Here is a 51,684-nt window from a genome sequence, read left to right as displayed (position 1 = left end):
TCATCTTTGAGGCGCATCATTAAAACTTGACATTCAGGATCACCGAATCGTACGTTAAATTCAATTAATTCGGGTCCTTTTTGCGTTATCATTAATCCGACGAAGAGAATACCTTTAAAGGGGGCGCCCATTTCTTTCATGCTTATTAAAGCTGGTTCAACAATTTCTTTGAGAGTACGATTCACTATTTCTTGGGTCATGATGGGCGCTGGTGAATAAGCACCCATACCACCGGTGTTTGCTCCAGTATCCCCATCACCTACACGTTTATGATCTTGAGCAGATCCAAAAGGAAGAGCAACTTTACCATCACAAAGGCAGAAGAAGCTTGCTTCTTCACCTTCAAGAAAAGATTCTACAACAATTTTGTTTCCTGCATCTCCAAATGTACTTTTGAAGCAGGCATCAACTGCGTTAAACGCTTCTTCCATAGTTGTTGCAACCACGACACCTTTGCCAGCTGCTAAGCCATCAGCTTTAATAACAATGGGAACACCTTGTTGCTGAATGTAAGCTTTAGCTTTAGAGGCATCATTAAAGCATTGGTAACTTCCTGTAGGAATGTTATTCTTCCGACATAAATCTTTTGTAAAGGCTTTTGAACCTTCTAGTTGAGCAGCTTTTTGAGTAGGACCAAATACACAGATGTTAGCGCTATTAAGAGAGTCTGTTATACCCGCCACCAAGGGTGCTTCTGGTCCTACAATTACAAGATCAATAGAATGTGCTTTACAAAAATCAATAACAAGGGGATGGTCATCAATGTTCAAATTAATATTTTCACCAAATTCTGTTGTTGCAGGATTTCCAGGAGCACAATATAACTTTGTTAGCAGTGGTGATGCTGCTATTTTCCATGCTAAAGCATGTTCTCGTCCACCTGAGCCAATAAGAAGAATATTCATTGCTTGCTCCTCTCATAAAAGATAATTAATCTCATCCCCTTCTCATAAGAATGAAATGTCTCTATCGCAAGACCAAAGGTAAATCATTTGATGAAAAAAAATAAAAATATCGCGCATGTTCAGTCCTATGATAGCCAAGGACGGGTTATGGATGCATCTTCCAAACAATGGGTCTACAGCTTCCTTCCCCGTTCCTTATGGTTTTATGCGCAATTGGCGCGTTGGGATCGGCCTATCGGTTGGCAATTGTTGATGTGGCCTTGTTTTTGGTCAACAACAATGGCTTTTTTCTCTTATAACATGCATTACGATACTCTTTTATCAATGTTTCTTCATTGGGTTTGGTATCTTTTTCTTTTTTTTCTGGGGTCTATTGCTATGCGAGGGGCAGGATGTACTTGGAATGATCTTATTGACCATAAAATTGATGCTCAGGTAGAAAGGACACGTTCTCGCCCATTGCCGACAGGTCATGTGAGTCGGTTGCAAGCAAGAGTTTTTATACTTGTGCAATGTTTAGTTGGTTTAGTTGTTTTATCACAATTTAATAGGTTTAGTTTTTTTCTAGGTATTTCGTCATTGATAGCTGTTGCATTTTATCCTTTTATGAAACGCGTAACATATTGGCCGCAGTTTTTTTTAGGCGTTGCATTTAATTGGGGGGCATTAATGGGGTGGGCTGTTGTCTTTGGAAGTTTAAGCTGGGCACCAATCTTGCTTTATGTGGGATCAATTTTGTGGACCATAGGATACGACACAATCTACGCACATCAAGATAAAGAAGATGACATTACTGTTGGTGTCCGTTCTACGGCTCTTCTTTTTGGTAAAGCAACCAAGCGTGCTTTAGTATTTTTGTATGGTGGTTTTGTGATGTTCGTTAGTCTAGCATTTTATTTAGCTGGAGTTCCTGTTCTTAGTTTTTTTGGGATTTTTGTGGCAAGCATCCATATGTTTATTCAAATTAAAGTCATTGATATAGATGATAGTTCACAATGCCTCAGGCTTTTCAAATCTAATTCGCTTATTGGTTTTGTGATTTTTGCTGGTTTAGTATGTGGGGGTATATGGATGATATTTTATTCTGCGGTCTAAAAATAAGTTAGCTAAAATCATAGTTTCTATTGAATACAGTATGTTTTTTTAATTAGCTTGTTGCTAATCTATTTTTAAGCAATACAGTAGAAAATATCACCAATTAACCTTTACAGTGAAAATAAAATTCTTCTATTTAAATAAAATAAATCAGCTTCTTTTAGAATTTTTCGAATAAAAAATATTTGTTTAATTGTTGCGAAGAAAAAATCTTCATAACGATGAAGTTTGAAGGATTAGGGATAAAGTTTTTGTCTTTTCCAATCGCTGTGTTCAACACAATCCCGTGTAAAAAGCAGACGATCATGTAAACGAAATGGGCGATCGCACCAGAACTCTATAGAAAGGGGTTTAACACGAAACCCAGACCAATAAGGTGGTCGTGGAATATTGCCTAGAGCATAACGCGCAGTATATTGAGCAATTGCTTTTTCGAGCACAAAACGATTGTCTAAAGGTTGAGATTGTTTAGAGGCCCATGCACCAATTCGACTACCACGTGGTCGCGATTGGAAATAGGCATCGGCTTCCTGTTGACTTACTTTTTCAACGATTCCTCTAATTCTGACTTGACGACGGAGTGATTTCCAATGAAAACCTAAGGATGCTTTCATTGATTTTAAAATTTCTTGTCCTTTACAGCTTTCATAATTGGTATAGAAGACAAAGCCTTGGGGACTGTAGTCTTTGAGGAGAACCATACGAACATTAGGGAGTCCTGTTTCGTCAACTGTTGCTAATGCCATAGCATTCGGATCATTTATTTCACTTATCGTTGCCTCTTCAAGCCACTTTGCGAAAAGTTCAAAAGGTTTTTGCATTTGCATAAAATGATCATCTGTTGGTATTTTTTTGCTCATAGTTTCTCCAAATATCAGTGAGCATGGGTGAGGCATTTTCTCATTTACTTTATCATCAAGAAGTCACAGTACCATTTTTTCTTATTTTCAAAAAGCCAATGCTATCGTGTATTTCTATGGTAGTTTAATTATTTTTACTTTAGCATAGACTACAAGGAGCTATATTAAATAAATATCTCATTTTATCTGGTATTTTAGTTTATTGATAGACATATAAAGAGAAAAGAAGAAATTATTCTTTAGAATAGACTGATGAAGCTATAAGGGATATTGAACAACGTATCAGTTGATATTTTGAAAACGAAGAAATTGAAAAGAGGGCAATATGCGTGATCCCTACACGATTCTGGGTGTGGCACGTACCGCAAAATCGCAAGAGATTAAATCGGCATTTAGAAGATTAGCGAAGAAATATCATCCAGACCATAATAAAGATGATACAAAGGCTAAAGAGAAATTTGCTGAAATTAATCAAGCCTATGAAATTATAGGTGATAAAGATAAAAAGGCACAATTTGACCGCGGTGAAATTGATATGGAAGGAAAACCGCTTTATCAAGCCTATGGTGCTGGTGAAAATTTTAGCAATAAACAAAATCCCTTTTCAGGAAGAGCAAAGGGATTTGATTTTTCCTCTTCAGGTGGTGCAAGTTTTGATGCGAGTGATATTTTTCGGGATCTGTTTGGAGGAGGAGGTAGCTTTTCGAATTCTACACACTATAACCGTCCCCAACAAGGAGCACATGTTCGTGCTAATCTTGCCATAACATTAGAGCAGATGGTTGGCGCAGAAAAGGTGGAAGCTGTTTTTCCAAATGGAAAAAAGTTAAAAATTAAACTGCCAGATTATATTGAAGACGGACAGACTATTCGTTTAAAAGGTCAGGGAGAAGAGGTACCTCACGGGCAAGCAGGAGATGCGTTAATAACCATTCAGATTCAAAAACATCCTCGTTTTCGGGTTGAAGGAAGAGCACTCCATCTTGATTTACCAGTTTCTCTCAAACATGCTGTTTTGGGAGCAAAAGAAGAAGTTGAGACGTTGGAGGGGCGTGTGGTTTTAACGATTCCTGCGTGGTCAAGTTCTGATCGCGTTTTACGGTTGAAAGGGAAAGGGCTTCGTTTAAAAAATGGTACAAGAGATGATCTTTATGTGCATGTTCGCATTATGTTGCCGGGAGATGAAAATGCCGCCGCACTAGAACAGTTTTTGCAAATGCAACAAGATTAATTTTAAAAATTTTATATATAAAAGCGTAGTTTTTGTTTGATTTTAAACCAATTGCTTGAAGAAAAAGTTGACCTGTGTCATAGGCAGGTGAATAATACTAATTTTAAGTAACAATGGGGCAGTGCTGATGGCTAAGGGTAATGGTTTATTGTACGGTAAGCGTGGTTTAATTTTGGGGTTGGCCAATAATCGCTCCATCGCTTGGGGAATCGCTAAAGCGGCAAGTAGCGCAGGGGCAGAGCTTGCTTTTACCTATCAGGGTGAAGCAATGAAAAAGCGTGTCGAGCCTTTGGCTGAAGAATTAAATGGATTTGTTTGTGGACATTGTGATGTTTCTGACAGTGTCTCTATTGATACGGTCTTTAGAGAAATAGAGAAGAAATGGGGAAAACTTGATTTTTTAGTTCATGCTATTGGTTTTTCTGATAAAGATGAATTAAGTGGTCGTTATATTGATATCAGCGAATCAAATTTTATGATGACCATGAATATTTCCGTTTATTCGCTAACAGCTCTAACGAAGCGTGCAGAAAAATTGATGCCAGATGGTGGTTCAATCTTGACACTAACCTATTATGGTGCAGAAAAGGTTGTTCCCAATTATAATGTAATGGGGGTTGCCAAAGCCGCTCTTGAAGCGAGCGTGAAATATTTAGCGGTAGATTTAGGTCCCCAAAATATTCGTGTTAATGCTATATCTGCTGGACCAATTAAAACGTTAGCGGCTTCTGGTATTGGTGATTTTCGTTATATTTTAAAATGGAATGAATATAATGCTCCATTACGTCGTACGGTAACAATTGAAGAGGTTGGTGATTCTGCGCTTTATTTTCTTTCAGATTTGTCTCGTTCTGTTACCGGTGAAGTCCATCATGTCGATTCGGGTTATAATATCATAGGTATGAAAGCAGTTGATGCCCCAGACATTTCTGTCGTTAAAGAATAAAGTTTGGTTTATAAGATTTTATTAGACAGCAGTAATTTGACCAAATTTAAGGTGTCCAAGAGTATTTGGGAGAAAAGAGCTGTTTTGTGTATAGCACACAACATACGTTATCGTTGTATATATTTGACAGAGAAATGGATCTTTTTTCATGTCGCATAATACATTTGGTCATTTGTTTCGTGTAACAACATGGGGTGAAAGTCATGGTGCTGCTCTTGGTTGTGTCATTGATGGTTGTCCACCTGGAATTATTTTTACTCTTGCAGAAGTTCAAGCTTATCTTGATAAACGCAAGCCAGGACAATCAAAATACACAACGCAGCGCCGAGAACCAGATGAAGTAGAGGTCCTTTCAGGAGTTGTTGTTCAAGACGATGGAACGACATTGGTGACAACAGGTACACCAATTTCTCTGTTGATTCGAAACACAGATCAACGCTCTCAAGATTATGGAGCAATTGCTCATCAGTATCGTCCAGGACATGCGGATTATACTTATGATATTAAATATGGCATTCGTGATTTTCGAGGCGGGGGACGTACTTCGGCACGGGAGACGGCAGCACGTGTTGCAGCAGGTGCATTTGCTCGTAAAATCGTTCCTGGTTTGATTGTACGAGGAGCAGTGATAGCAATTGGTCCTCATAATATTAATCGTGATCGTTGGGATTGGTCAGAGGTTGATAATAATCCTTTTTTTACAGCTGATGCAGAGATGGTTCACATTTTTAGTGACTATATCAGTAAACTCCGTAAAGAGGGGACATCTGTTGGTGCGGTTGTTGAGATCGTTGCAGAAAATGTTCCGGCAGGTTTAGGAGCCCCTATTTACGCAAAGCTTGATCAAGATATTGCCTCGTTACTTATGTCGATTAATGCGGTAAAAGGTGTGGAAATTGGTGATGGTTTTGCGGCAGCCCGCTTGAGGGGAGAAGAAAATGCCGATGAAATGCGAATGGGAAATGATGGAAAACCGCTTTTTTTATCCAATCATGCTGGTGGTATTTTAGGGGGAATATCGAGTGGACAGCCAATTGTTGCGCGTTTTGCTGTAAAGCCTACTTCATCAATTTTAACACCTCGTCGTTCCATTGATGTTGATGGTCATGATATAGACGTTATAACAAAGGGACGTCATGATCCATGTGTTGGGATTCGTGCCGTTCCTGTTGGTGAAGCGATGGTTGCTTGTGCTATTGCTGACCATTATCTAAGACATCGCGGTCAAGTTGGGTGATTGAAAAGGTGAACAATGGCGTATGATGAAAAAAAAATTGTTTCTGCACTTAAAGCTTTTGAACGCGGTGAAATTGTTGTGGTGACAGATGATGATGACCGTGAAAATGAGGGTGATTTAACTGTTGCTGCAGCGCATTGTACAGAAGAAAAGATGGCGTTTATTCTTCGTCACACAACAGGTATTGTGTGCACACCTATGCCAAAAAAAGAAGCAAAACGGTTTAATCTTTCTCCTATGGTACCAGATAATAACTCTGCACATGGGACGCAATTTACGGTTACTGTTGATTTTAAACACGGCATAACAACAGGGATCTCAGCACATGACCGTACATTAGCTGTACGTAATCTTGCGAATTCAAATGCAAGTGCGGATGATTTTGTTCGTCCAGGGCATGTTTTTCCTTTAATTGCGCATGAAGGGGGAGTGCTTATGCGTTCAGGTCACACGGAGGCCGCTGTTGATTTATGTAAATTAGCTAATTTGCCGCCGGTTGGTGTTATCGGTGAGTTAGTTAATGATGATGGAAGCGTTAAACATGGCGATCAGATTATGAAATTTGCGCAAGAACATCGGTTGCATATTATAACGGTTGCAGATTTAATTGCTTACCGCCAACGTAAGGAAATATTGATCAAGCATGTTGGAGAAATGCCTATTGAAACATTCGTAGGTCCCGCTATTGTTCAAAGTTATCAACTCCCTTGGGAAGTCGTTCAGCATATTGCAATTGTTTTTGGTGATGTCCGTGAGGGTGAGAATATTCCTGTGCATTTACATCATGAAAACATTATAAGTGACGTTTTTTGTCAAACTTCAGATATTATGGTGATGATGCGGCGTATGATGGAAAAAGAAAAACGTGGCGTATTTATTTATTTGCGTGAAGGATCTGTTATACAATCAACTGTTGGTATTCAAAACATGACAAGAAACAATTCAGAAAACCATGTGCAGGCGATTGAACGCGAAGAAGAATGGCGCAAAATTGGTTTAGGGTCACAAATTTTAAAATATTTAGGAATAGGCTCTGTTATTATTTATGCTTCTAAAGAGCATCATTATGTAGGTTTGGAAGGTTTTGGAGTTCGTATATCCAGAACAGATATTTTTTGAGGTTCATATGAAAAAAGAGATACAAGAGGGGGATATTACGACCTTAAGCTTTGAGCAAGCGCTTAAGCAACTTGAAGTTATTGTCGAAAATTTGGAACGTGGCGATGTGCCTTTGGAACAATCCATTGATATTTATGAACGCGGTGAAGCGCTTAAAAAGCATTGTGAAAAACTCTTAAGAGTTGCTGAAGCTAAAGTTGAAAAAATCCAGCTTTCAGAAGAAGGTTTTCCAGAAGGAGTGGAACCACTTGATGCTCAATAATATTAAATCTTTTTGGATATTTATTGTGGGACTTAAGAGAAGCAATAACCTTAGTTTATAAACAGAAAGTTTTAATGATTTCTTTTTTATAAAATAAGTTAAAAATGAGGAAATTATAGCTCATCTCAAATAGAAAAGAGCATTTTTCAGTAAAAAAGATGCAAAACTGTAATAAAAGAGTAGAGAAGATATATTTTTATCATTGTGTTTTCTTGAGTTAAGATAATAGGAAGGATTTTTTTTGTCTCAGGTCTTAACACCATTGCTTGACCGTGTTTGTTTTCCGCAAGATTTGCGGGCATTGCCTGAGTCTGATTTGGTACAGTTGGCTGATGAGTTGCGGACCGCAACAATTGATGCGGTTTCTGTAACAGGCGGTCATCTTGGGGCGGGACTTGGTGTTGTTGAGCTCACTGTTGCATTACATTATATTTTTAATACACCAGAGGATAGGATTATTTGGGATGTTGGTCATCAAACCTATCCACACAAGATTTTAACGGGGCGTAGAGAAAAAATTCGCACATTACGTCAGGAGGGCGGATTATCTGGTTTTACAAAACGTTCAGAAAGTGTGTATGATCCATTTGGAGCGGGGCATTCGTCTACTTCTATTTCAGCGGGGCTTGGTATGGCAGTGGCAAGTGCTTTGAAAGCAGAGACAAGACGCAATATCATAACTGTCATTGGTGATGGTGCAATGTCTGCGGGCATGGCTTATGAAGCCATGAACAACGCTGGTGCTTTGAATGCACGCTTGATTGTTGTTCTTAATGATAACGATATGTCTATAGCACCACCTACAGGTGCTATGAGTGCACATCTTGCACGATTAGTGTCTCGTCCTTCTTATCGTCATTTGCGTGAACGCGTAAAGATGTTGAGCGAAAAATTGCCAAAGTTTTTTTTGGATAAAGCTCGTCGTTCAGAGGAATTTGCGCGTGGCCTTTTGGTTGGGGGAACTTTATTTGATGAGCTTGGCTTTTATTATGTTGGACCCATAGATGGGCACAATTTGGGGCATTTATTGCCTGTTTTTAAAAATGTTCGTGAATATCCTAATGGTCCTGTTTTGGTGCATGTTGTAACCCATAAGGGAAAGGGATATCCACCTGCAGAGGCCTCGTCTGATAAATATCATGGTGTTAATCGTTTTGATGTCACGACAGGAAAACAGGTAAAAGCATCAAGTAATATTCTACCCTATACCAAGGTATTTTCTAAAGCTTTAATAGAAGAAGCTCGCAATGATGATAAGATTGTTGGCATAACAGCAGCGATGCCAACAGGGACAGGCCTTGATTCTTTTGCGAAAAATTTTCCTGAAAAAATGTTTGATGTTGGTATTGCTGAGCAACATGCCGTAACTTTTGCGGCAGGACTTGCTTGTGAAGGGTATAAGCCTTTTGTTGCAATTTATTCTACTTTTTTACAGCGTGCTTATGATCAAATTATTCATGATGTATCAATTCAAAAATTACCGGTACGTTTTGCTATTGACCGAGCAGGTTTTGTGGGGGCAGATGGTGCAACACATGCTGGAAGTTTTGATATTGTTTTTTTGGCCACTCTTCCTGACTTTGTTGTTATGGCACCTTCTGATGAGCTTGAACTGATGCATATGGTGCGTACAGCTGCAGCTTATGATCAGGGACCAATTTCTTTTCGTTATCCGCGTGGTGAGGGGATTGGTATAGATTTACCGCAACGTGGTGAGTTATTAGAAATTGGAAAAGGGCGCGTTCTGCGTGAAGGAAATAGAATCGCTTTGGTTTGTTTTGGAACGCGGATGTCAGAAGTGTTGCAAGCTGCTGATGCGTTGGAGGTTGAAGGATTGTCTACAACGGTTGCAGATGCACGGTTTGCAAAACCTTTAGATAAAGATTTGATGCGTCGTTTGGCACGTGAGCATGAGGTATTGGTGACAATTGAAGAAGGGGCAATCGGTGGATTTGGAGCGCACATATTACAATTTTTAGCGCAAGAAGGGCTCTTAGAGCATGGTTTGAAAGTTCGTACACTAAAATTTCCTGATGAATATTTGAATCATGGTTCACCAGAAAAAGTTCTTTCACGTGTCGGACTTGACGCTATGGGTATTTTAAACACGGTTTTTGCTGTTTTGGGACGCGAGATTCGAACAGGATAGAAAATTCGAGTATGAGATGGCTTCCAGAAAAAGACTCGATATTCTTTTAGTTGAAAAAAACTTTTTTACGACACGTTCACGCGCACGTGATGCAATTATGCGCCAAACTGTTAAAGTTAACGGAGAAATCGTTTTTAAAGCTGGGCAAATCGTTTTTGACGATGCAGAGATTACCGTTTGTGATCCAGCGCAGAATTATGTTTCTCGGGCAGCGTTAAAATTGATTGCTGCACTTGATGCATTTCCAATTATAACAGATAAAGTGACAGCCATTGATGTTGGTGCATCAACAGGTGGTTTTACGCAAGTTCTCTTAGAGCGTGGAGCAGATCATGTCATTGCCGTTGATGTTGGGCATCATCAATTTGATAAACGTTTATTGGGCAACAGTGCTATAACGTTATTAGAAGGCTTGAATGTCAGAGATTTTAAACAGGAACATTTAGGTGGGCGAGAAATTGATCTTATCGTTTCAGATGTTAGCTTTATTTCGCTCAAACTTGCATTGCCTCCCGTGTTGTCTTTAGCCAAGAAGGGTGCCCAAGCTGTTTTACTGGTAAAGCCTCAGTTTGAGGTTGGTCGTAAACACTTTAGTAAGGGAGGAATATTAAGTCCATCAAGTGCTAAAGAAACTGCTGAGGCGCTTTTTGTTTGGTTAAATATACAAACAGGGTGGAGTGCAAAAGGTTTAATTTCTTCCCCTATTACAGGTGGTGATGGCAACGTGGAATATTTACTATTCGGAGAAAAACAAGAGTGAATGACAATGTCATAATCGATCATATCGGAGCAAATGGTTATGGTATTGCTAAGACGTCTCACGGCTTCGTTTCTGTTCCTTTTACTTTACCAGGAGAGTGTGCTGAAATTACTGTTCATGGAAAATATGCAACATATATAACATTAAAAGAAAAATCATCAGAACGCATTGATACTCTTTGTCAGCATTTTGGAGAATGTGGAGGGTGTACTCTTCAGCATTGGCATATGGATGCTTATCGCGTATGGAAACAACAATTGGTTGTTGAGGCGCTTAAAAAGTATGGACTTAATAATGTTGTTGCGCCTTTAATAGAATGTAAACCTTATAGCCGACGGCGGATTACTCTAACAGCATCCATGACCCCACAGGGGCAAAAAGTTGGTTTTAACCGTTATCTCTCTCATGAGATTGTAGCTCTTGAGGAATGCCCAGTAAGCCGTCCAGAGCTTATTTCTCAGTTGCATAATATCAGAGAGCTCTGTGCTTTTCTAAAGAGCTCTGCCAAACGGTTTCATGTTACGATAACATGTGTTGAAAATGGTTTAGATGTTGCTTTAAGCGGTTGCATTATACACCATGAATCACTTCGTCAGAGAATGATCAGTGCTGCTCTTTCATATGGGATTATACGTTTATCTGTTGACGGTGAAGTTTTGGTTGAACGAGAAAAACCAGAGATTTACTTTGGAGATGTCCGTGTTGAATTTCCTTCTGGTGGTTTTCTGCAAGCAACTTGTGAAGCTGAAAATATAATGGGCAATATTATTTTGACTCATTTAAAAAAAGCAAAGAATGCTGTTGATTTGTTTTCAGGGGTAGGAACATTTACCTTGCGTATGGCAAAAAAGATGAATGTTCATGCAGTAGAAAATAATGAAGATGCATTAAGAAATCTAAATACAGCAGCACGTTTTGCGACTGGTTTAAAAACGGTCACTTGTGAAAAACGTGATCTTTTCCGACATCCCCTTTCTGTAAAGGAACTTGAATGTTTTGAGAGTGTTGTTTTTGATCCTCCCCGTGCTGGTGCAGAGCAACAAGTACGTGAATTAGCGAAGACTATAGTATCACGTGTTGTGGCAATTTCTTGTAATCCTACTACATTTGCTCGTGATTTATCTCTTCTTGTTGCAGGGGGGTATACAGTAGAAAAAATCATACCGATTGATCAATTTTTATGGTCACCACATGTCGAAATTGTTGCTGTTTTGAGCAAAAAGAAAAAAAAGAAAGGTTGGAAACTTTAGCCTAATTTTTTTAAAAGTTTACCTGAGTATTATTATAAAATCTCTCCAAAATTTATCTATAATAATAACCTTTTTCTCGTTGATTTAAGAGCACTAAATGTAGAAAGTCTTTTTTATTATGAATATAAAAGACAAGTTACCCCACACAAAAGACTAATATCTTACGAAAAAGATGTGTCTGAATAAGCCTGTGCCGTCGTTATATTTGCCATCCCCTAATGTTTCTTAAAACTCTTGGCACTTGAGACGCCCCATAAGAGGAATCTTTAGTCTTTTCTTGTACAGTTTTTATCCATATAACTCTCCCCGCCTGTAACGTATAAACGAATGATTTTGATTGATCCAACAGACACAGATTTAAAATGAGAGAATCTTGCGGTATTCAAGGTTCTAATACAATATGAATAACGCTAGATTATCTTTATAAATCAATTCATTGTAATCTCCCCCTCACAAAATGGTCGTAATAGACGAGAAGGAGGCAATACTGGGAAGGAATGAGCAAGCTTATTCCTCTATAAGCGCAGTTCCACCGATTGTCATATTATTGATTCGAAGATGAGGTTGACCAACACCAACAGGGACATTTTGCCCTGCTTTTCCGCACATACCAATACCATTGTCTAGTTTACTATCATTACCAATCATTGTGATACGTTTCATAGCATCCGGTCCATTTCCAATAAGAGTTGCACCTTTGATTGGTGCACAAATTTTGCCATTTTCTACTCGGTATGCTTCAGTACATTCAAAGACGAATTTTCCGGAAGTAATATCAACTTGTCCTCCACCAAATGAAACAGCATAGATACCACTTTTAAGTGAAGAAAGGATTTCTTCAGGTGTTTTATCTCCTCCTAGCATGATTGTATTGGTCATTCGTGGCATTGGTGCATAAGCATAAGATTCACGCCGTCCATTTCCAGTTGATTTACCTCCCATAAGCCGTGCATTAAGCCTGTCTTGCATAAAACCAACGAGTTTTCCATCTTCAATGAGAACGTTATATCCTGAAGGGGTCCCCTCATCATCGACAGTGAGAGAGCCACGGCATTGTGGAATTGTTCCATCATCAACAACTGTAACACCTTTTGCTGCAACTTGTTGTCCTAAAAGTCCAGCAAAAGCCGATGTTTTTTTACGGTTAAAGTCACCTTCTAAACCATGACCTACGGCTTCATGGAGCATAACACCAGGCCATCCGTTAGCTAAGACAACATCAAAAGATCCAGCAGGTGCTGCTTCTGCTTCTAAATTTGTTAAAGCCATACGTAAGGCTTCATCCGCGGCTTTTTTCCAATTGTCTTCATGAATAAATTGGTTAAATGCTTGTCTCCCTCCACATCCATAAAAACCATTTTCACGACGATTGCCTTCAGCTGCGACCACAGATATAGAAAGTCGCACAAGGGGACGAATATCACGAACCAAATAACCATCTGCACGTAAAATTTCAACATGTTGTAGCGAGCCGGAAAGAGAAACAGTCACCTGATGCAATTTATCATTTTTAGCACGTAAATAGGCATCAATTTTTTGCAAAAGAGCACTTTTTTCTTCAAATGATGGAGCATCAAGGGGATTATGCGGTTGATAAAGCCTTTTGTTTGTTTGTTGAGGTGCTATGCTATAAGTCCCTGCATGATTATTATAGGTAACAGCTTTAGCAGCTTCACTGGCACGTTTGAGTGCAGCAGCTGATAACTCACTAGAGTGAGCATATCCAGTAGCCTCTCCAGCAACAACGCGTAGTCCAAATCCCATATCTTGATGAAATGAGCCGTTTTTAAGCTGTCCATTATCAAATAAAAGAGCTTCGCTTTCTGTATACTCAAGGTAAAGCTCACCATCATCAGCATGATGAAGTGTTTCCTGTATAAGTGATTGCACTTTAGAGGAAGCAATATCAAAATGATCAATCAGCGATTTCATAAGAATTATCCTATTTTTATGGGGGCTTCGAAGATTTTTATCAATCTAATTTTAAGAATCTTTCAAAATATACGATGAGATTTTGATTGTTTAAAATGTATTGATTTCATTCATGTCGGTAAGGTTGCATAGGCGTCGCCAAGACCATGAAGGTCAACAAAACCTCCAATCCCTTGTTCAGGAGTTGTAAAGATAAAATAGGTTGCCATTTTTCCTTTTAAAAAGAGCTGCAATATGTCTTCTTTAAGAAAGGCTTCAGCAACACAATTATCACCAAGACAACGACGATATTCCATTCTGCCCATATTTTTATCGTCAATTTTAATTCCAACGCCAGGACGTAATTCAACGCGAATCGGAACAAAAACACGCATCAAAGCACCTTGCTTTTGAGGAAGTTTATAAAATGTAACGCGCAAGGTAATATCTTGACGCCCTTGTGTGTGAACGTTTTGTACAATTTCACACTGCATGTTAGGTGTACCTGGTGGTAGAGAACACACTTTTGTCCATGCACCATAGGTTTGCGGAGCAGGAACATCTTGTGCATAGGGTGTTTGTGCAAATGCATGACTGATAAAACTACTATAAAGTGTGTAAAGAACAGCACCAATAAAAAAAGTTTTTTTGAGTAATTTATAAAGTATCACAGAAAATCCTATCCGACTCAACACCCACAACCGTGCATAGATTTACATAAAAAATGAATTCCCTATAAAAAACTATAACACAAAATCAGTATTTACCCAAATATATTAATTCATATGATATATTTTTATGATACATTTGTAATGTGGAGAGAACGTTGATTGAAAAAATGTATTTTTATTGCCAATATTTCCATTTACTTTTAGGGGATACGTGCGAAAGAGATATTTCATATTTTCTCAAAAATACGATTGGTCTTAATGGGTTATTTCCATACGCTAGATAATATTTGTCAGATAATATTGGGTTTGTGAATGACAGAAATGGAAAAGGGTTTTGAGTGGAATGTCAGTTTCAGAAGAGTTATCGGTTGTGAATGATAAATCAACGCCACCAAAATCCGGTATTGGTGATTACATCACATTATTAAAGCCACGTGTTATGTCTCTTGTGGTCTTTACGGCTCTGGTTGGTTTGCTTGTATCGCCTGTTCCTATCAATCCGTGGTATGGTTTTTTAGCAATTTTATGTATTGCTGCTGGTGGCGGTGGTGCGGGAGCACTGAACATGTGGTATGATGCTGACATTGATGCTGTGATGGAACGGACTAAAAAGCGTCCTATTCCCATGGGTAAAATCAGCTCCCAAAAGGCATTTATTTTTGGCATGGTTCTTTCTATGCTCTCGGTATTGGTTATGGGGAGCTTCATTAATTGGTTTGCGGCATTTTTTCTTGCGTTTACGATTTTCTTTTATGTCGTTATCTATACAATTTGGTTAAAGCGTATCACACCACAAAATATTGTTATTGGTGGTGCTTCTGGGGCTTTTCCACCAATGATTGGATGGGCCGTGACAACAGGGACAGTGAGTATTGATAGCTTTTTATTATTTTTAATCATTTTTATGTGGACCCCCCCTCACTTTTGGGCTCTTTCTTTATTTTCATCTCTTGATTATGAGGCTGCAGGTATCCCTATGATGCCTAATGTACGAGGTGAACATTCAACAAAAAAACAGATTTTATTTTATACTATTTTGATGGCATTGTGTGCTGCTGCTCCTTGCTTTACTGGTCTTGGCGGAATTTTTTATGGTATTTTTTCAACAATTTTAAGCATTATCTTTATTTATTTTGCCTATTGTTTATGGAAAGCTGATACACATAATGAAACTATTTTGATGGCCAAAAAAACGTTTTTCTTTTCGTTACTGTATTTGGCAGCTATCTTTGGAATTCTTTTGATTGAATCTCTTGTTTGGTATTTTATCGCTCTTTAGTTGCGTAAAATGAAAGAGCAAATTTTAAAAGAGCTTTTCTTCAAGAAAATGCTGTAAGAAAACACGATAGAGTGTGTTCTTATGTAAAAGATGATATTGCACGTTTTTTTACATTGCTTATTCATGTATAATAATAGGTTGTTTGAATATATAGCTAAAACTATAGAGATTAAGGATGATTTATGTCTGGACTTCCCCCTTTAACGATACGTCTTTGTGGTCCACGTGGATTTTGTGCAGGGGTTGATCGTGCTATCCAGATTGTTCTGCTTGCATTAAAAAAATATGGTGTTCCAGTATATGTCCGTCATGAAATTGTACACAACCGCTACGTGGTTGAGGGATTACAGCAACGGGGTGCTGTTTTTGTCGAAGAACTTAATGAGATTCCAGAAGAACATCGCAATCAACCAGTTGTTTTTTCTGCTCATGGTGTACCAAAATCTGTTTCAGAAGAAGCACGATACTATAATTTGTTTTATCTTGACGCAACATGTCCGTTGGTCTCGAAAGTTCATAAACAAGCGATACGACATCAACGTCATGGTCGTCATGTTATATTGATTGGTCATGCTGGTCATCCTGAGGTGATAGGGACAATGGGACAGCTTGAAGAAGGAGTTGTGACGCTTATTGAAACGATAGAAGATGCTTTGCATTATCAACCCAATGATCCAGATAAATTAGGATTTGTGACACAAACAACGCTTTCTGTTGAAGATACTGCAGGAATTATCGATATATTACAACAACGTTTTCCTACATTAGCAGCCCCAGCGGCTGAGTCAATTTGCTATGCTACAACGAATCGACAAGATGCGGTTAAAGCAGCGGCAAAGGGGAGCGATTTGTTTTTGATTGTTGGAGCACCAAATTCTTCTAATTCACGACGTTTAGTAGAGGTTGCCGAAAAGTCTGGTGCGCGGCAAGCTATTTTAGTTCAGCGCGCTGATGAAATTAATTTTGAAAACCTAAAATCTCTTTCTATTGTCAGTCTTTCAGCAGGGGCTTCGGCTCCTGAAATTATTATTGATGAAATTATTTCAGCATTTCGTGAGCGTTATGATGTCACAATAGAATTAGCTGAAACAGCGGTAGAAACGGAAAAATTTTTAGTGAGTCGCGAATTACGCGACGTCATTTTAACGTCTCAAGATATGGCTTTCGTCAATGGTCAAGCAAATAATGCAAAAAATGAAAATCAGAATACAAACATATCTACAACGAAAGCAGAATAATGGCCGTTTATACAGATATTCACCCAAATGATTTAAAAGTGTTTTTAACACGTTATGCAATAGGATCACTTTTGTCTTATCAAGGTATAGAGGAGGGGACTGAAAATTCTAATTTTATGTTAGAGACAACACAAGGGCGATTTATTTTAACACTTTATGAAAAGCGTATTTCAAAAGATGATTTACCTTTTTTTTGTTGCTTGATGCAGCATTTAGGACAGCGTGGAATTCCTTGTCCTCAACCTGTTATTCAAAATGATGGAATGATGATCTGTGAATTAGCAGGACGTCCTGCCGCTATTATTACTTTTCTGGAAGGAGAGTGGATCCGCCAGCCCAATATAGATCATTGTGGCGAAGTGGGGACGGGGTTAGCACAATTGCATTTAGCAGGACAGGATTTTACACTTAGTCGTAAAAATACTCTTTCTGTTATGGATTGGAAGGTCTTGTGGCAACGTTGTCAAACCAAAGAAGATGCATTGTTAAAAGAATTTGGACAAAAAATTGAGTTGGAATTGGCTTTTTTACAGAAAAATTGGCCGTTCAATTTACCAATAGGCATTATTCATGCAGATCTATTTAATGATAACGTCTTTTTTGTGAATCATCGTCTTTCTGGGATGATAGATTTCTATTTTGCTTGTAATGACTTTTTTGCTTATGATTTAGCGATCTGTTTAAATGCTTGGTGCTTTGAGCCTGATCATTCCTATAATCTTACCAAAGCACGTAAGTTATTGGAAAGTTATCAAAAAATAAGACCATTGATCCCTTTAGAATTGGACAAGATGGTTTTATTAGCTCGTGGTGCGTCTCTACGTTTCTTACTCACACGTCTATATGATTGGTTTAATACACCGCCTAATAGCTTTGTTATTAAGAAAGATCCATGGGAGTATTGGCACAAGCTTTGTTTTTTCAGTAATGTAAATTCGCTAAGTGAATTAGGTTTTTAAATTTTATGGCAACTCCACAAAAAGTCGTTGAAATTTATACAGATGGTGCTTGCTCAGGGAACCCTGGAATTGGAGGATGGGGGGCAATTTTACGCTGGAATGGTCATGAACGGGAGCTTTATGGCGGTAAGGTCCATACGACAAACAATCAAATGGAACTCATGGCGGCAATTTGTGCATTAAAGGCGCTTAAAGAGCCCTGTTTGGTCGATCTTTATACAGACTCAGTTTATGTACGTAACGGTATATCTAAGTGGATTGAAGATTGGAAAAAGAATAATTGGCGCACTGCATCAAAAAATCCTGTTAAAAATATGGAGCTATGGCAAGCTCTTGAGGATGCTAGTTCTTGTCATACAGTTAGATGGCACTGGGTAAAAGGGCATGCGGGACATCCAGAAAATGAACGCGCAGATGCCCTTGCTCGCAAAGCAATTACTCAATATCGTGAAAATGGACGTTTTCCAGCATAATTGCTTTTTGAGAGCTTTTTCTTTTATCATGGAGACGCAAGAGGGGTTGGCTGCGTATGGAATATGAATGTTCCACTTAAGGCGTGATCTTTAAAAGAAATTGTATAAAAAATTTTTTGGTTTATTTCTTCTGGTGTGAAATAGAGTGGAGCACTGAAGAGTGTATATTCTGCGTTATCACTGACTTTTCTTGCTGCTCCAATTTGCATTTCTCCTCCATCTAAAAAGAGAGAGGAAGGAGTGGTTTTGTTGTTATTTTGTATTTTTATAAGAAGGGTACTGTTATTTTTTTCGGCACTTATTTTTAGTGCATTCTGCATCATGCGGGGCAAAGAATCTTGCGCCTTTTTTAAGAAGGAAGCAGGAAGCTGTTTATTTTTAAGAGCAGATGGCGAAAAATCAAAGTTAATAGTAAATGGAAGACAGATTTTATTACATAATCCAAGAGTGAAAGCACCACTTAAATTTTTGCTTGAACCAGAAAGATTGAAGGGCAATATTACTTTATCTTTATAACCTAATGACCAATCATTTTCTGTTTCAAAAAGCTGTGGAGTAGGATAAAAGATTTCATAAGAAATCTGTTGGTTGAAATTAAAAAATGGTGCCATGCCAGAATTACCTGGATTACGCCAGTAAGTTTTCCATCCTGGTTTAAGCTCAATTTCAATAATGCCTTCTCTTATTCCAGAAAGAGAAGGTTCAGTGATCGCTAATCGGATACGACCACCATCTGATTCATACCAAGATGTTGCGAAAAGCTGGAGTTTTTGTTCTGTTTGAGCATTTACAGGAATGTTAAGTAATTCTAAAACTATGAATGTTAAGCTTAAAGTAACTAAAAGCTTTTTATAAAAGAAAGTTGCGATATTTTGTAAATTTGTAAATATACGACTTTTTTTCATTGGAGTTTTATTTTCCTAGTGTGCTAAATGAACAAACTTTTATCATGTAAATTATGGAGAATAACAGATTAATGAAGCGGTGTAATGGCTTTTTAGGTGGACAATTACTCATAGCAATGCCTGGGATGAATGACAAACGCTTTATTCGTTCTGTTATTTATATTTGTGCGCATTCTGATGCCGGTGCGATGGGCATCATTCTTAATCAATTGCATCATATTGATTTTCCAGAGCTTTTGCTTCATTTGGGAGTCATAGACAGTGGCCAAAAAAAAAGTCTTTCTGAACCAATAAAACAGTTTCCTGTTCGCTATGGTGGTCCTGTTGATCCTTCGCGTGGTTTTGTCCTTCATTCAGATGATTATACTTGTGAAGAAACTGTTTTTATTGCAGATAAGATCTGTTTTACTGCGACAATTGATATATTAAAAGCGATCAGTTGCGAACAAGGTCCGCAACATGCACTGGTCGCATTAGGCTATGCTGGATGGAAAGCGGGGCAACTTGAGGCAGAAATTTCTACAAATGGTTGGCTAATCAGTTCTACATCACCTAGTTTTCTTTTTGAAAGCGATTTAAGCTGCAAGTATGATAAAAGTTTAACACGCATGGGTATCGATCCAACTTATCTTGCTTCTGAAATGGGACACGCGTAGAGTTTTTTCTAAGCTTTTTAACTTTACACGTTATTTTATCCCTTATGTTTTTATTTTATAAGGGAAATGGCTCTGAACGAGCGTAATTAATTCTTCTATGGCAATCGGTTTCGTCACAAGTGTACTTTGAACATATTTACAGCCTTCTTGACGGAGGAAGATTGCTTCTTTTTCATTTTCAACACCTTCTGCGATAATTTGCAAATTAAGATCTGTTGCCATATTAATGATAGACTTTAGAACAATTTTCTTCTTAAGAGAGTCGATTGAGATAAGTGAACGATCAAGTTTAACCATATCAAATGGATAACGTACGAGATAGGTCAGAGACGAATAACCTGTTCCAAAATTATCGAGTGCGAGATTCATTCCAAGTGTTTTAATTTGTTCAAGAAAGTGCGCTGATTGTTCAGGATTATTTCTTAAGACAAATTCAGATATTTCAATCATCAGACGCCCTTTGTGGAGCGGATGGCGAAGCAAAGCGGCACGCAATTGACTGATAAAACGAGGATGAATCATTTCTGCGCTTGGTAAATTAATTGAAATAAAGAAAGATTGTTGGGAAAACTTTTCTTGTACATTTATAAGATCAATAATGGCATTATCAATGATAAATTGTGACAAATCCATAACAATTTGTTCATTTTCTACGATTTTTATGAAATCAGAGACATTTAAATTTCCATAAGTGGGGTGATGCCATTCTACAATTGTTTCAAAACCAATAATATGTCCGTCTGATAAATTAAGAATAGGATGGTAGAGGATTTTCATCTCATTACGTTTTATGGCATAATGAACATCTTTCTCCAGAGTATTATGTTCGAGACCCAAAGTGCGAAAATTAGGACGAAAAGGTTCAATATGGTTCCCACCCATTTGTTTTGCGCGAATCATCGCTAACTCACTATCATTAAAAATATCTTTAGCCGTCGATCGGCTTTCACTCCATGTAACCAATCCGATAGAGGTTGAAAGGATTATTTTATTTTCTGAAAGTGAAATAGGTGCTGAAATTGTTTTGTGCAAATGATCTGCAAATGCTGCAATTTTTTGTGGTTCGGTTTCACTGAGTAAAATAATTGCAAAGCGGTCTGCTGAAAGACGCGATAAGGTGTCTTGAAAGTTAATGAGACGATTTAAACGACGTGCGATTATAAGCAGTACAGTATCCCCAACTGCTATGCCTAATTTGCGATTAATTTGGCGAAAATTGTCAAAATCAATCATAAAGACAGTCGGTCTAATTTTGATATTTGCTTTCGCTAAAGAGGTATAATTTTGTAGTCTATCAAAGAAAATTTGTTGGTTAGGAAGTCCAGTTAAGCTGTCGTGGATTGCATCATGCAATAAGCGTTCTTCGGATTTTTTATGGTTAGTAATATTGACAATGGTTCCAATGACACGTGTGATTTTTCCATCTTTTTGCATAGCCGGACGTGCACGAAGAGAAAACCAATGATAATAACCACCACCGGAAGAAAGCCGAAAAATTTGATCAATGCGCCCTTTTTTATTTTTAAGAATGATATCCAATACGGCTTGAAAGCGTTCACGATCATCATGGTGCAAGGCTGAAATCCAGTTGCGCATAGGTCCATTGAGGTTATGAATTTCAGTACCAAAAAGGGTTGCCATGTTTGGATGTACAACAATACGATCACGCTCAATATTCCAATCCCAAATAATATTTCCAGCTCCCTTTGCTGCGAGTACTTGTTGTTCAAGGTCGGAAAATATTCCTTCATGGAAAGCGTCATTAGAAAAAGTTTGTTGCAGGACAGTAAAGCTTATGAGAAGAACAATGAGCACTAATCCCCCTGCTAATGCTGGCTGGATAATATCATTGTTTAAATGTCCAGCTATGCAGGTATAGGCTCCAACACACCAAAAGCTAATGAGCAACCATGTTGGAATAAGCATAATGGCGCGGTCATAGCTTCTGATTGAGAAATAGATGATTAATATTATACCAAGCACAGCGGTAAGGCCAAAAGACAAACGCGCAATTCCAGCTGCTCTGATGGGATCGTAAATAGCAAAGGCTCCTAGACTGCAAAACGCAATGGTCCAAGCGATAGCACCGTAACTAAAATGATAATGCCAGCGGTTAAGGCTGAGATAGGTAAAAAGAAAAATGAAGAGTGTAGCAGTAAGTGCTACTTCTGTACCAGCACGCCAGATTGGTTGGGTTGTGAGTGTAACTGCAAAGAATTTATTTAAAAAGTTGAAGTCAATACCAATATAAAAAAGCACTGCCCAAGCAACTGCCGCTGTTGCAGGAAACAGCCCCGTTCCACGGACGACGAAGAGAACAGTTAACAAAAGCGCTAAGAGACCTGATATCCCAAGAAGAATACCATGATAAAGCGTATAAGAATTAATTGCATCTTTATAAGCTTCAGGTTGCCATAAATAGATTTGCGGTAGATTTGCAGAGTTAAGTTCGGCTACAAATGTAATAACAGCACCAGGGTTAAGGGTAATACGAAAGATATCAGAGTTTGCACTAAGTTGACGATCGAGGGAAAAACCTTCGCTTGGCGTTATGGATTGAATCCTTGATGATCCAAGGTCTGGCCAAAAAAATCCAGAACGTGCCATGCGGTAATGGGGGGCAACGATGAGACGATCAACTTGTTCATCTGTTGGATTTGCAAGAGAAAAAACTGCCCAATTTCCGGAAAATTTTTCATTTTTTGCCTGCACTTCAATACGCCATACAATACCATCTGGTCCTGGTGCTGTACTTGTTTGAAAAATAGAGTTGTTTGTATGGTGAATTTCAATTGCTTTTGAGAGATCAAGAGCAGCATCTTGAGAAGAAATTTTAACTGGTTCAATTGCTTGTGCTGATGTAAGATGGACAAAAGAACTAACGACTACAATGAAAATGATGTCAATTATTTTACGCAAACTCTTCACAATGTCCCACTCTCAATATTTTAGGATGTTTAATTTTCATTTCGACTTTTGAGAAAAAACGTCCACCTTTTATAATTTATTTACATAATAAATTGTTATCACTTTTTCTTAAGTTATGTGATTTTATATACAAATAGACCACACACCCATTTGCTTCAATGGAACCTGAAGCGAATGAAGTTTTATATTTTAAAAGTGCAAAGTTAAACCATGAATTTTCAGATTTCACGGATATACCTTCACTTATTAGAATCTTTATCACATGAAGTATGAATTGGGTAGTTTTGTACGCCTATTTGCCCAATATTTCCAAAACTTATTTAATGAGGAGAGCTTTTGTGGTAAATTTTATGATAAAATATGTGACGTTATTGTGATGTTGCATTGAAAAGAAGTTTTTACTTTAGCTTGTATGAAAGAGTTGACGTTAAATCATCAAAATTTATAAGGGGTCCTACAGGTCCGACAGCAGTTAGTGTTGGAGTGGAGTTTGTAAAAAGACGATGTGCTAAATCAGTTAATCTTTTAGGAGTGATGAGATTGAGGCGTTCAATTGTTTCCGATATTGGAATTGGTCGACCATAAAGGAGTATTTGGCGAGCAATGAGATGTGCTTGACTAGAGGGATTTTCCTGTGACATTGTCAGATTTGCACGATATTGCGTTTGTGCTCGTTGCAGTTCGTTGGCGTGAATATTTTTGCTGACCTTGGAAAGTTCATCAAGAATCACAGGAATAAGTTCTTTGAGCCCTTCTTGTCCGGTAGCTGCGTGAACACCAAAAAGCCCAGTATCTGAAAATCCCCAATGAAAAGCATAAATAGAATAGCATAATCCACGTTTCTCTCTTACCTCTTGAAAAAGACGTGAAGACATACCACCACCAAGAATGATTGAAAGAATTTGGGCTGCATAAAAATCACGCGCGTGATAAGCACGCCCTTCAAACCCTAGAACAACTTGTGTATCCATTAAATCGCGATATTCACGAAAGTCGCCACCGACATAATTTGCAAGATTAGTAAGAGGTGCGGTTGAATGGGAGCGAAAAGTACCAAGACGACTTTCAACTTCTCGCAAGAAACTTTCGTGCTTTACAGCTCCTGCAGCAACGACAATCATACGATCTGCACTATATTGTTTATTGATGAAATCATGGAGATCAGTAGATGTAAATGATTGAATAGTTTTAGCTGTTCCTAAAATAGAGCGTCCAAGGGATTGATGACGAAAGGCTGTTTCTGTAAAGTGATCAAAAACAATATCATCAGGAGTGTCATGGGCAGCACCAATTTCCTGAAAGATTACTTGTTTTTCTCGTTCTAGTTCATCGTCGTCAAATTTTGAATGCATTAAAATATCGGCTAAAATGTCTATAGCAAGTGGGATATCACTTTTAAGTACACGTGCAAAGTAAGCTGTTGTTTCAATACTGGTTGTAGCATTGATTTCACCGCCAACATCTTCAATATCGGTTGCAATTTGAAAAGCAGTACGGTTTTCGGTTCCTTTAAAAGCCATATGCTCAAGAAGATGAGCAATACCATGCTGTGTGGAGGTTTCATTGCGTGAGCCCACTTTAACCCATATTCCGAGAGCAACACTATCAATTTGTTGCATTGTATGTGTGGCGATAGTCAAACCATTACTAAGGCGACATATATCTACATCCATGTATCTACAACTCCATTAAATAAGCTAAACACCTCATTGTAAGGGTATCAGAATATTCTTGATTTAAATTAATGCAGCTAACTTTAATAAGATGCACGCGATTTTAAAGAAATATAATCTTTTACTATTTTTTCATCATTAGCAAGATTTATAAAATGTTCTTCGTGTTTCATTACATCATTGAGATGAGATGGCCATGGAGCATGAAGGCCACAAGCGCTTTTAATAGTATCAGGAAATTTAGCTGGATGAGCCGTGGCAAGAACGATCATTGGAATATGCGGTTTTTTGTTTTCACGCGCTACTTGAAGAGCGACCGCTGTATGTGGATCAACAAGATAGCCACTTTCCTTATAGACACTATCAATTGTTTGAGCTGTTGCAGCCATGTTGCTTTTTCCAGCGGAAAATAGGGAACGAATATTTTTGAGTTGCTTTTCATCAAGAGTAAAGAGCCCCGTTTTTTTCAAGTTTTCCATTGCATTGCGAATCCACATTGGATCACGATTGCCACTTTCAAAGAGCAAACGTTCAAAATTAGAAGAGACCTGAATATCCATAGAAGGTGATGTTGTATGGACTATTGGTTGTGTTTCGTAAGTACCACTGGTCAATGTACGTACAAGGATGTCGTTATCATTCGTTGCGATGACCAGTTGAGCAATGGGTAATCCCATACGGGCTGCGACATAACCTGCGAAAATATCACCAAAATTTCCAGTAGGAACAGTAAATGAAACAGCTCTATCAGGTGCTCCTAAAGAAAGTGCAGATGAAAAATAGTAAACAATTTGCGCCATGATACGCGCCCAATTTATAGAATTAACACCTGAAAGTGCTCTTTTTTTACGAAAATTGTGGTCATTAAACATTGCTTTGACAAGAGCTTGGCAATCATCAAAATTTCCTTCAATGGCAATGGCATGAACATTGGAACAATGATTGGTTGTCATTTGCCGTTGTTGAACAGGCGATACACGTCCTTTAGGAAATAAAATAAAAATATCTGAGTGTTCTTTTCCAGCAAAAGCTTGTATCGCAGCTCCTCCTGTATCACCTGATGTTGCAGCAATAATCGTTGCACATCTATTTTTTTCAGTCAAAACATAATCCATCAGTCGAGAAAGAAACTGCATTGCTACATCTTTAAAAGCTAAAGTAGGACCATGAAAGAGTTCAAGGATAAATTCATCTGCTCCAGTTTGTCGTAACGGACAGATTGCTGGATGGTGAAAGGTCGCATAAGATTCAGCGATCATATTTTCAAAAGCTGTATATTCGATTTCGTTATTCACAAAGGGCCACAGAATAGTTTTAGCAATTGTTGTATAGGACTGACCACGAAGTGCTCGTAACGCATCAAATGATAGCTGAGGAAATTTATCTGGCAAATAAAGTCCCCCATCGCTTGCCAACCCTGTCATGATTGTTTCCGTAAAGCTTAAAGCAGGAGCTTCACCTCTCGTGCTGATATATTCCATAAGTCTTATCCTTTTTTTATTTCTGGCAAATTGGTGAAGTTATTTATTTCACGTTTTTCATAATATTTAAATTATTAAATGGATAGAGCTTCTTTTCTTCTTTTTAACTCAATAATGAAAGGAAATAGCCTTAAGCATTTTTATTTTTGAGATATAAACGCCAAATGTTCACAGAAAATCTGTTACAGTCAAAAATTTTCTCTCTATTATTCATTCACTTAGATTTTACAACGTATCTTCACTTGTACACCTTCTTAAATAATAAAATTAAATAGATAGAATAGTATTTACTGAAGAACTTTTGTATAAAAATCAATCATTCATAGTTATTTTATGCTCTTAGTACTCTGTAACAATTAAATCTACTAAATGAAATGTTAAAATGATACATCTCATGACTCACATTGGAAGATTTATAAGGTAATTTTATGGCATTTCGTGCGCAAATCTATACTTTGAATAATCTTTTTTAGCTTAATTTATTACTTTGTATAATAATAGATATTATATTTGTGCTATACAGTATGGTAACCTAAAGGTTATCCATAGAAAACATACAACAGCCTGCTAAATGATGGGAAGCAGGCTGTAAAGTATTTTCATTTTAAATAGAAAAAAATAACTAAGTATCTTTGAATTATTTGCCTTTAATTTTTCCTATTGCCCATCCGATTATCCCACTAAATATGGCCATAACAGATCCAGTCAAGAATCCAAAACCCAAAGCTCCTACTGTAGAAAAAACTCCTAGCGTAATTGGTTCAAACACTTTCTCAAATTTTCCTTCAAAGGCAGATTCACTTTTTGCTCTATGAGTGAAACTTGGGACATAAAGAGCAGCTATATCGATAGCTTTTTTCTTTCCTTGTTCTATTAGAGAGACAGTTTCCCATTGAGTATCATTTTTCAAATGATTGGCGTGAACATTTATAACTTGTGAAAGCAAAAAAGCAACTGCTATAAAAATATTTAATACGTAAGTTTTCAATACTTTAATCATAGTTTACCACCAATACTTTTATTTTAATCTGAATTGAATAGATGCATCGGCAGAATTAGTGCACATTGAGAGAAACAGAAGCATTTAAAGCTTTTTTCACTCTTAGTGTGATAATTCATTAGTTTTATCATCAACAATGGATAAACACAGAATATGTTCATAGTTTATATTTCATATGAGAAGGTCTTATTCTGATGAAATTTCAATTTTAACGAGATTTAAAATACAATATTATTTTACTTATTATCCATCCTAAAAACATGCCTATCGTACTTGATGCATATCCAAGTGCCATCCCCATACCAAAAGCCCCGAGTGTAAGAGGTTCAACAACCTTTTCAAATTTTCCTTCGACGGTAATTTCATTTTCCATACGACGATTTAGATTTTGTGTATAGAGAGCAATCGTACTGATTGCATCCTTTCTGTTCTGTTCTGTTACAGAAATAAAAATATTCTCACGATGAATATTGTTTTGCAAATAGTTGGCATGTACACTTACAGTCTGTGAAATGTAAAAAACAGATATCATAGAAATAATTAATATATTATTGTTAAAAAAATTAATCATCATTTACCTCAAATACTTTATAGTATTCAATATATATATGTGTGTATATAAATTACACTTTGGATTTTTGGATGTAATTTACAGAATTTATAGTTATAGTAAGAGAAATAGAAGCTTCATTATGTAATAAATTTATAATAATTAATAATAACATAATTAAGATATGTATTCTATATTTCTACAATAGATTGAATTACTTGAACATCAATACTATGTCCTTTATCCAACTTATTATCGATCCTATAAAGCTCATTGCATATCCAGTAAACAATAGCCCCATTCCTATAGTCATAGGCTCAACGACCTTTTCAAATTTTCCTTCACCTATTGTTCCATGTTCTGTTTGATAATTTACAGACGGAGCATAGAAAGCAGTCGTAGAAACTACATCGGATTTCGCATATTTTACTTGTTCCATTGGGAAAACAGAAAGTTCCTCTTTTGGAGTATCGTTTTTCAAATAGTTTGCATTAACATTTACAGTTTGTGAAATAAAAAAAGTGCTCGCTATAAAAATGCTTAAAATATAATTTTTAAATATTTTTACCATAACTTTACCTCAAATATTTTTAATTTATATATGTAAGAAATATACATAATGTTTATGTATCTCACACTATATACAAGTCATATAGTTCAATATGTATTTTTAGTCAATAATAAAAATACATATAAAAATATACCTATAATTTTTTTACAAACATTATTGTAAAAAAGTAACAGTAATAATTACAAATTATATTTTTAAAAACTTTATAGAATATTTTATTATGTGTTATATATAAAACAGCATATGGTTATCGTATAATTTTTATAAAACGATATTAATATATTTTTTAAATACATTAATAGATAATAAAATTGATCAAAATTTTTACATATTTAATATATAAAAATTTATTTATTATCGATAGTATAATAGAAAACATGAAAATTATGATTTAGTTATAAAAATATTATTAACAATTAAAATATGAATGGATACGATAAAATTTTATTATTTATAGTATTTATTATAGATAGTCATTATTGTATAATGTGTGTTATATAGATATTATTTAAGTTATTATTCAATGGTTATTTAATTGCATTGTGATAGCAGAATAATACTTCTTAATTTACTATTAAATATATACATTTATCTTATAGATAATAATATGTTATAGATACTAAAAAATGTACAATTTTCTCATAGTGTAAAGTAGAGCTCGAATTGGATAGAGATAAATGATATTATCTTTTTATCGCTAATGTGAACGGCATATTACTATGATGCAAGGCAGTGTATAGAAGAATATAATTTAGACATATTTATGAGTGCCGAAAGATCAGCATTAGATAATATTTTCAACACTTTCTTTTTTCCAAACTGAAAAGCCGCTTTTATTTTTAGAAAGTGGATTACTTTTGAAAAGATCTGATTTCATTGCTTATTTAAAAAGTATATTAAATGCTTTCGGAAAATTTTAAGCAACTATTGGTATCTCTGTCGCTTGTTTAACATGATTATATGTTTCATATTTATGTGCTTTTTTAAAGAAACCGTTTTCAAGGTACTCAAGCCTATTTTGCAATGATAGATATGATGATAAAGCCCCCATAATATAAAATTCTTAGGGCATCAGAATTTTTGACGTTTATAAAGAAGAAAGATGGTATTGGCATACACTTTTCTCGCTCCTAATGTTGCTACAATTTTTGCCTTTTAAGATGATTCATTAAAAGGCATTTTTATTTCTTTATTTATTTAATTCAACATATCCAGATTTGAAATGAGAGAATTTTACAATATTCGGTTTTTTTGCTTAATTTGAATAATGATAAATTATGATTATAAATCAATATATTGTCTGTAAATTACTTGGTATGAAATGTTTTTGATAAAAGGTACATCTTCATAAGAGTGTATTCTTTTTGTTTTTTGTAATCTTAGGGAGGTTGTACCAATTGATGCTGTTAAAATACTATTTAAGCAGCAAAGTAAATAAGCCTTCAACAAGTTTATGAGATTTGGATTGAGTAAATATAAGCCTTTGTAACTCAACAAGGACGCATTTGTCATTTTCAATAAAGTCTTGTATTCTATAGAATACGTGAATTTTAATATTGTTTTCCATGATCAATATGCGCATCCCCTACAATTTTACCATAGTGTGTGATTTTTTTGATCAGATGAAAGAGGTTATCAATTTTCACATCTTATCGAGCAAGGCATCGTAATATTCCTTTGTTTGACAAATATAATAATTTATCAGGATAGGCTGCTGTGGTTGGGAGTGGGATATCGGATTTGAGATAGATAAGCAGGGTTTAATTTTTATGAGTTTGTACCCCTGTTTTTTGCTTTTTTAAAAGCACGTACAATGGTTAACTGACTTATGATCTCAATGAGGTGCTATATTTTTCCTTCACATTGAGATGCAATTCACCCGTGTCGTGAATTACGCATTTATTGAAGTTATTATAAAAGGAGCAGCGAGAAGAGAAGGACATTTGAATAAAAATACTTCTTACAATAGTTTACAAATTGATATATTCAAGAGATTTTTTATAATAGATCTCGCCATACTGCCATTGCTTCTAAGACTTCTCCTAAATGAGCATGTTTTGCAATAACTGTTTCTGCACCAGCTTCTGCAAGTGCATTAGAGTGGCCAAGATAGCTATGTGATCCTCCCGTAAAGCCGATGACACGCATGCCTGCTGCTATGGCTGCGTGTACACCATGAAGTGAATCTTCTATAACGATAGTGTTTTGGGGCTCTGCCTGTAATTGTTGTGCGGCAAAAAGAAAAACATCAGGGGCCGGTTTCGTTCTTTTTGTTCCAACTTCAGGTGCTGAAAATATTTTACCTTCAAAAAGGTCATAGAGGTCAACCGTGGTGAGCATCTCTTTTATATCTACGCTTTTTGCATTAGAGCAGATACAGTAGGGATAGCGTGTTTGGATAATTTCTACAGCTTCTCTTACATCATCAATAGCCCGTAATTTAGTTTTTATTTGTGTACGAAAAATATTAGTCATTTGATCTATGAGATGAGCAGAAATAGGTTTTTCTGTTTCCTGTTCAACGTGTTTAAGAATATCGCGAAAGATAAGCCCTGCAAAACGCTCACTCAATTCTTCGGGTGATATTTCATATCCTGTTTGTTTGAGCAATTGAGATCCAATTTTTGCTGCAAGATATTCAGAATCGACGAGAACTCCGTCACAATCAAAAATAATAAGATCTATCTGAGGCATAAGATATTCCTTTACATGTTACGAGATGGACAACTTTCATGAAAACGATATTGAGAAGATCTTATTTCATAAAAATACGCTTTGAAAATGATTCTTAATTCTTTTACGAAATAAAAGATATGGGAACAGTACATTGAAAAAAAGAAAATTAAGGTTTCATTCATATGAAAGTTTTTTTACTAAAAAAACAAAAACAATTATCAATTTTGTAGAACTTTAACGATACGTTTACGCTATTTTGTAAATATAGATTGGTAATGCGGGCCTATAAACTATTTTGGTTGATTATAGGGCAAATTCAGTTAATTTTGTTGGGTTTTTCATGACAGTTATTCAGCTTCAAAAAGATTTCCTTCGTACTCCCTCACAAATGCCATGGCGCAATAAAATTTTTAAAGGAGATTGTGTTTCCGTTTTAGAAAAACTTCCAAAACATTCTGTTGATATGATTTTTGCGGATCCACCCTATAATTTGCAATTGGATGGAGCTTTATACCGTCCAGATCATTCGCTTGTTGATGCGGTTGATGATGCATGGGATCAGTTTGAGAGTTTTGCTGCTTATGATGCTTTTACTCGTGCATGGTTGCTTGCTTGTCGTCGTGTATTAAAACCCAACGGAACACTTTGGGTTATCGGATCTTACCATAATATTTTTCGGGTTGGGACGGCATTACAAGATTTAGGTTTTTGGATGCTTAATGATATTATTTGGCGCAAGAATAATCCGATGCCTAATTTTCGAGGGCGCCGTTTTCAAAATGCTCATGAGACGCTTATTTGGGCCGTGCGAGATCAAAAAGATAAAAAGTACACATTTAATTATGATGCCTTAAAAGCGGCAAATGAAGATCTACAAATGCGTTCAGATTGGCTTTTCCCTCTCTGCACTGGAGCTGAACGTTTAAAGGATGATTCGGGGCGTAAATTACATCCAACACAAAAACCGCAAGCGTTATTAGCGCGTATTATTATGGCTTCTAGTAAACCTGGTGATGTTATTCTCGATCCGTTTTTTGGTTCGGGAACAACAGGTGCTGTTGCCAAGCTTTTAGGGCGTGATTTTGTTGGAATTGAACGCGAGCAAGATTACATCGATGCAGCATGTGAGAGAATCGCGGCGGTTCAACCTTTAGCGCAACCAGAACTAGCGATTTTGGATAGAAAAAAAGCAGAACCGCGCGTAGCATTCAACAGTTTGCTTGAAGCAGGTTTACTCTATCCTGGAGAAGTTCTGTATGATCGTAAGAAGCAAGTATCTGCTATTGTAAGAGCTGATGGTACGATTATGCATGGTGGTGAAGCGGGCTCAATTCACGCAATGGGAAGAAAGGCTCAAGATTCGCAGAGTTGTAATGGTTGGACCTTTTGGTATTATGAGGAAAATGGACGGTTGAAGTCCATAGATCATTTAAGAATGATCATACGTTCACAAATGTTAAAAACGGGTGTTTTATGAACTAAGCTGATCGCTTCATTCTATTGATCACCAATGTACCTGATCTTGATTGAGATGGACGTAAGGGCGTTTTATGCCTTTATTAGATGTTTTTTATTGACACACTAATCTCGCTTGTAAGCGACAAGCGAGTATTTTTATGCTTCTTTTAGAAGAAATTAAAATGAGAAATTTTCACTCTATGTTCTCGTTTTAGTTCCAAAACAGTAAAATTTCAATATAAGCTTATAAAAATGAAATATCAGAATTAAAAGGTTCATTCAGAAGTTCAAAATTAAGTGCTTTTTTGAATACGTACATCTGTAAAGTGCAATATAATATATTGATTATAAATATAATTTAGCGCAACTCATATCGAATTGCCCTCGGAATATCGTCAAGTTTTCTTATTTCAAATTTGTTCCATATTGAATCGATGAAAATTACTTTCTTGCATGTCATAAACGGGGTTGGCGTGTGAATAAAAATTGTTAACGAAAGAACTAAAAGTACCTCTTATAATCCGTTTCACGTACCAAGGGATGTTGAGGGGGCTGGTAAATATAACGATGGTGCTAACTTGCTCCGTCATAAGCGAAAAAAGGATAGATCCTGAAATTTAAATCTAAAGCTTCTAAGCGTTTCTATCCCTCCTTAATTTTTGTCTGTAGAAAAAATTGGTTATTTCATTTTTTAAAATTTTTCTTTTACAGATTAGTAAATGATCGCTAGAGATACAAAAGTCTCCATTAGAAAACATTTTTATGAATAGGGAAGGTTATTTAAATCTAAAAGAATTGGGAAGTGCTACGGAAATGGCTTTTTTCATAACAGTAGGTAATGCTTCTTCGGCAAGATGTTGAATGTTACACCACCAACCATTTTCACAATTCATTTCATGAACATCTTCGGTATAGTAAACATCAAGTTTTAGAGAAAAGTGAGTAAAAACATGCGTAATTTGTCCTTTGAATTGCCAATTGGCAGTAAAGGGTGCGTTTTGTAGCCCATTTTCGTTGTTTATGCCAATATTGTTAGGAATTTGGGTCATTCCACCAAGGAGCTTTTGCGTCTGTCGTTTTTCCAAATAAATTTGTTTCTTTTTATTAAGGACCACAAAAGCAATACCTGTTTTTGAAGGGCGTTCTTTTTTAGGGGCTTTAACTGGAAAAGACTCCGGTTGTTGCATCTTTTCTGCTTTGCATAAACATTGAAGAGGGCAGGTATAACAAGATGGTTTGCGTGGAGTACAAATTGTTGCTCCCAAATCCATCATTGCTTGAGCAAAGTCACCAGGACGATTTAAAGCAGTAATTTTTTGTGTTTTTTCTTTAATTTCAACTTTTGCTTTTTGCAGTATTGAAGTGATAGCAAAAAGTCGCGCTACCACACGTTCGACATTACCATCAACCACTGCTACAGGGTGGTTAAAAGCAATCGCAGCAATGGCTGCGGCAGTATAATCTCCAATACCGGCTAGAGTTCGCAATTCTTTTACAGATTGTGGAAATTGTCCCGCGTAGTTTTCAACAAGCTGTCGCGCACATTTTTTAAGATTACGTGCGCGTGAATAATAACCAAGTCCAGCCCATGCTTTCATGATATCATCTTGGGAGGCTTTTGCTAAAGAGGAAAGATCAGGCCATAGTTTTAGAAACTTTTTAAAATAAGGCTTAACTGTTTCAACGGTTGTTTGTTGAAGCATGATTTCAGAAAGCCAAACTTGATAAGGATCAGGACGGATACCTTGTTTTTGCTTTTCGGGGGTAATCCGCCATGGAAGATGTCTGTGATTTTGATCGTACCAAGCAAGGAGGTGCGAAGAAATTTCATACATGATTGCTTTCAAGCATAGGGAGATATAAAATGCAAAAGAAAAAATTATTTATTTTGTAATTCATGTTTTTTGCTCTTTTATTGTCAAGGCTCTGGTGAGAAAAGGCTTTTTATTTTGTTGATATTTCATAAATTGAGGAGGCAACAATTTTTAGATGAAACAAATGATTTTAATTTAGTAAGCGCTTGAACAATGATCTAAAAATGAGAAAACAACTTAAAAAACGTATCTTTTATTCTCTTTCTGAGGCGGTATACAAAATACTTGATCCAGTTTTACGCAAACGGACAGGGCTTAATGTAGCGCTTATAGAACATTGGCCACAGATTGCAGGCTATGATATCAGTGAACATACAATGCCGCTTAAAATTATTTGGAAACGTCGTGCAGATCAAGATGAAGTTTTTCAGCCAGCAACACTTGTTGTCGCATGTGAAGGATTTGCTGCGTTAAAATTGATGCATGAAACAGAGGAATTACTTCATAGAATTAACGGATTTTTTGGCTATATTGCTATTGATCGCATCAAGATTGAGCAAAGGAGTATGTCGGTTTTTATGAATCACTTGCCTCTAAAACCGCCTTTGAGTGAACAAGACAAAAAATACGTGGAAAAAATGCTTGAAGGAATTGAAGATAAAAGTTTGCACCAAGCACTTTACCAACTTGGCTGTTGCATTTTTTTGGAAAAAAATAATAAATAGAAAGATATTTTATATATTTTTCTTTAATATATGAGAAAGCATTGGATTCCTATTCGTTAATAACAACAGAAAAGTATTATTTATGGTAAAATATCGTTCTTTTTTATCTTTCGGGATAATTTTTCTCTTCATAACGATTGTACAAAACAGTGTAACAGTTGCTTTAGCGCGTGATCCCAAATCAGTGGCAACTGTTGATATGGCAGAGCTTCTCCAATCGGGTAAGGTAAAGGATCGCTTTGAGGGAGAGGCGGATGCACCAGTCGTCATTGTTGAGTATGCTTCGTTGACATGTACCCATTGTGCGCATTTTTATAATGATATACTTCCCCAAATTCGTAAAAAATATATCAAAACAGGAAAAGTAAAACTTATTTTCCGAGAATATGCTTTTGATCCTCGGGCAACAGCAGGTTTTATGTTGGCACGGTGTGCACCGGAAGATCGCTATTTTCCTTTGATAGAAGTTTTATTTCAAAAACAAAATGAATGGGCTTTCGGAAAAAATGCTCTAACACCATTGAAGAAAATTGGCTTAATGGCTGGTTTTACAGATGAAAGTTTTACTGCGTGTTTGAAAAATCAGTCCATTTTAGATGAAGTAAATGCATCTTTTGAACGCGGTAAAGAGCTTGGTGTCACAGCAACACCTACTTTCTTTATTAATGGTAGTAAATATGAAGGTGCCATGAAAGTAGAAGAATTTTTTGCGGTGATTGATAGTTTTCTAAAAAACTGAATCTTAATCTTCCAGAAGATGGATAGTGATACTTTTGGTCATTATCTCTTTTGGAAGGATTAATATTATGCATTTATGAAGCGATATCGTTGAGCCAAATTTGAATCAAATCATTGCTTTTAAGTGAGCCTGGGTTGAATGATGTTTTGAAGCTGATATGGGAGGATTTGTACAGTGAAAAAATGGGTTTATAGTTTTGGAGATGGAAAGGCAGAAGGAAGTGCAAGTGAGCGTAACCTTCTCGGAGGTAAAGGGGCTAATTTGGCAGAAATGAGTAATCTTGGTTTGCCCGTACCACCCGGATTTACGCTGACAACAGAAGTTTGTAATTTTTATTATGCCCATGACAAATCATATCCAGAAGAGCTACAGGAATCTGTTAAGCAAGCACTAAGATACGTTGCTGAACAAACAGGACGTGAATTTGGGAATGAACAAAGACCACTTTTGCTGTCTGTTCGTTCAGGGGCTAGGGCTTCTATGCCAGGGATGATGGATACAGTGCTGAACCTTGGCATGAATGATAAAACTGTAAAAGCAATTGCTTTACAAGCCAATAATGAACGTTTTGCTTATGATAGTTATCGGCGTTTTATCCAAATGTATTCTAACGTTGTTTTGGGGCTAGACCATTCGTATTTTGAAGAGATTCTTGATGAAGTAAAAGCATGCAATGGTTACACTATTGATACAGAAATGACAGCAGATGATTGGAAGAATGTTATTATTTCTTATAAAGCCTATGTTGAAGAAAAATTAGGAACCCCTTTTCCACAAGATCCTGAACAACAGTTATGGGGGGCGATTGGAGCCGTTTTTTCAAGTTGGATGACAGCACGTGCAGTTACTTATCGCCGTTTACATAGCATTCCTGAAAGTTGGGGAACGGCAGTTAATGTGCAAGCTATGGTTTTTGGTAACATGGGAGAAGATTCGGCAACGGGCGTTGCTTTTACACGCAATCCATCGACAGGGAAAAAAGAACTTTATGGTGAGTTTTTAGTTAATGCGCAAGGGGAAGATGTTGTGGCGGGCATTCGAACACCTCAAAATATTACAGAAAATGCGCGTATTGTTGCTGGTTCAAATAGACCGTCGTTAGAAAAAATTATGCCTGAGGCTTTTTTGAAATTATGTCAGATTGCGCAGAATCTTGAGCAGCATTATCGGGATATGCAAGATCTCGAATTTACCATTGAAAAAGGTAAATTATGGATGCTTCAGACTCGTTCAGGAAAACGCACGGCTCGTGCGGCTCTCAAGATGGCAATTGAAATGGTTGAGGAGGGGTTAATAAACCGTGAAGAGGCTGTGATGCGTATTGATGCAAAGTCGCTTGACCAACTTTTGCATCCAACACTTGATCCCAAAGCAGAACGTTTTGTTATAGGACGTGGTTTACCTGCTTCTCCTGGAGCCGCAACTGGTGAAATTGTTTTTACTTCAGAAGAGGCAGAAACTGTGTCGGCGGAAGGTCGCAAAGTTATTTTGGTCCGGGTAGAAACAAGCCCAGAAGATATTCATGGTATGCATGCTGCAGAAGGAATTTTAACAACGCGTGGCGGTATGACAAGTCACGCTGCTGTTGTTGCGCGGGGGATGGGAAAACCATGTATTTCTGGTGCTGGCAGTGTGCGGATTGATTATAACACAAATACGTTGTTTGCCTCAGGAGAAAGCCTAAAAAAAGGTGATGTTATCACAATTGATGGTGGAAGTGGAGAAATTTTCAAAGGGAAAGTTGCAATGTTGCAGCCTCAGCTTTGCGGAGACTTTGCAAAATTAATGGAATGGGCTGATGGGATGCGACGTATAAGAGTTCGCGCTAATGCTGATACACCATCTGATGCCCGTATGGGGCGCTCTTTTGGGGCTGAAGGTATAGGTCTTTGCCGTACGGAGCATATGTTTTTTTCTGATGAACGTATCGTTGCCATGCGTGAAATGATTTTAAGTCATGATGAAAGTGGTCGTCGTAAAGCACTAGATAAGCTTTTGCCAATGCAGCGTTCAGATTTTAGTGAATTATTTGAAATTATGTGTGGTTTACCTGTTACTATCCGCTTGCTAGATCCACCATTACATGAATTTTTGCCTAAAACGAAAGCAGAAATTCTTGATGTTGCAACAGCTATGGGGGTTTCTGCTGAAGTGCTTGCTGAACGCACTCAGCAGTTGCACGAATTTAATCCTATGCTTGGATTACGAGGATGCCGTTTAGCTATTACTTATCCTGAAATTGCAGAAATGCAAGCGCGGGCGATTTTTGAAGCAGCAGCAGAAGCTGCCCAAAAATCTGGATCTCCTGTTATGCTTGAAATTATGGTGCCACTGGTTGCGCTTAAATCTGAACTCGATTTTGTGAAAGCGCGTATTGATCAGGTTGCTGAGGAAGTGATGAAAGAAAAGGGAAGCACTATTCAATATATGGTTGGGACGATGATTGAACTTCCAAGAGCGGCGCTTCGAGCAGATGAAATTGCTGAAACTGCTGAATTTTTTTCATTTGGAACAAACGATTTGACACAAACTACTTTTGGGATTTCCCGTGATGATGCAGCTCCTTTTTTGGCAACCTATTTTCAAAAAGGTCTTTTAGAGCAAGATCCTTTTGTGTCTATTGACCGTGATGGAGTAGGGGAACTTATTACCATTGCTGCACAGCGTGGACGCTCAAAGCGTGCAAAAATAAAATTGGGAATTTGCGGTGAACATGGAGGCGATCCTGCCTCTATTGCTTTATGCGAAGAAAATAACCTAGATTATGTTTCGTGTTCTCCTTTTCGAGTGCCAATTGCTCGTTTAGCAGCAGCTCAGGCTGCAATAGCAAAAAGGATGTAATGGGTTAATATTTTTTGTTGTATCGTTATTACTGAAATAAATTTTTATATATTCTTTTATTTTCTTTAATAAAGGGAATAAAAATGCTTCTAAAATGCACGATAAGTTGTGTTACGCGAGAAAGTGTTTTTTTAGAGGTTTATGAGAGAAAATATAAAGCACAGGATAGACAAAGATGTATTATTAATGCACTTTTTATTGGCGAACCTCTTGATAGAGAGAAACGTGTTATTGTGCAGTCAATTTACGCGTTTGCTTTTTTATAGGGGAATGAGCTCCTCACGCAAAATAGAATGCTGCAAACAAATGCATTTTTTTGCGCATCATGCTGTTTGAGATAGACATTTCTCAGTGATGCCCCATTTCACATTGATATTCGTGGAATGGGGATTATGTAAAACTCCCCGTAAGTTTATAAAAATCTTCCCAAAATTTATAAACTCCATTATGCACTCCCATCTTTACATTTATAAAGGAATATCAAAGTTACACAATCTATTGATTTATAAAGATAATTTTTTATTTCTCATATTGAATGAAAGCTGTAAATATCATAAGATCTTCTTATTTCGACTTCTTTTATAATGAATCAATCAAAACCATGTTTTTTGTATGTTACAGGCGGGATGAGCGTCTGTAGGTAAAAAAATAAAGCAAGGATATGCCTCTTATGAAACGTCTCAAGTGAGAGCTATCACAAATTGAAGGTAGGTACAGTGTGTAATGGTGCCGGCTTGCTTCTTCACAAGCGTAAAGATGATGTACGCTGTCGCGCAGTTGTTGTGGGGGGGGGGCCTGCTATTATTATTCACGGGCGTTGTTGCAAAGTGGTTTTGGGTGCTTTAGAGATGTTTTTTAAGAAAGCCCGTGAATGGCAATCCAAGTATATTCCGTTTGGGACATTTTGTTTTAGGTGAGGGGGAGTGAGACCAAAAAGACATGTGATAAAGTAAGAGCATGAGGCAATAGGTAATTTCCGTTATTTTAAAGATATTGCTTTAGATGTCTTTGAAAGGCGTAAAGCTGAATTAAAAGGAAATGGCAAAGATGAAAAATGGTGTTTACCTTAAAATTTCATATTCTTCCCAAATTAGGCTGTTTTCCTGTTTTAAGAGATTATACAAACAGAGATGCGCAATATTCTTGCCTCCATTTGGCATATAAAAGCTATAACAGCTGAGAGAAGTACTAAACTGTCTTAACATTTTTTTCAAACATACTGCTGCGGTAAGTTTGGATGTTGATTTATAGACAATACTAAACGCACACGCTCTCTTAAGAAGACAATGTCATAAAACACATAACTTTCCAGCAATAGATTAGAGAGAAGTGCCGGTTTTTTATCAGACACTTTGCAAAACAACAACCATAACACAATTAGCTTTACGTCTACTTATCCTTACAGGTGTTTGCACAAATTCTTTGCATCATATTTATAAAGATCAAATTGACGATAATATATGGACAATTCGTGGTTCGATAATATGAAAGGTTTACGTGATACTACAAAAATTTCGTGTCCTTTTATCATCAGAGGCAATAAAAATGCTAGAACAAGCGCGTTTGCTATTTTGCAATATTCTTTTTTCTGCAATCGGTTGTGGTTTTTTTGAAGCAAATTATACGGCTCAATATGTAATGTGTAAGAAAACCATTCTGATTGATTGAAAATAAGAGGGCTTGAGATGAAGGAATGTTTGAGGGGAGCATTAAACAAACGAAAGATGAATTATCATTATAAATTAAGAGATTATTATGATTAGCTTCAATTTAATAAACCAATTTCACGCATTTTCATTAAAATTGTGTGATTAATTTTACCTGTTACAGGAAGATCAAATATTTTTTGAAACTGTTTTAAGGCTTCTATCGTCTTTTGATCTTCTATTCCTGTGACAATAACCTCCTCATTCCCAAAAATATGTAAAGCTTTTTGCACTTGTATAATATCTTCAACAGAAGGCTCTAAAATAGCTTCTTTTAAGTGTGTCATATTTTTTGTATTGTTTGTTTCTATTTCGCTTTGCTTAATTAATATCGCGATTTCATCTGCTGCGGGATTAGATAGAACATTCTTTTGCATTCTCTGAGCAGTTTGCTGTTTCCATAAAGTGATGGCTCGGCGTGTTTTAGGTCCTTCCAGTCCATCTAATGGTCCATCATAAAGTCCTAATTTTGCTAGTTCTTTTTGCTTTTCCAGCATGCTTGCTGATTGAGAGGGTAAAGGTGAATTTGTGTACTTATGACTTTGAGAATGTACAGAAGTTACACGGGAGAGTTCTTGTGATTTTTCTTCTTTTTCCGATAAAGTAGAGCTCTTACCTATACTTTGAACAGAGGAAAATTTCATTTGAGTTAAAATATTTTGATGCGTTGTCATTTGCGAAAATAAAGCATTAAATGAAATAAATAAAAAACTAATGCTAAAAAGAAAAGATCCAACAAAAAATAAAGTATTTTTTCGTGTATAGAAATAAATAGTTTTTGCACTCCAAAGAATAAAATGAAAAATTATAAGAAGAAGTGTTATAACAATACTACTATAGTATTTACGGTGTTTTACAGTTTTTTTTCGGTAGGTCTTTCGTTTTGTTGCCATTACTTTTATTTTCAGTTGCGTTTATTTTTTACAAAGAAACAAATATAAATTAGGAAACGAATATGAATCAGTTTTTACTTCCAGCCAGAGAGAAGTGCATTGACATTATTGATTTTTCCTTTCAAACTCCTAGAATGAGCAGCTTCATTATATCAATTTATAAGTTGATAAATCAACAAGAGTTCTTATCAACGTTTATTCATTTTATTTTATACAAATCTTTAATGTGTATAAAGAGAGCACCAAATGATTAGCATTCAAGATCATTTTGGTGTTTGCAAACTACATTATCACATATAATTATCTAAACAATAATGCCACGTTATTCTTCATTTTGGGGCATATGTTTGCCTATTATTTAAAATAAAATTGAAAATATTTGCCTATAACGCTAAAAAGATGACAATCATTATCTATTCTTTATAATTTACATATAGATGGTTACTTATCCATAAACGGTTTGATAATAATAATTATCTCTTAATATTATTATATTTTGGTATAAATTCCTTCTATTAAATAATTTTCATAAGTATTAATTAAATTGATGTTTACAATGTTATAGAAAAAACTGGCTTGAGATGTAATCATAAGAGATGCAATTGTTTTTTGATGTTTTTATCGACAGGTTGACCATTTTCATAACATTTCAGTAAAAATTTTATAGATAATATAAATATTTTATCGATACTAGAGTCAGAATAACAGAGTTTACTCTTTTTAGCCTTTTCAACTAAGCTAAGATGGTGGACTATTATTTAAAATAATTATGTACACAACATGATTATCTTTCTCATTTTTTATCATAGTATGTTCATTAACATGATCAGCTTGTAAGTGTATAATTTTGATGTTATTTTTTACTGAATAGACAATGTATCCCATTTTATACAGCGGAATTGTGCCATATTTATAAAAAAGCCAATGATATAGATCCAATACATGAATACTCAATTTTATAAAAAACACATTTTATAAATTGTTTATAAAGCAACAGTGTATAAAATGCTCCTTTTATTGTATTTACCACTGCGGTACATTGATTGTCCATGATACGTTTTTTAATCAAATTATCATTTTTTTTATTTTTTATTTTTGTCATTATTTCATTTTTTGTAGCAGATCCAAGCAGTAACCATTCTTCTAGCCCCCAAAATAATGAGACAACAACGAGCGATGTGATTATTGCTTTTAAGGAAGCCTTAAATGACTTAGGCGCATTTTGTGACCGTAATATAAAAACCTGCAAATTAGGAAAATCCTTTTTAAGTTCACTTGGCGAGCGCGCATATTACGGTGCAAGAGCTGCTTATGAATATTTAGGGAACATATTAGGAAAAAAAAATGATATCAGAGACTTCCCCTAATGTTTCTTACAAAATCGAAATACAAGAGTTCTTACAAAACCATGCAATGTTATTTTGAAATAAGGATTTTTAACGTTCTTCGTGTTATTTATGTTAGGAAGAATAAATATTTATTTTTTATAAGTGTATTCAAGAATGATTATTCAAACGAAACAGGACTAAAATAATGGCGGAAACAATCGGTAATATTATAGAGAACTTTTCGCTTTTGGATAATTGGGAAGATCGTTATCGTTATGTCATCGAGCTTGGCTATGAATTGCCACCTTTTCCAGAAAGCGCTCGAAATGATGCTCACAAAGTTCCTGGTTGTGTTAGCCAAGTGTGGCTTTTATCTTCACGTAATAACTCAAAAGATCCAATATTGACGTTTCAAGGTGATTCCGATGCTCATATTGTGCGTGGACTCATTTACATACTTCTTGCTTTTTATTCAGGCAAAAAAGCTTCTGAAATTCGCAATTCTGATGCTCAAGAGCTCTTTGAAAAACTTGGTTTAAATGAAAATCTTACACCACAACGATCAAATGGTTTGAAATCAATGATTAAACGGATTCGTAACGAAAGCTATATGTAATCCCCTTGGTAGAAATTGCTATATATACAAAAGCTTCACACAAAACATGTATACTAAAATCAACTTTATACACGAAACCATTTTTTCGCAAAATAAGATTATTTAGTTTTTTTCCGTTTGCTTTTGCGTCCAAGCCCCATTTCTTTGGCCAAAGCCGATCGTGTTTTTGCATAATTAGGCGCCACCATAGGATAAGAACTATCTAACTGCCATTTTTCACGATATTCTTCTGGCAACATTCCATAATGTGTCATGAGATGACGCTTTAGAGATTTAAACTTCTTTCCATCTTCAAGGCAAATGAGATAATCAGGAAATACTGAACGCTTCGGATTAACGGCAGGCCTTTGTTTTTCAACTTCGACTTCTGTTAACTCTAGATTCCCTGCTTTACGAAAAGCAGCATGGACATCAGCAATTAAACTTGGCACTTCAGTCGGTCGAATAGAATTATTACTCACGTAGGCAGCAACAATATCAGCAACCAATGTAATAACTAAATTGCTTTCAGTCTCTAAGACTGCACGATGTTCCATTCTTGTTTCCTTTAATTTAAAATTGAGTAATTCAAAATCGAGATATAGTGCATATACTCATGATATAAAGATCTCATGCACATGAGTTTCATATTGTACAAAAATCTTTTTTGTCAATTCAATTATTCTATAAAATTGCCAAAACACAAAAAAATCAAATAAATACCCATTTTTTGTCATAATATACAATAAGAAAAACGAAATTATTACATGCTAAAATATATTTTTATCCTATAACATATCATACATAATATATAATACATCACAAATATAAAAAAATATATGATAAAATTTATTTATTTTTTTTGAGAACGTAAAAATAAAATTACTAATTATAAAAATATAATATATAAATTATTATATTTTATTTTGAATAATTATATTTTAGTAAGTTTATTTTTAATAAGTTTTAAATTTGTTTTTATTGTTTATATTTATAAAATTTAATAATAAAAAACATGATATATTATAAAAAAGACATAATAGTATTATTTTTAATATAAAACTACTCATTAAAAGGAGATAGGATATTTTTATTTTTTATACAGTAATAATAATATTTTAGATATATTTATTCCTCTCTGTAAAATTATGCGATTATACTGTTTCAAAAAAAATCAATTCTTTTTCTAATAGTTTAATTGTTTTACCAGTCACTTTCATTATAAAAGTGGTGTTATATCCCTAGAAAACAATAGCTGTGATATGTAATGAACAGAAAGGTATTAGTTTTAAAAATTATCATGGTGCTATTTTTGCAAGTGAATAGAACTTATAGATTTTTACACTTGCATCAATCATTGTGATTCTAACATATAAACGAAGCTATTAACATATTTTAATATAGGATTGTGTATGACTCGCACTTTTGCAATTCCTCCCAAAGCATCTAGAATCACTCATAAGGAAATATATCATGGTATTTTTCGTGATGATCCCTATCATTGGCTACGTGCGTCTAACTGGCAAGATGTTTTTAAAGATCCTAACTGTCTTGATCCCAATATTCGACATTATCTTGAAAAAGAAAATGCTTATCAATCAGCTCAAATGGCTGATACAAAACCATTACGAGATTTGCTTTTTACCGAAATGAAAAACAGGATCCAAGAGAATGATAGTTCTGTTCCTATAAAACATGGTCCTTTTGCTTACGGATTCTCTTATGTTACCGGAGGCCAACAACCACATTATTTTCGGACACCAAGGAATGGCGGAGAAAAAAACGTGTACCTTAATGGTGATGTCTTGGCAGAAGGCAAAGAATATTTTAAATTTGGTTCAGTTCAAGAATCTCCTGACCATACACATGTGGTATGGACCTATGATGACAAAGGATCAGAGTTCTATACAGCTAAAATTCGTAATTTTGAGACATTGTCTGACTGTACGGACACAATTACTGATACATCTGGTCAAATTGTATGGGATGCTAGGTCTGAAGGTTTTTTCTATACTAAGATGGATAAAAACCACCGACCTTCAGAGCTCTATTATCACCAATTAAACACAGATCAATCACAAGATAAGCTTATTTTTCGTGAAGACAATCCAGGTTTTTTCTTAGATGTAAGCGGTTCTAAGCTTAATGATGTTATTTATATTAATATTCATGATCATGAAACATCCGAGATCTGGTTAATTCCTGCTGAGGCGCCTTTTACTGTTCCCCAATGTGTACGGAAACGACAAAAAGGTATTGAATATTCACTTACAGAGGGTGGTGATGTCTTTTATATTCTAACCAATTTAGATAATGCAAAAGATTTCAAAATTATGGTAGCGCCATATACATCTCCACAATCAGAAAATTGGTCTGAGTTTATCCCACATCAGCTTGGGTGCCTAATATTATCCCATGATGCTTATCAAGATTTTCTTGTCTGGATCGAACGTTTTGAGGGGCTTCCACGTATAAAAGTAATGGAACGTACCACTAAACAAGTTAATTCCATCGCTTTTACTGAAGAGGCTTATTCTTTAGGTCTGCAAGGAGTTGCTGAATATAACAGTCCAACTATTCGTTTTTCCTATTCGTCTATGACAACACCTGATCAAGTGTTTGATTATGAGATGAAAAATTGTAAACGAATGCTTTTAAAAACGCAAATAATTCCCTCTGGGCATAATAAAGATGCATATGTAACACGACGTATTACAGCAATAGCAGACGATGGTGAGAAGATTCCTATTTCACTTTTTTACCACAAAAACACTCCCCTTGATGGTGGTGCGCCTTGTCTGCTTTACGGTTATGGTGCTTATGGGATTTCTATTCCTGCCAGTTTCAATAGTAATGTACTTTCTCTAGTGAACAGAGGTTTTATTTATGCCATTGCTCATATTCGCGGAGGAAAAGAAAAGGGAGTAGAATGGTATGAGAAAGGAAAACATCTCTTTAAGCACAATACATTTACAGATTTTATTGCTTGTGGGCGTTATCTTGTAAACAATAAATTTACTTCTCACGACCGGCTGATTGCTCATGGTGGTTCAGCAGGGGGGATGTTGATGGGAGCTATTGCCAATATAGCTCCACAGGATTTTGCTGGGATCGTAGCGAATGTGCCTTTTGTTGATGTTTTAGCGACAATGTTAGATGCTTCATTGCCACTCACACCTCCAGAATGGGCCGAATGGGGGAATCCTCTTGAATCAGAAGAAGATTATAAGCTTATTGCTTCCTATTCCCCTTACGATAATGTCAAAGCTCAAAACTATCCCCCTATACTTGTGATGGCAGGATTAACAGATCCTCGTGTAACTTACTGGGAGCCTGCAAAATGGGTGGCAAAATTACGAGACCTAAAAACAGACGATAATGCAGTTTTATTACGTATTAATATGGATTCAGGGCACGCTGGTGCAGCTGGACGTTTTTCAAAGCTAGAAGAAGTTGCCTATATCTATGCATATATTCTAAAGATAGCAGGAAAAGACTTTTGCTAATCCATAATATCTCTGTATGAAAGTCTCCGATAATTTATTGGATTATAGAGACTTTCATACACTAAAAAATTATTGAGACAGTTTAAAATTCACATTCTTCATAAAGTTTCAAAACATAGTCCCAATTAATTAAATGGTCTACAAAGGATTCGAGGTACTTCGGTCGAGCATTGCGGTAATCAATGTAATAGGAATGTTCCCACACATCAACACCCAAAATAGGGCAAGCGTTGTGCACTAAGGGATTTTCACCATTAGGCGTTTTCATAATTTCAAGCTTGCCATCTTTAACAGCAACCCACGCCCATCCAGAACCAAATTGGGCACTAGCAGCAGCAATAAAATCAGCGCGGAATTTGTCGTAACCACCTAGATCAGCGTCAATAGCTTTTGCTAACTTTTCAGGAAGTTTTTGGCCACCACCATTTTTTTTCATCCAAAGCCAAAAGTGGTTATGATTGTAATACTGCGCTGCATTATTAAACAAACCAATATTTTTTCCAAAACTTTTTTTAACAATATCTTCAAGGCTTTCATTTTCTAAGCCTAACTCTTTCACAAAATTATTGGTGTTGGTAAGATAAGCGAGGTGATGCTTATCATGATGATATTCAAGCGTTTCGCGTGACATATAAGGCGAAAGGGCATCGTAATCATAAGGCAATGGGGGCAATTCAAAAGCCATTTAAAAATCTCCTCGATTCTAATTGTTAAGCTTATTTCATAAGCCTAATTTGCCATTTACCGCATTTAAAAGCAAATGTTGAATACCTAGTTTGTATGAAATTAGTTTTAATGTCTGTCTTTTTGTAAAAGAAGCTTTTAGGAAGTGTATATTCATCAATCAAAAAGGGTATTGGTCTACATAAAGATTGCTTCTGAAGATTTTTTTACATCTATGAGTGGGTAATAAATATCATTATCTTTTGAATAAAAAGTAAATGGAAATAGCGATTATTCCTTGTTTTGGTATCTCTATTTTTTCAAATACCATATAAAATTAAAATGTTTTTAATTTTTGCAAAACTTTTCCAGTTTATTGGTGTATCATAATGTTTTCAACAGAATATTAAGTGTTATTTTTAGGAAATATTTTTCAATGTGCTTGATTTCATTTTATGGTGCTACCCATGAATAATATAATGTAAAAATTAGTGGACATTACCATCTTTATGCTTAATGCAAGAGCACAGCAGCACTATCACACACTTACCGGTTGCCAATGTGGTGACAGCTTTTTTCTTAAATTGAGCAAGATGAGATTTTAATATATCAAGAAAAGTAAATCATATGCAAATTTATTAGATACATGAGTAAACTGCAAGATTTTCATTTTCTGTTCCTAGAAAATCAATACAAAGAGTAAAATAATTGATGGATAAATGGTTCCTACTTATATTAAAATCACAACTGTATATCAGTTTCTGCTACGAATTTGTATCGATGGCAATGCCATACAAAACTCAGAAATTTATGATAAAAAAGTAAAGTCTTTGATTTTCAGATATTGCGTCCAATCACAGGAATCGCTATAAGGTGCAAGAGTCGCTATAAAGCGTGTTTTTTTGGGGTATAGCCAAGCGGTAAGGCACCGGTTTTTGGTACCGGCATTCCCTGGTTCGAATCCAGGTACCCCAGCCAATATTTAATTAAATCAATAGGTTATATAAAAGTTCGGGAATTTTGATTCCGTTGATTCTTTTAACTTATTTTCCACCTATCCCTAACTTTTTTGAAGTTTTTTGATTGCTTCTATTGCAAGTCGTTTTCTATCGGCTGTTTTGGTATAAAGGGATGCCATTTTATCTTCTGTCCAGCCAAAAAGCGCTTTCATTTGCAAAACTGTCGCACCAGCATTGGCTGCACGTGTTGCTGCTAATTTTCGCAATCCATGCGCTGATTTTTTAATACCTGCTGCATTACAAGCTTTACGAAACAGATTACCAAAACTTTCTTTGGTCAGTTTTTTACCTTCTTTACCGCAAATAAATGTTTCATCTCCAATAGGTCCAATTTTAAGTGTTTCTGCGAGTTCTGGCAAAATCGGGAGAAAAACATCTGTTTTAAATTGGCTCTTTTCTGTTTTTAAATGAATAATATTATCTGTTGTGATATCTTTCCAGCCGATACGAACGGCATCACCACGACGCAAGCCTGTATAAAGAAGAACATCAATCCAGACGCGTTCATGTGTACCATGTGACCAACGGTGATAATATTTATCAATATCTTCTTCTAACCATGGTATGAACCCTTCTGCGTTAAAGGATTTTGGCGGCTTTATATTAAAAGCAGGATTTCTATTTAAAAGGGCATTATCAACCGCCCAATTAAAGAGACCGTTTAAAGAGGTCAAAAAATGTTTTGCCGCCGCGGGGGTCTCTCGCCTTCTGTCTACGGCTTCAAGAATGTGTTGTTTGTTTATGCTTTTATATGCACGATCACCGATATGTTTAGAAACATTATTCAGAATTCGATATTTAACTTTTTTAGTAGATTCTGATTGATTATGCCATTGCATGCTTTGTAAATACTGATGCAATAACCAATCGAAAGACCCTTCTGTGAGTCTGGTACGCCTCTTTGTTTTGGAGGAGCCATTTTGAGCTTGTTTAATAGCCAGCGTATAATTATCAACAAACTCTTGCGTTCCATAGGTTCCTTCAATCCGAAACCGTGGTCCATGACCAATACGTACATACCATATAACTTTACCATGGCGTGTACGTTCACGAACAAGATGCGGTGGACGGCGTTTTGGCATGGCTAAAACTTTATACCGTCGACAGAGAGGCAGCTTTTGCTGGTCTCGTAGTCTTCTTGTTCATTTTCAAGCGGTGGAAAATCGTCAATGCTATAAGTATTATCTGTCGTTGTTGGTGTTATGGTTTTATTGATATGAATTAATAATTCCCCTGTAGGTTTGATTTCTATGAGTTCACATCCTTGTTTTTTAGCTTCTCTTAAAGCACGAGCAATAGCTGGTTGCGTGATAGTAGGTGGGCGGTGTGGCATGTTTATTCCCCTTCATTTTAGATGTAATTCACTCGTGGCGTGAATCACGCTGGTGTTAAAATCTTTGTTTGTGTTGCTAGAAAGGAATGTCGTCTTTTGTTGAAGAGTCGCCGTTCTGGGCGGTCATAGTTCGTTTACAAGCTTCTGAATTATCATAAATTTTTGTATCGCCATAAATTCTTGAATCATTATCGATAACCACATTTCCATAAATTTCTACGCTTCCAAAAATATGACCTCTATATATTTTGACGTTATTATAAATTTTTGCATTTCCAAAAATCTTTGCATTATAAGCAACTTGTGCGTTATCAAAAACCTTAGCGCTATCGTAAATATTGGCAAACAAATACGCCTTGGCATCATTATAAATCCAACAATCGTTTTCATGACTTAAATTGTCTTCATGCTCTATAAAGCCGCCAAGATCACCTGCCTTTACATCTCCAAAGTCTTTCAATGCACGGATGCGGTAAAGCGTAATGTATCCCTCAAACTCAATTGTTTCATCAGTAAGTTCGTATTTCTTTTCCATGGTTTATTTCCTTGATTTGCGCACAATCCACCCGTAGCGTGAAGCACGCATGTGTTGAAAGTTGTTAGGAAAGGGTGGGGGTGCTGGGAGGAGAGAGCACCCCCATAGGTTTAAGCAGCTTTTGTCAAAATCTTTTGCATCTCTTGTTCTATTTCCCCTAAAAAGATTTCGACAGCTTTATTAATCTCTTCAATGTATTTCTCATCACGGAGGACGCGTTTGACTTTCATTCTCAAACCAGTAGATTTGCCTACAAAGTTTGGATTATAGCTCATGAAATCACACCATTTGCGTCCAGTGCATGCCATTTGGAATTGCACCTGTGCGATATATTCAGGCTTGATTTCGTCATAAATAAAAAAACGAAGATGGTTTGTTGATTGTGGACATTTGACTTCGATTAAACCGTCCTCTCCAATGAACCCATCAGGACTTGCACCAGCCATTTTCATTTTTGGGTGTGGGATAAACCCGCATCTTGTGACTTCTGCGTCATAAATGAATTCATATTCTCTTAAGGCATTCTCTTCATGTTCAATGCCCCATTGCATAGCAGGTGTTGTATAAGATTGGCTTATTTCCCCTATTAAGCGTTCTGTCATGAGTTTCGTTTTGTAATCTTCATATTTGCTTGTAGGCAAACCTTTTGCTGTCTTACTGAGTACGTTGTAAACGTTTGAAGCAGTGACTTTACCCAAGCGCGCTTGAAACCATTCTGCTGTTCTTTGTTCCATCTCACACCGCCGTTCCCTGTTCGTGTGGCGTTTCTATATCGGCATCTTGTATAGTAGAATCTGTTTCTGCCTTTTGCCTGTTTTGTTTATCTTTCAAAAGATGTAATACCGTTTGTGCTTGTCCTTCAGACATATCGTCGAGCTTTTTGACGTTGACATAAGCAAGTATTTTTTCTTCTTCTGTTTGGGTTTGTACGACAAGTCTTCTGATTTCATTGATCTGTTGTGGAAAAGCCTTTTTAATAGGCGGGTTTCCATCTGTATCATCATCTTCACTCACGACATTAAGAAGCATGCCTAACAGATATCTGCGTGCGTATGTGATTGCAGAACCAACCGATTGTATATTTGATTTGCATCCTTTAGTGTCATAAGAAAACTTTCCTTCTGTTGAGATTTTATTTCCAGACGGATGCGTCAAAGTCATTTCTATAATTATATTGTCTGAACTCTGTTCTTTGATACGAGAAAACAAAGCAAATCGGTGTTTTGCAAGAGTATTTTTTACAGCATCAATGTACTGGTCAAGGGTTGCATATTGGCTGTTTGTATGGGTGTTTGTAGAGTTTTTTTGTATTTTTTGATATTCTATTTGCATATTCGAAAGATCACTGGCAAATCTTTCGTAGTTTTGTCGTTCTATTTCTTTTTCTCGTAAGGCAATGAGACGCTCGAGACGGTCCATATCGACGTCATTTCCTAAGGCTTTATTTAAAATGCGTTCCATAGCAGTTTGTTCGACGGCTAAATGATGTGGTTCTTCAATTTCTGTTAGGTTAGTGTTTTGTTCCCTCATCTTGATTTCCTCCTATTTGAGCGCAATTCCCCCGTGGCGTGAATCACGCTTGTTTTAAAAAGTTGTTTGTGTGGTTAGAAACGGTTTATAGAGATACTATAAGATTAGTCGTTCGTATTTCTTTTCCATAATTGTTGCTCTTAATGCATGCTTTGTCTTTTAAGCTCTTGAGACAGCACACCAATTCCTTTTGCTGTGACTTTTGCGCAAGGAA

At 36.2% G+C, this 51,684-nt stretch carries 42 protein-coding genes, 1 tRNA gene and 2 pseudogenes; 23 read left to right on the top strand and 22 right to left on the bottom strand.

All coding sequences use genetic code 11. The features are described from left to right. Positions 1 to 905: phosphoribosylamine--glycine ligase (gene purD, locus ACFIQE_RS05050; RefSeq protein WP_375707342.1), on the bottom strand; the 905-nt coding region annotated here is incomplete at its 3' end. A 90-nt stretch (positions 906 to 995) separates the two neighbouring features. Here purD and ubiA point away from each other — a divergent pair. Next, positions 996 to 2,000, top strand: coding sequence for a 4-hydroxybenzoate octaprenyltransferase (gene ubiA / locus ACFIQE_RS05045; protein WP_375620644.1), 1,005 nt, complete (start codon positions 996 to 998; stop codon positions 1,998 to 2,000). Between the two features lie 236 nt (positions 2,001 to 2,236). Here ubiA and pdxH read toward each other — a convergent pair whose 3' ends face one another. Next, positions 2,237 to 2,860 (bottom strand): pyridoxamine 5'-phosphate oxidase, encoded by a 624-nt coding sequence (pdxH, locus tag ACFIQE_RS05040; protein ID WP_375628318.1) that lies wholly within the window; start codon positions 2,858 to 2,860, stop codon positions 2,237 to 2,239. A 325-nt stretch (positions 2,861 to 3,185) separates the two neighbouring features. Here pdxH and ACFIQE_RS05035 point away from each other — a divergent pair, with 325 nt between their 5' ends. The 8 genes from ACFIQE_RS05035 (at position 3,186) to ACFIQE_RS05000 (ending at position 11,814) form a co-directional block, all read left to right on the top strand. Beyond that, positions 3,186 to 4,091: a DnaJ C-terminal domain-containing protein gene (locus tag ACFIQE_RS05035; RefSeq protein ID WP_375620646.1), complete on the top strand. Its 906-nt coding sequence runs from the start codon at positions 3,186 to 3,188 to the stop codon at positions 4,089 to 4,091. A 127-nt stretch (positions 4,092 to 4,218) separates the two neighbouring features. Then, on the top strand, positions 4,219 to 5,037 hold the full coding sequence (gene fabI, locus ACFIQE_RS05030) for an enoyl-ACP reductase FabI (protein ID WP_375620647.1): 819 nt from the start codon (positions 4,219 to 4,221) through the stop codon (positions 5,035 to 5,037). A gap of 148 nt (positions 5,038 to 5,185) precedes the next feature. Continuing rightward, positions 5,186 to 6,274 carry a chorismate synthase gene (gene aroC / locus ACFIQE_RS05025; RefSeq protein ID WP_375707341.1) on the top strand — a complete coding sequence of 363 codons (1,089 nt, stop codon included), beginning with the start codon at positions 5,186 to 5,188 and terminating at the stop codon, positions 6,272 to 6,274. Positions 6,275 to 6,289: 15 nt separating this feature from the next. Then, positions 6,290 to 7,393, top strand: coding sequence for a 3,4-dihydroxy-2-butanone-4-phosphate synthase (gene ribB / locus ACFIQE_RS05020; protein ID WP_375620649.1), 1,104 nt, complete (start codon positions 6,290 to 6,292; stop codon positions 7,391 to 7,393). Positions 7,394 to 7,400: 7 nt separating this feature from the next. Further along, positions 7,401 to 7,655: an exodeoxyribonuclease VII small subunit gene (locus ACFIQE_RS05015; protein WP_375697192.1), complete on the top strand. Its 255-nt coding sequence runs from the start codon at positions 7,401 to 7,403 to the stop codon at positions 7,653 to 7,655. Positions 7,656 to 7,896: 241 nt separating this feature from the next. After that, positions 7,897 to 9,804: a 1-deoxy-D-xylulose-5-phosphate synthase gene (gene dxs / locus ACFIQE_RS05010; protein WP_375707340.1), complete on the top strand. Its 1,908-nt coding sequence runs from the start codon at positions 7,897 to 7,899 to the stop codon at positions 9,802 to 9,804. A 16-nt stretch (positions 9,805 to 9,820) separates the two neighbouring features. After that, the gene (locus ACFIQE_RS05005) at positions 9,821 to 10,564 is read left to right on the top strand and encodes a TlyA family RNA methyltransferase (RefSeq protein WP_375620651.1); all 744 of its coding nucleotides are present in this window, start codon (positions 9,821 to 9,823) and stop codon (positions 10,562 to 10,564) included. Next, on the top strand, positions 10,561 to 11,814 hold the full coding sequence (locus ACFIQE_RS05000) for a class I SAM-dependent RNA methyltransferase (protein WP_375620652.1): 1,254 nt from the start codon (positions 10,561 to 10,563) through the stop codon (positions 11,812 to 11,814). Before ACFIQE_RS05005 ends, ACFIQE_RS05000 begins: the two co-directional genes overlap by 4 nt. A gap of 507 nt (positions 11,815 to 12,321) precedes the next feature. Here ACFIQE_RS05000 and tldD read toward each other — a convergent pair. Both tldD and ACFIQE_RS04990 read right to left on the bottom strand, forming a co-directional pair. After that, a complete protein-coding gene (gene tldD, locus ACFIQE_RS04995; RefSeq protein WP_375611127.1) occupies positions 12,322 to 13,746 on the bottom strand; it encodes a metalloprotease TldD in 1,425 nt (474 codons plus the stop codon). Positions 13,747 to 13,856: 110 nt separating this feature from the next. Next, a complete protein-coding gene (locus tag ACFIQE_RS04990; RefSeq protein ID WP_375640316.1) occupies positions 13,857 to 14,396 on the bottom strand; it encodes an invasion associated locus B family protein in 540 nt (179 codons plus the stop codon). Between the two features lie 343 nt (positions 14,397 to 14,739). On the opposite strand from ACFIQE_RS04990, the gene cyoE reads away from it, so the two are divergent. The 4 genes from cyoE to rnhA all read left to right on the top strand — a co-directional run bounded on the left by cyoE (position 14,740) and on the right by rnhA (position 18,345). Further along, positions 14,740 to 15,675: a heme o synthase gene (cyoE, locus tag ACFIQE_RS04985; protein WP_375706688.1), complete on the top strand. Its 936-nt coding sequence runs from the start codon at positions 14,740 to 14,742 to the stop codon at positions 15,673 to 15,675. A gap of 182 nt (positions 15,676 to 15,857) precedes the next feature. Continuing rightward, complete coding sequence (gene ispH / locus ACFIQE_RS04980) at positions 15,858 to 16,913, top strand: 4-hydroxy-3-methylbut-2-enyl diphosphate reductase (protein WP_375707339.1); 1,056 nt, start codon at positions 15,858 to 15,860, stop codon at positions 16,911 to 16,913. Then, positions 16,913 to 17,872: a homoserine kinase gene (locus ACFIQE_RS04975; protein WP_375620655.1), complete on the top strand. Its 960-nt coding sequence runs from the start codon at positions 16,913 to 16,915 to the stop codon at positions 17,870 to 17,872. Before ispH ends, ACFIQE_RS04975 begins: the two co-directional genes overlap by 1 nt. Before the next feature lie 5 nt (positions 17,873 to 17,877). Continuing rightward, the gene (gene rnhA, locus ACFIQE_RS04970) at positions 17,878 to 18,345 is read left to right on the top strand and encodes a ribonuclease HI (protein ID WP_375620656.1); all 468 of its coding nucleotides are present in this window, start codon (positions 17,878 to 17,880) and stop codon (positions 18,343 to 18,345) included. A 26-nt stretch (positions 18,346 to 18,371) separates the two neighbouring features. On the opposite strand, the gene ACFIQE_RS04965 is transcribed toward rnhA, so the two are convergent. Beyond that, the gene (locus tag ACFIQE_RS04965; RefSeq protein ID WP_375620657.1) at positions 18,372 to 19,250 is read right to left on the bottom strand and encodes a protein-disulfide reductase DsbD domain-containing protein; all 879 of its coding nucleotides are present in this window, start codon (positions 19,248 to 19,250) and stop codon (positions 18,372 to 18,374) included. Between the two features lie 71 nt (positions 19,251 to 19,321). Between ACFIQE_RS04965 and ACFIQE_RS04960 the strand changes: the two genes are divergently transcribed. Further along, complete coding sequence (locus ACFIQE_RS04960) at positions 19,322 to 19,906, top strand: YqgE/AlgH family protein (RefSeq protein ID WP_375620658.1); 585 nt, start codon at positions 19,322 to 19,324, stop codon at positions 19,904 to 19,906. A gap of 42 nt (positions 19,907 to 19,948) precedes the next feature. Here the strand turns inward: ACFIQE_RS04960 and ACFIQE_RS04955 are convergent, their stop codons facing one another. The 7 genes from ACFIQE_RS04955 to ACFIQE_RS04925 all read right to left on the bottom strand — a co-directional run bounded on the left by ACFIQE_RS04955 (position 19,949) and on the right by ACFIQE_RS04925 (position 30,803). Beyond that, complete coding sequence (locus ACFIQE_RS04955) at positions 19,949 to 22,834, bottom strand: EAL domain-containing protein (protein WP_375620659.1); 2,886 nt, start codon at positions 22,832 to 22,834, stop codon at positions 19,949 to 19,951. Positions 22,835 to 23,232: 398 nt separating this feature from the next. Then, positions 23,233 to 24,507 (bottom strand): M16 family metallopeptidase, encoded by a 1,275-nt coding sequence (locus ACFIQE_RS04950; RefSeq protein WP_375611135.1) that lies wholly within the window; start codon positions 24,505 to 24,507, stop codon positions 23,233 to 23,235. A gap of 83 nt (positions 24,508 to 24,590) precedes the next feature. After that, positions 24,591 to 25,988, bottom strand: a complete 1,398-nt coding sequence (gene thrC, locus ACFIQE_RS04945; RefSeq protein ID WP_375611136.1) for a threonine synthase — start codon at positions 25,986 to 25,988, stop codon at positions 24,591 to 24,593. Positions 25,989 to 26,625: 637 nt separating this feature from the next. Beyond that, positions 26,626 to 26,988, bottom strand: coding sequence for a hypothetical protein (locus ACFIQE_RS04940; RefSeq protein ID WP_375620660.1), 363 nt, complete (start codon positions 26,986 to 26,988; stop codon positions 26,626 to 26,628). A 208-nt stretch (positions 26,989 to 27,196) separates the two neighbouring features. Then, positions 27,197 to 27,562, bottom strand: a complete 366-nt coding sequence (locus ACFIQE_RS04935) for a hypothetical protein (RefSeq protein WP_375707338.1) — start codon at positions 27,560 to 27,562, stop codon at positions 27,197 to 27,199. Between the two features lie 190 nt (positions 27,563 to 27,752). Next, a complete protein-coding gene (locus tag ACFIQE_RS04930; RefSeq protein ID WP_375678974.1) occupies positions 27,753 to 28,109 on the bottom strand; it encodes a hypothetical protein in 357 nt (118 codons plus the stop codon). 1,998 nt (positions 28,110 to 30,107) lie between these two features. Continuing rightward, positions 30,108 to 30,803 (bottom strand): HAD family hydrolase, encoded by a 696-nt coding sequence (locus ACFIQE_RS04925; RefSeq protein ID WP_375620663.1) that lies wholly within the window; start codon positions 30,801 to 30,803, stop codon positions 30,108 to 30,110. 370 nt (positions 30,804 to 31,173) lie between these two features. Here ACFIQE_RS04925 and ACFIQE_RS04920 point away from each other — a divergent pair, with 370 nt between their 5' ends. After that, positions 31,174 to 32,262, top strand: coding sequence for a site-specific DNA-methyltransferase (locus tag ACFIQE_RS04920; protein WP_375613050.1), 1,089 nt, complete (start codon positions 31,174 to 31,176; stop codon positions 32,260 to 32,262). Positions 32,263 to 33,019: 757 nt separating this feature from the next. Here the strand turns inward: ACFIQE_RS04920 and mutY are convergent. Continuing rightward, positions 33,020 to 34,078, bottom strand: coding sequence for an A/G-specific adenine glycosylase (gene mutY, locus ACFIQE_RS04915; RefSeq protein ID WP_375620664.1), 1,059 nt, complete (start codon positions 34,076 to 34,078; stop codon positions 33,020 to 33,022). Positions 34,079 to 34,281: 203 nt separating this feature from the next. Between mutY and ACFIQE_RS04910 the strand changes: the two genes are divergently transcribed. The 4 genes from ACFIQE_RS04910 to ACFIQE_RS04895 all read left to right on the top strand — a co-directional run bounded on the left by ACFIQE_RS04910 (position 34,282) and on the right by ACFIQE_RS04895 (position 39,279). Next, positions 34,282 to 34,782: a DUF721 domain-containing protein gene (locus tag ACFIQE_RS04910; protein ID WP_375611142.1), complete on the top strand. Its 501-nt coding sequence runs from the start codon at positions 34,282 to 34,284 to the stop codon at positions 34,780 to 34,782. Between the two features lie 82 nt (positions 34,783 to 34,864). After that, a complete protein-coding gene (locus ACFIQE_RS04905; protein WP_375620665.1) occupies positions 34,865 to 35,521 on the top strand; it encodes a DsbA family protein in 657 nt (218 codons plus the stop codon). A gap of 174 nt (positions 35,522 to 35,695) precedes the next feature. Then, the gene (ppdK, locus tag ACFIQE_RS04900; protein ID WP_375611144.1) at positions 35,696 to 38,362 is read left to right on the top strand and encodes a pyruvate, phosphate dikinase; all 2,667 of its coding nucleotides are present in this window, start codon (positions 35,696 to 35,698) and stop codon (positions 38,360 to 38,362) included. 716 nt (positions 38,363 to 39,078) lie between these two features. After that, positions 39,079 to 39,279, top strand: coding sequence for a hypothetical protein (locus ACFIQE_RS04895; protein ID WP_375620666.1), 201 nt, complete (start codon positions 39,079 to 39,081; stop codon positions 39,277 to 39,279). Positions 39,280 to 40,127: 848 nt separating this feature from the next. Here ACFIQE_RS04895 and ACFIQE_RS04890 read toward each other — a convergent pair. Continuing rightward, positions 40,128 to 40,961 (bottom strand): peptidoglycan-binding domain-containing protein, encoded by an 834-nt coding sequence (locus ACFIQE_RS04890; protein ID WP_375673717.1) that lies wholly within the window; start codon positions 40,959 to 40,961, stop codon positions 40,128 to 40,130. A gap of 1,049 nt (positions 40,962 to 42,010) precedes the next feature. Here ACFIQE_RS04890 and ACFIQE_RS04885 point away from each other — a divergent pair. Both ACFIQE_RS04885 and ACFIQE_RS04880 read left to right on the top strand, forming a co-directional pair. Then, a pseudogene (locus ACFIQE_RS04885) lies at positions 42,011 to 42,386 on the top strand (DUF5330 domain-containing protein). A 108-nt stretch (positions 42,387 to 42,494) separates the two neighbouring features. Further along, on the top strand, positions 42,495 to 42,905 hold the full coding sequence (locus ACFIQE_RS04880; RefSeq protein ID WP_375611146.1) for a SufE family protein: 411 nt from the start codon (positions 42,495 to 42,497) through the stop codon (positions 42,903 to 42,905). Between the two features lie 98 nt (positions 42,906 to 43,003). Here the strand turns inward: ACFIQE_RS04880 and ACFIQE_RS04875 are convergent, their stop codons facing one another. After that, the gene (locus ACFIQE_RS04875; protein ID WP_012754848.1) at positions 43,004 to 43,441 is read right to left on the bottom strand and encodes a MucR family transcriptional regulator; all 438 of its coding nucleotides are present in this window, start codon (positions 43,439 to 43,441) and stop codon (positions 43,004 to 43,006) included. Positions 43,442 to 44,296: 855 nt separating this feature from the next. On the opposite strand from ACFIQE_RS04875, the gene ACFIQE_RS04870 reads away from it, so the two are divergent. Continuing rightward, positions 44,297 to 46,390 (top strand): S9 family peptidase, encoded by a 2,094-nt coding sequence (locus tag ACFIQE_RS04870; protein WP_375620669.1) that lies wholly within the window; start codon positions 44,297 to 44,299, stop codon positions 46,388 to 46,390. Between the two features lie 82 nt (positions 46,391 to 46,472). Here the strand turns inward: ACFIQE_RS04870 and ACFIQE_RS04865 are convergent, their stop codons facing one another. Then, positions 46,473 to 47,075, bottom strand: a complete 603-nt coding sequence (locus tag ACFIQE_RS04865; protein WP_375620670.1) for a superoxide dismutase — start codon at positions 47,073 to 47,075, stop codon at positions 46,473 to 46,475. Positions 47,076 to 47,956: 881 nt separating this feature from the next. Here ACFIQE_RS04865 and ACFIQE_RS04860 point away from each other — a divergent pair. Then, a tRNA-Gln gene (locus ACFIQE_RS04860) sits at positions 47,957 to 48,031 on the top strand. Positions 48,032 to 48,113: 82 nt separating this feature from the next. Here ACFIQE_RS04860 and ACFIQE_RS04855 read toward each other — a convergent pair. From ACFIQE_RS04855 to ACFIQE_RS04830, 6 genes and pseudogenes are all read right to left on the bottom strand, one after another. After that, positions 48,114 to 49,154 (bottom strand): tyrosine-type recombinase/integrase, encoded by a 1,041-nt coding sequence (locus tag ACFIQE_RS04855; RefSeq protein ID WP_375707337.1) that lies wholly within the window; start codon positions 49,152 to 49,154, stop codon positions 48,114 to 48,116. A 2-nt stretch (positions 49,155 to 49,156) separates the two neighbouring features. After that, entirely contained in the window at positions 49,157 to 49,405 is a 249-nt protein-coding gene (locus tag ACFIQE_RS04850; RefSeq protein WP_375707336.1) for a hypothetical protein, read from the bottom strand. Between the two features lie 76 nt (positions 49,406 to 49,481). Then, positions 49,482 to 49,940: a hypothetical protein gene (locus ACFIQE_RS04845; protein ID WP_375707335.1), complete on the bottom strand. Its 459-nt coding sequence runs from the start codon at positions 49,938 to 49,940 to the stop codon at positions 49,482 to 49,484. 110 nt (positions 49,941 to 50,050) lie between these two features. Beyond that, positions 50,051 to 50,674 (bottom strand): lambda exonuclease family protein, encoded by a 624-nt coding sequence (locus tag ACFIQE_RS04840; protein WP_375707334.1) that lies wholly within the window; start codon positions 50,672 to 50,674, stop codon positions 50,051 to 50,053. 1 nt (position 50,675) lies between these two features. Beyond that, a complete protein-coding gene (locus ACFIQE_RS04835; protein ID WP_375707333.1) occupies positions 50,676 to 51,470 on the bottom strand; it encodes an ERF family protein in 795 nt (264 codons plus the stop codon). A gap of 140 nt (positions 51,471 to 51,610) precedes the next feature. Continuing rightward, positions 51,611 to 51,684, bottom strand: a pseudogene (locus ACFIQE_RS04830) (phage antirepressor Ant); the annotation flags it as partial.

The sequence above is a fragment of the Bartonella sp. AA1HLJMS genome, assembly GCF_042197445.1.
GTDB lineage: Bacteria > Pseudomonadota > Alphaproteobacteria > Rhizobiales > Rhizobiaceae > Bartonella.
The sequence above is the reverse complement of the archived record's forward strand: the minus strand, read 5'-3'. Positions and strand labels throughout refer to the sequence as shown.

Bases quoted from the DNA above. Each gene is read 5' to 3' on its own strand.
- ubiA (WP_375620644.1), top strand. From the start codon at position 996: ATGAAAAAAAATAAAAATATCGCGCATGTTCAGTCCTATGATAGCCAA.
- pdxH (WP_375628318.1), bottom strand. From the start codon at position 2,860: ATGAGCAAAAAAATACCAACAGATGATCATTTTATGCAAATGCAAAAA.
- ACFIQE_RS05035 (WP_375620646.1), top strand. From the start codon at position 3,186: ATGCGTGATCCCTACACGATTCTGGGTGTGGCACGTACCGCAAAATCG.
- fabI (WP_375620647.1), top strand. From the start codon at position 4,219: ATGGCTAAGGGTAATGGTTTATTGTACGGTAAGCGTGGTTTAATTTTG.
- aroC (WP_375707341.1), top strand. From the start codon at position 5,186: ATGTCGCATAATACATTTGGTCATTTGTTTCGTGTAACAACATGGGGT.
- ribB (WP_375620649.1), top strand. From the start codon at position 6,290: ATGGCGTATGATGAAAAAAAAATTGTTTCTGCACTTAAAGCTTTTGAA.
- ACFIQE_RS05015 (WP_375697192.1), top strand. From the start codon at position 7,401: ATGAAAAAAGAGATACAAGAGGGGGATATTACGACCTTAAGCTTTGAG.
- ACFIQE_RS05005 (WP_375620651.1), top strand. From the start codon at position 9,821: ATGGCTTCCAGAAAAAGACTCGATATTCTTTTAGTTGAAAAAAACTTT.
- tldD (WP_375611127.1), bottom strand. From the start codon at position 13,746: ATGAAATCGCTGATTGATCATTTTGATATTGCTTCCTCTAAAGTGCAA.
- cyoE (WP_375706688.1), top strand. From the start codon at position 14,740: ATGTCAGTTTCAGAAGAGTTATCGGTTGTGAATGATAAATCAACGCCA.
- ispH (WP_375707339.1), top strand. From the start codon at position 15,858: ATGTCTGGACTTCCCCCTTTAACGATACGTCTTTGTGGTCCACGTGGA.
- ACFIQE_RS04975 (WP_375620655.1), top strand. From the start codon at position 16,913: ATGGCCGTTTATACAGATATTCACCCAAATGATTTAAAAGTGTTTTTA.
- rnhA (WP_375620656.1), top strand. From the start codon at position 17,878: ATGGCAACTCCACAAAAAGTCGTTGAAATTTATACAGATGGTGCTTGC.
- ACFIQE_RS04965 (WP_375620657.1), bottom strand. From the start codon at position 19,250: ATGAAAAAAAGTCGTATATTTACAAATTTACAAAATATCGCAACTTTC.
- ACFIQE_RS04960 (WP_375620658.1), top strand. From the start codon at position 19,322: ATGAAGCGGTGTAATGGCTTTTTAGGTGGACAATTACTCATAGCAATG.
- ACFIQE_RS04950 (WP_375611135.1), bottom strand. From the start codon at position 24,507: ATGGATGTAGATATATGTCGCCTTAGTAATGGTTTGACTATCGCCACA.
- thrC (WP_375611136.1), bottom strand. From the start codon at position 25,988: ATGGAATATATCAGCACGAGAGGTGAAGCTCCTGCTTTAAGCTTTACG.
- ACFIQE_RS04940 (WP_375620660.1), bottom strand. From the start codon at position 26,988: ATGATTAAAGTATTGAAAACTTACGTATTAAATATTTTTATAGCAGTT.
- ACFIQE_RS04935 (WP_375707338.1), bottom strand. From the start codon at position 27,562: ATGATGATTAATTTTTTTAACAATAATATATTAATTATTTCTATGATA.
- ACFIQE_RS04930 (WP_375678974.1), bottom strand. From the start codon at position 28,109: ATGGTAAAAATATTTAAAAATTATATTTTAAGCATTTTTATAGCGAGC.
- ACFIQE_RS04925 (WP_375620663.1), bottom strand. From the start codon at position 30,803: ATGCCTCAGATAGATCTTATTATTTTTGATTGTGACGGAGTTCTCGTC.
- ACFIQE_RS04920 (WP_375613050.1), top strand. From the start codon at position 31,174: ATGCCATGGCGCAATAAAATTTTTAAAGGAGATTGTGTTTCCGTTTTA.
- mutY (WP_375620664.1), bottom strand. From the start codon at position 34,078: ATGTATGAAATTTCTTCGCACCTCCTTGCTTGGTACGATCAAAATCAC.
- ACFIQE_RS04910 (WP_375611142.1), top strand. From the start codon at position 34,282: ATGAGAAAACAACTTAAAAAACGTATCTTTTATTCTCTTTCTGAGGCG.
- ACFIQE_RS04905 (WP_375620665.1), top strand. From the start codon at position 34,865: ATGGTAAAATATCGTTCTTTTTTATCTTTCGGGATAATTTTTCTCTTC.
- ACFIQE_RS04890 (WP_375673717.1), bottom strand. From the start codon at position 40,961: ATGGCAACAAAACGAAAGACCTACCGAAAAAAAACTGTAAAACACCGT.
- ACFIQE_RS04880 (WP_375611146.1), top strand. From the start codon at position 42,495: ATGGCGGAAACAATCGGTAATATTATAGAGAACTTTTCGCTTTTGGAT.
- ACFIQE_RS04875 (WP_012754848.1), bottom strand. From the start codon at position 43,441: ATGGAACATCGTGCAGTCTTAGAGACTGAAAGCAATTTAGTTATTACA.
- ACFIQE_RS04870 (WP_375620669.1), top strand. From the start codon at position 44,297: ATGACTCGCACTTTTGCAATTCCTCCCAAAGCATCTAGAATCACTCAT.
- ACFIQE_RS04865 (WP_375620670.1), bottom strand. From the start codon at position 47,075: ATGGCTTTTGAATTGCCCCCATTGCCTTATGATTACGATGCCCTTTCG.
- ACFIQE_RS04855 (WP_375707337.1), bottom strand. From the start codon at position 49,154: ATGCCAAAACGCCGTCCACCGCATCTTGTTCGTGAACGTACACGCCAT.
- ACFIQE_RS04850 (WP_375707336.1), bottom strand. From the start codon at position 49,405: ATGCCACACCGCCCACCTACTATCACGCAACCAGCTATTGCTCGTGCT.
- ACFIQE_RS04845 (WP_375707335.1), bottom strand. From the start codon at position 49,940: ATGGAAAAGAAATACGAACTTACTGATGAAACAATTGAGTTTGAGGGA.
- ACFIQE_RS04840 (WP_375707334.1), bottom strand. From the start codon at position 50,674: ATGGAACAAAGAACAGCAGAATGGTTTCAAGCGCGCTTGGGTAAAGTC.
- ACFIQE_RS04835 (WP_375707333.1), bottom strand. From the start codon at position 51,470: ATGAGGGAACAAAACACTAACCTAACAGAAATTGAAGAACCACATCAT.